Origin of the sequence: Chryseobacterium sp. JM1 (assembly GCF_000737715.1) — a bacterium.
GTDB lineage: Bacteria > Bacteroidota > Bacteroidia > Flavobacteriales > Weeksellaceae > Chryseobacterium.
The window spans coordinates 230,687-288,357 of record NZ_JPRN01000003.1 but is presented as its reverse complement, the minus strand read 5'-3'; the positions used below and the strand labels follow the sequence as shown (position 1 = coordinate 288,357).

General features: G+C 37.0%; 54 protein-coding genes (1 of these 54 cut by a window edge). 21 read left to right on the top strand and 33 right to left on the bottom strand.

What is annotated here, in order from left to right; genetic code table 11:
• The 8 genes from IW22_RS06410 to IW22_RS06375 form a co-directional block, all read left to right on the top strand.
• Window positions 1-1,077 carry the 3' portion of a CocE/NonD family hydrolase gene (locus tag IW22_RS06410; RefSeq protein WP_051891160.1) on the top strand. The gene continues 1,164 nt to the left of window position 1, outside the view, so only the last 1,077 of its 2,241 coding nucleotides appear in the window; the start codon falls outside the window, past its left edge; the stop codon is at window positions 1,075-1,077.
• A gap of 114 nt (window positions 1,078-1,191) precedes the next feature.
• Window positions 1,192-2,868 carry an APC family permease gene (locus IW22_RS06405; RefSeq protein ID WP_034725117.1) on the top strand — a complete coding sequence of 559 codons (1,677 nt, stop codon included), beginning with the start codon at window positions 1,192-1,194 and terminating at the stop codon, window positions 2,866-2,868.
• A gap of 143 nt (window positions 2,869-3,011) precedes the next feature.
• Window positions 3,012-3,368: a DUF962 domain-containing protein gene (locus IW22_RS06400; protein WP_034725115.1), complete on the top strand. Its 357-nt coding sequence runs from the start codon at window positions 3,012-3,014 to the stop codon at window positions 3,366-3,368.
• Between the two features lie 812 nt (window positions 3,369-4,180).
• Window positions 4,181-4,528, top strand: coding sequence for a DUF4377 domain-containing protein (locus IW22_RS06395; protein WP_034725113.1), 348 nt, complete (start codon window positions 4,181-4,183; stop codon window positions 4,526-4,528).
• A gap of 826 nt (window positions 4,529-5,354) precedes the next feature.
• Window positions 5,355-7,574 carry a peptidase domain-containing ABC transporter gene (locus IW22_RS06390; protein ID WP_051891129.1) on the top strand — a complete coding sequence of 740 codons (2,220 nt, stop codon included), beginning with the start codon at window positions 5,355-5,357 and terminating at the stop codon, window positions 7,572-7,574.
• Between the two features lie 9 nt (window positions 7,575-7,583).
• Window positions 7,584-10,235, top strand: coding sequence for a lantibiotic dehydratase (locus tag IW22_RS06385; protein ID WP_034725110.1), 2,652 nt, complete (start codon window positions 7,584-7,586; stop codon window positions 10,233-10,235).
• 4 nt (window positions 10,236-10,239) lie between these two features.
• Window positions 10,240-11,112 (top strand): thiopeptide-type bacteriocin biosynthesis protein, encoded by an 873-nt coding sequence (locus IW22_RS06380; protein WP_034725108.1) that lies wholly within the window; start codon window positions 10,240-10,242, stop codon window positions 11,110-11,112.
• A complete protein-coding gene (locus IW22_RS06375) occupies window positions 11,090-13,000 on the top strand; it encodes a lanthionine synthetase LanC family protein (protein WP_034725106.1) in 1,911 nt (636 codons plus the stop codon). The genes IW22_RS06380 and IW22_RS06375 overlap by 23 nt, the downstream gene beginning before the upstream one ends.
• Before the next feature lie 284 nt (window positions 13,001-13,284).
• Here IW22_RS06375 and IW22_RS06370 read toward each other — a convergent pair whose 3' ends face one another.
• The 5 genes from IW22_RS06370 to IW22_RS06350 all read right to left on the bottom strand — a co-directional run bounded on the left by IW22_RS06370 (window position 13,285) and on the right by IW22_RS06350 (window position 19,594).
• Window positions 13,285-13,479 (bottom strand): pinensin family lanthipeptide, encoded by a 195-nt coding sequence (locus IW22_RS06370; RefSeq protein ID WP_034725104.1) that lies wholly within the window; start codon window positions 13,477-13,479, stop codon window positions 13,285-13,287.
• 98 nt (window positions 13,480-13,577) lie between these two features.
• Window positions 13,578-15,767 (bottom strand): TonB-dependent siderophore receptor, encoded by a 2,190-nt coding sequence (locus IW22_RS06365; RefSeq protein WP_034725102.1) that lies wholly within the window; start codon window positions 15,765-15,767, stop codon window positions 13,578-13,580.
• Between the two features lie 11 nt (window positions 15,768-15,778).
• Window positions 15,779-17,227: an ABC transporter permease gene (locus IW22_RS06360; protein ID WP_034725100.1), complete on the bottom strand. Its 1,449-nt coding sequence runs from the start codon at window positions 17,225-17,227 to the stop codon at window positions 15,779-15,781.
• Window positions 17,217-18,650, bottom strand: a complete 1,434-nt coding sequence (locus IW22_RS06355; RefSeq protein ID WP_034725099.1) for a DUF3526 domain-containing protein — start codon at window positions 18,648-18,650, stop codon at window positions 17,217-17,219. The genes IW22_RS06360 and IW22_RS06355 overlap by 11 nt, the downstream gene beginning before the upstream one ends.
• A gap of 242 nt (window positions 18,651-18,892) precedes the next feature.
• A complete protein-coding gene (locus tag IW22_RS06350; RefSeq protein ID WP_034725097.1) occupies window positions 18,893-19,594 on the bottom strand; it encodes an ABC transporter ATP-binding protein in 702 nt (233 codons plus the stop codon).
• A gap of 126 nt (window positions 19,595-19,720) precedes the next feature.
• On the opposite strand from IW22_RS06350, the gene IW22_RS06345 reads away from it, so the two are divergent.
• Entirely contained in the window at window positions 19,721-20,101 is a 381-nt protein-coding gene (locus IW22_RS06345; RefSeq protein ID WP_034725096.1) for a Fur family transcriptional regulator, read from the top strand.
• A gap of 727 nt (window positions 20,102-20,828) precedes the next feature.
• On the opposite strand, the gene IW22_RS06340 is transcribed toward IW22_RS06345, so the two are convergent.
• Window positions 20,829-22,184 carry a deoxyguanosinetriphosphate triphosphohydrolase gene (locus IW22_RS06340; RefSeq protein ID WP_034725636.1) on the bottom strand — a complete coding sequence of 452 codons (1,356 nt, stop codon included), beginning with the start codon at window positions 22,182-22,184 and terminating at the stop codon, window positions 20,829-20,831.
• A gap of 70 nt (window positions 22,185-22,254) precedes the next feature.
• On the opposite strand from IW22_RS06340, the gene IW22_RS06335 reads away from it, so the two are divergent.
• Window positions 22,255-22,989 carry a DNA-formamidopyrimidine glycosylase family protein gene (locus tag IW22_RS06335; protein ID WP_034725095.1) on the top strand — a complete coding sequence of 245 codons (735 nt, stop codon included), beginning with the start codon at window positions 22,255-22,257 and terminating at the stop codon, window positions 22,987-22,989.
• Window positions 22,990-23,164: 175 nt separating this feature from the next.
• Window positions 23,165-23,791, top strand: a complete 627-nt coding sequence (locus tag IW22_RS06330; RefSeq protein ID WP_034725094.1) for a class I SAM-dependent methyltransferase — start codon at window positions 23,165-23,167, stop codon at window positions 23,789-23,791.
• Between the two features lie 2 nt (window positions 23,792-23,793).
• Here the strand turns inward: IW22_RS06330 and IW22_RS06325 are convergent, their stop codons facing one another.
• Window positions 23,794-24,519 (bottom strand): LytR/AlgR family response regulator transcription factor, encoded by a 726-nt coding sequence (locus tag IW22_RS06325; protein WP_034725093.1) that lies wholly within the window; start codon window positions 24,517-24,519, stop codon window positions 23,794-23,796.
• The gene (locus IW22_RS06320) at window positions 24,516-25,589 is read right to left on the bottom strand and encodes a sensor histidine kinase (RefSeq protein ID WP_034725091.1); all 1,074 of its coding nucleotides are present in this window, start codon (window positions 25,587-25,589) and stop codon (window positions 24,516-24,518) included. Before IW22_RS06320 ends, IW22_RS06325 begins: the two co-directional genes overlap by 4 nt.
• A 198-nt stretch (window positions 25,590-25,787) precedes the next feature.
• On the opposite strand from IW22_RS06320, the gene IW22_RS06315 reads away from it, so the two are divergent.
• On the top strand, window positions 25,788-26,216 hold the full coding sequence (locus IW22_RS06315) for a hypothetical protein (RefSeq protein ID WP_034725635.1): 429 nt from the start codon (window positions 25,788-25,790) through the stop codon (window positions 26,214-26,216).
• A gap of 4 nt (window positions 26,217-26,220) precedes the next feature.
• Complete coding sequence (locus IW22_RS06310) at window positions 26,221-27,192, top strand: DUF6268 family outer membrane beta-barrel protein (RefSeq protein WP_034725088.1); 972 nt, start codon at window positions 26,221-26,223, stop codon at window positions 27,190-27,192.
• A 378-nt stretch (window positions 27,193-27,570) separates the two neighbouring features.
• On the opposite strand, the gene IW22_RS06305 is transcribed toward IW22_RS06310, so the two are convergent.
• A complete protein-coding gene (locus IW22_RS06305) occupies window positions 27,571-27,906 on the bottom strand; it encodes a DMT family transporter (RefSeq protein ID WP_034725086.1) in 336 nt (111 codons plus the stop codon).
• Window positions 27,907-29,328: 1,422 nt separating this feature from the next.
• On the opposite strand from IW22_RS06305, the gene IW22_RS06300 reads away from it, so the two are divergent.
• From IW22_RS06300 to IW22_RS23575, 6 genes are all read left to right on the top strand, one after another.
• Window positions 29,329-30,048 carry an AAA family ATPase gene (locus tag IW22_RS06300; RefSeq protein ID WP_034725085.1) on the top strand — a complete coding sequence of 240 codons (720 nt, stop codon included), beginning with the start codon at window positions 29,329-29,331 and terminating at the stop codon, window positions 30,046-30,048.
• Window positions 30,045-30,776, top strand: coding sequence for a YggS family pyridoxal phosphate-dependent enzyme (locus IW22_RS06295; protein ID WP_034725083.1), 732 nt, complete (start codon window positions 30,045-30,047; stop codon window positions 30,774-30,776). The genes IW22_RS06300 and IW22_RS06295 overlap by 4 nt, the downstream gene beginning before the upstream one ends.
• 742 nt (window positions 30,777-31,518) lie before the next feature.
• Complete coding sequence (locus tag IW22_RS06290) at window positions 31,519-32,088, top strand: hypothetical protein (RefSeq protein ID WP_034725082.1); 570 nt, start codon at window positions 31,519-31,521, stop codon at window positions 32,086-32,088.
• A 221-nt stretch (window positions 32,089-32,309) separates the two neighbouring features.
• The gene (locus IW22_RS06285) at window positions 32,310-33,773 is read left to right on the top strand and encodes a S41 family peptidase (RefSeq protein WP_034725080.1); all 1,464 of its coding nucleotides are present in this window, start codon (window positions 32,310-32,312) and stop codon (window positions 33,771-33,773) included.
• 304 nt (window positions 33,774-34,077) lie between these two features.
• On the top strand, window positions 34,078-35,508 hold the full coding sequence (locus IW22_RS06280) for an AAA family ATPase (protein WP_034725079.1): 1,431 nt from the start codon (window positions 34,078-34,080) through the stop codon (window positions 35,506-35,508).
• Window positions 35,486-36,157 (top strand): HNH endonuclease, encoded by a 672-nt coding sequence (locus IW22_RS23575; protein ID WP_051891128.1) that lies wholly within the window; start codon window positions 35,486-35,488, stop codon window positions 36,155-36,157. The genes IW22_RS06280 and IW22_RS23575 overlap by 23 nt, the downstream gene beginning before the upstream one ends.
• Window positions 36,158-36,817: 660 nt before the next feature.
• Here IW22_RS23575 and gcvP read toward each other — a convergent pair.
• Window positions 36,818-39,676, bottom strand: coding sequence for an aminomethyl-transferring glycine dehydrogenase (gene gcvP, locus IW22_RS06270; RefSeq protein WP_034725077.1), 2,859 nt, complete (start codon window positions 39,674-39,676; stop codon window positions 36,818-36,820).
• A 412-nt stretch (window positions 39,677-40,088) separates the two neighbouring features.
• Here gcvP and IW22_RS06265 point away from each other — a divergent pair, with 412 nt between their 5' ends.
• Together IW22_RS06265 and IW22_RS24335 are read left to right on the top strand one after the other, a co-directional pair.
• Window positions 40,089-41,255: a DcaP family trimeric outer membrane transporter gene (locus tag IW22_RS06265; RefSeq protein WP_034725076.1), complete on the top strand. Its 1,167-nt coding sequence runs from the start codon at window positions 40,089-40,091 to the stop codon at window positions 41,253-41,255.
• A 102-nt stretch (window positions 41,256-41,357) separates the two neighbouring features.
• Window positions 41,358-41,510 carry a hypothetical protein gene (locus IW22_RS24335; protein ID WP_165571867.1) on the top strand — a complete coding sequence of 51 codons (153 nt, stop codon included), beginning with the start codon at window positions 41,358-41,360 and terminating at the stop codon, window positions 41,508-41,510.
• A 1-nt stretch (window position 41,511) separates the two neighbouring features.
• On the opposite strand, the gene IW22_RS06260 is transcribed toward IW22_RS24335, so the two are convergent.
• From IW22_RS06260 to tpx, 23 genes are all read right to left on the bottom strand, one after another.
• Entirely contained in the window at window positions 41,512-42,159 is a 648-nt protein-coding gene (locus IW22_RS06260) for a J domain-containing protein (protein ID WP_034725074.1), read from the bottom strand.
• A 288-nt stretch (window positions 42,160-42,447) separates the two neighbouring features.
• A complete protein-coding gene (locus IW22_RS06255; RefSeq protein ID WP_034725073.1) occupies window positions 42,448-42,714 on the bottom strand; it encodes a hypothetical protein in 267 nt (88 codons plus the stop codon).
• 90 nt (window positions 42,715-42,804) lie between these two features.
• Window positions 42,805-43,137 (bottom strand): hypothetical protein, encoded by a 333-nt coding sequence (locus IW22_RS06250; RefSeq protein WP_034725072.1) that lies wholly within the window; start codon window positions 43,135-43,137, stop codon window positions 42,805-42,807.
• A 13-nt stretch (window positions 43,138-43,150) separates the two neighbouring features.
• A complete protein-coding gene (locus IW22_RS06245) occupies window positions 43,151-43,729 on the bottom strand; it encodes an RNA polymerase sigma factor (RefSeq protein WP_034725071.1) in 579 nt (192 codons plus the stop codon).
• 488 nt (window positions 43,730-44,217) lie between these two features.
• The gene (locus tag IW22_RS06240; RefSeq protein WP_034725070.1) at window positions 44,218-46,224 is read right to left on the bottom strand and encodes an alpha/beta hydrolase family protein; all 2,007 of its coding nucleotides are present in this window, start codon (window positions 46,222-46,224) and stop codon (window positions 44,218-44,220) included.
• Window positions 46,225-46,401: 177 nt separating this feature from the next.
• Entirely contained in the window at window positions 46,402-46,860 is a 459-nt protein-coding gene (locus tag IW22_RS06235) for a membrane protein (protein ID WP_034725068.1), read from the bottom strand.
• Between the two features lie 115 nt (window positions 46,861-46,975).
• Entirely contained in the window at window positions 46,976-47,419 is a 444-nt protein-coding gene (locus IW22_RS06230) for an SRPBCC family protein (protein ID WP_034725066.1), read from the bottom strand.
• Between the two features lie 34 nt (window positions 47,420-47,453).
• Complete coding sequence (locus IW22_RS06225) at window positions 47,454-47,882, bottom strand: ATPase (RefSeq protein ID WP_034725065.1); 429 nt, start codon at window positions 47,880-47,882, stop codon at window positions 47,454-47,456.
• 186 nt (window positions 47,883-48,068) lie between these two features.
• Window positions 48,069-48,902, bottom strand: a complete 834-nt coding sequence (locus tag IW22_RS06220) for an SDR family oxidoreductase (RefSeq protein WP_117616576.1) — start codon at window positions 48,900-48,902, stop codon at window positions 48,069-48,071.
• Window positions 48,903-49,010: 108 nt separating this feature from the next.
• Window positions 49,011-49,877 carry a VOC family protein gene (locus tag IW22_RS06215; protein ID WP_034725063.1) on the bottom strand — a complete coding sequence of 289 codons (867 nt, stop codon included), beginning with the start codon at window positions 49,875-49,877 and terminating at the stop codon, window positions 49,011-49,013.
• A gap of 91 nt (window positions 49,878-49,968) precedes the next feature.
• The gene (locus tag IW22_RS06210) at window positions 49,969-50,208 is read right to left on the bottom strand and encodes a DNA-directed RNA polymerase subunit alpha C-terminal domain-containing protein (RefSeq protein ID WP_228384005.1); all 240 of its coding nucleotides are present in this window, start codon (window positions 50,206-50,208) and stop codon (window positions 49,969-49,971) included.
• A 35-nt stretch (window positions 50,209-50,243) separates the two neighbouring features.
• A complete protein-coding gene (locus IW22_RS06205) occupies window positions 50,244-50,657 on the bottom strand; it encodes an SRPBCC family protein (RefSeq protein ID WP_034725058.1) in 414 nt (137 codons plus the stop codon).
• 74 nt (window positions 50,658-50,731) lie between these two features.
• Window positions 50,732-51,163 (bottom strand): VOC family protein, encoded by a 432-nt coding sequence (locus tag IW22_RS06200; protein ID WP_034725056.1) that lies wholly within the window; start codon window positions 51,161-51,163, stop codon window positions 50,732-50,734.
• 108 nt (window positions 51,164-51,271) lie between these two features.
• Window positions 51,272-52,048, bottom strand: coding sequence for an alpha/beta fold hydrolase (locus IW22_RS06195; protein WP_034725053.1), 777 nt, complete (start codon window positions 52,046-52,048; stop codon window positions 51,272-51,274).
• Between the two features lie 3 nt (window positions 52,049-52,051).
• The gene (locus IW22_RS06190; RefSeq protein WP_034725051.1) at window positions 52,052-52,576 is read right to left on the bottom strand and encodes a hypothetical protein; all 525 of its coding nucleotides are present in this window, start codon (window positions 52,574-52,576) and stop codon (window positions 52,052-52,054) included.
• 20 nt (window positions 52,577-52,596) lie between these two features.
• Window positions 52,597-53,037, bottom strand: a complete 441-nt coding sequence (locus IW22_RS06185) for an SRPBCC family protein (RefSeq protein WP_034725050.1) — start codon at window positions 53,035-53,037, stop codon at window positions 52,597-52,599.
• A gap of 26 nt (window positions 53,038-53,063) precedes the next feature.
• Window positions 53,064-53,525 carry a DinB family protein gene (locus tag IW22_RS06180; RefSeq protein ID WP_034725049.1) on the bottom strand — a complete coding sequence of 154 codons (462 nt, stop codon included), beginning with the start codon at window positions 53,523-53,525 and terminating at the stop codon, window positions 53,064-53,066.
• Between the two features lie 47 nt (window positions 53,526-53,572).
• Window positions 53,573-53,986 carry a VOC family protein gene (locus IW22_RS06175; protein WP_034725047.1) on the bottom strand — a complete coding sequence of 138 codons (414 nt, stop codon included), beginning with the start codon at window positions 53,984-53,986 and terminating at the stop codon, window positions 53,573-53,575.
• Between the two features lie 78 nt (window positions 53,987-54,064).
• Window positions 54,065-54,655: a Crp/Fnr family transcriptional regulator gene (locus tag IW22_RS06170; protein ID WP_051891127.1), complete on the bottom strand. Its 591-nt coding sequence runs from the start codon at window positions 54,653-54,655 to the stop codon at window positions 54,065-54,067.
• A gap of 194 nt (window positions 54,656-54,849) precedes the next feature.
• A complete protein-coding gene (locus IW22_RS06165) occupies window positions 54,850-56,061 on the bottom strand; it encodes a DUF763 domain-containing protein (protein WP_034725046.1) in 1,212 nt (403 codons plus the stop codon).
• Between the two features lie 175 nt (window positions 56,062-56,236).
• On the bottom strand, window positions 56,237-56,641 hold the full coding sequence (locus IW22_RS06160) for a glyoxalase superfamily protein (protein WP_034725631.1): 405 nt from the start codon (window positions 56,639-56,641) through the stop codon (window positions 56,237-56,239).
• 63 nt (window positions 56,642-56,704) lie between these two features.
• The gene (locus IW22_RS06155) at window positions 56,705-57,052 is read right to left on the bottom strand and encodes a VOC family protein (RefSeq protein WP_228384004.1); all 348 of its coding nucleotides are present in this window, start codon (window positions 57,050-57,052) and stop codon (window positions 56,705-56,707) included.
• A 91-nt stretch (window positions 57,053-57,143) separates the two neighbouring features.
• Window positions 57,144-57,641, bottom strand: a complete 498-nt coding sequence (gene tpx / locus IW22_RS06150) for a thiol peroxidase (protein ID WP_034725044.1) — start codon at window positions 57,639-57,641, stop codon at window positions 57,144-57,146.
• Window positions 57,642-57,671 lie beyond the last annotated feature (30 nt).

The window sequence follows — 57,671 nt, the reverse complement described above, 5'->3', positions numbered from 1 at the left end:
AGCGGAAAATCGTTCAGAGCTCTGGATACCATCAGCGGTAAACCAAGCAAGATATTTCAAAGATGGCTGGATCATCCCGGTTACGACGAATACTACCAAAAAATGGTTCCTTATAAAGAGGACTTCGCCAAAATCAATATTCCTATCCTGACGACTACAGGCTATTATGATGATGATCAGATCGGGGCACTGTACTATTTCAAAGAACATCATCAATATAACAAAAATGCCAATCATTATCTGGTGATCGGCCCTTATGATCATGGCGGGGCGCAAAGCTTCGGATATACCCACGTCAACGGAAATCCTATTGATCCTGTAGCGAGAATAAGTATTGATGACCTTGTTTTCTCCTGGTTTGATTATATTATGAAAGACGGGAAGAAACCGGAACTTTTAAAAGACAGAATCAATTTCCAGGTGATGAATACCAATACATGGAAACACGCTCCTACTCTGGATAAAATGCATACTTCAACGCTTAAGTTTTATCTTCAGGATCGTAAAGGTAATGCATCAGTTTTTACTCAGCCCGCAGAGAAAAGCTTCGTTAAACAAACGGTTGATTTCAAAAACAGAGATCAAAAAGACACTTATCACGCGGTAAGTAAGATTGACAGTGTGAAAACTACAAACTCCATGTACTTCGAGAGTGAGGTTTTAGACAAAGATCTTATCTTTAGTGGAAATCCGGCCGGATTCTTCAATATTTCTATTAATAAAAAAGATTTCGATACGGATATGTCCCTGTATCAGATCAAGCCTGACGGAAAGACTTTCTTATTATCCACTCATATGGTAAGAGCGAGCTATGCAAAAAACAACGCTGTGCGTCAGCTCCTTGTACCGGGTAAAGAAGAACAGATCCCGATAAAAAATTCCATGTTTATGAGCAAAAAATTAGAAAAAGGGAGCAAACTCGTTTTACTCGTGGGTGTCAATAAAATCCCAAGCTGGCAGATCAATTACGGATCCGGAAAAGATGTAAGTGACGAAACCATCAAAGATTCCGGGGAACCGCTGGAGATAAAATGGTACAATAACAGCTATGTGGAAATACCTATTTACCAAGAATAAAGGCATTTAGCCGTGAGAACCTCAGCCTTTTTAACGAAATATTATGATTACAGCCAACACCAAAATAAAAAATGATTACATTTGCTTTTTTTCAAACTCAAATATAAATATTGAATGAATCAACTTTTCAGAAGGAAAAACTATTCAGAAACAGATACATCTACCAGTCTTTTAAGGGTTTTAGGTGTTTGGGATATCGTTTTTTTTGGTATTGCGGCCATTATAGGAGCAGGAAGTTTCAGCAGCTTAGGTGAAGCAGTTTTCAGAGGTGGCCCCGGAGTTATTCTACTATATTTAATTTGTGGTTTTGCCTGTGGATTTACAGCCTTGTGTTATGCTGAATTTGCCAGCAGAATTCCTACAGCCGGTTCCGCCTATACGTATGCTTACGCCAGTTTTGGGGAACTTATTGCCTGGGTGATCGGATGGGCATTGATCATGGAATATTCTTTCGGGAATATTTATGTTGCTTTTTCCTGGTCCGATTATTTCACCAGCTTCTTAGAGCGTTTGGGCATGCATATCCCTGATTATCTTACCTGCAGCTACACGGAAGCCCGAAAAGCTTTCCAGAACGGTTCTGAGAACAAAGAACTGTTGAATGCATGGAGTACTGCACCATTAATCGGTAATTTAAAATTCATTCTCGATCTTCCTGCATTAGTGATCAATGGCCTTATCACATGGCTTTGTTACGTAGGAGTGAAAGAAAGTAAAAACTTTAATAATTCACTAGTTATTTTAAAACTGGCCGTGATTGTTTTAGTGATTCTGGTAGGCTTCGCTTATATCAATACAGAAAACTGGACGCCTGTCAATCCGGAAACTCAGGTTGCTTCCTTCATGCCAAACGGTTTTGCAGGAGTTATGAGTGCCGTTTCAGGAGTTTTCTTTGCCTATATTGGTTTTGATGCGTTAAGCGTTCTTTCCGAAGAAACTAAAGATCCTCAGAAAACACTTCCGAAAGGAATGATTATCTCTTTAGTCCTTTGTACAGTAATCTATATTGCTTTAACACTGGTACTGACGGGAATGGTTGATTACAGGAAGTTCGATGGTATCGGAGATCCTCTTTCATTCATATTCGAAAAATCTAACGCCAATGTAGCCTGGATGGAACTTGTGGTTTCTTTCGTTGCTATTGTGGCTATCACCACGGTATTATTGGTATTCCAGATGGGACAGCCAAGGATCTGGTACGCGATGAGCCGTGACGGACTGATGCCTGAAAAATTCAAGACGGTACATCCAAAATATAAAACGCCTTCATTTGCTACTATTATTACAGGTATTGCTGTAGGGATTCCTATCCTGTTTACAGATAAAACATTCATCCTGGATTTCACAAGTATTGGGACTATTTTTGCTTTCGTACTGGTATGTGCCGGAGTTTTAATGCTTCCAGCCAAAGAAAAGATCAAAGGCAGATTCCACCTTCCTTATATTAATGGTAAGATCATATTCCCGGTGATTTTCATTGGTGGATTAGTCGGTTTCTATATCTGGCAGCCAGAATTTTTCACGAATCTAATGGACTGGAGCAATCCTAAAGAAGGAGAATTCAGAGCGTCTATTTTCGTTTTCATCCTCATCAATCTGGTACTTTGTATTTTTACCTTTATTAAAAATTTCTCTTTAATTCCTTTAATCGGTTTAAGCTCGTGTTTATACCTTCTTACAGGAATGAGCCATGAGAACTGGTTCTGGTTCGGACTTTGGTTTGCACTGGGTCTGGTGATCTATTTCTGCTACGGTTACAAACACAGTAAGCTTAGAAAGGAATCAGTATAAACATTGATTTATAAATAACATCATAAAAGGCAAATTTGCATATTCGCAGATTTGCCTTTTTCCTTTTTCAGATTTCAATCGTTTCATTAAAAATCGGCAGAATTATTGCATAGATCTTCACAGAAACTATAAACTAATTGGCCATGTCAGACAGAATAAAAACATACGGAGAATTTTATCAGTTCTATCTTACCGAGCACAGCAAAACAGGAACGAGGATCTTTCATTTTATCGGGACCCTTCTGGTCTTTCTTGTGATCTGGTATGTCATCAGTTCAGGGAAAGAAAGGTTTCTATGGTATATCCCTATCTTTGGTTACGGCTTTGCATGGTTCAGTCATGCCGTTATTGAACGAAATAAGCCCGCAACTTTTAAATATCCACTATGGTCACTGATTTCAGATTTCAGGCTGTTTTTTGAGCTGCTGATCGGCAAGCAAAAATTCAGAGGAATAGCTCCGAAGCCAAAAGATGGTGATGTTTCTGAAGACTTGCATTAATTTTTTTACCACAAAAGTTTTTTAACACTTAAGTTATTATAAGCTTAAATATCTTGCGTATATAAAGTACACTTAAGTTTATGAAAATATTTGATTTTCGGTTTCCCATTGATTCTTATTGTACGCTTTTTAAAACATTAAGATGAGTGAAGGAGATGAGAAAAGTTAAGAAAAAATCAAATGATTTTTTTAAGTTGTTAGCTGAATTCTGAGTGCTGAAAATTGAACTTAAGTTCTTAAAAACCGGAGATTTTTATGGCTTGTTTATGGGAAAAGGAATTCTTTTTCGGGCTCTACTCATTGCCATATGGAAGGTATAAGGTTTTAGGTTTCGGCGGCCTCCGGCCGCCGAAACCTAAAACTTCAATATTAAATTTAACTTTAAATATTCAACATAAAATACTGAATATCAAATTTATTTAAACATTACATTAAAGTTAAACTTAATATTATTAATTAAATCGAGTTCTATAATATCAATGCCCAATCCGAAGTTGCTGTCTCCTTACTTTATGATAATTTTTAGAGAAAGTATCTCTTCCTTCATCAATCTGTTTTCTGGCAAATTCAGAATCTTTTTATTTTATCAATTAAATCTTCATCACTGATATTCCCTACTCATATTTCAGTTTTTTTTAATTTTGTAATTTTCAATCTGAATCGGAATATTCACAGTATAATGTGGTATTTGTTTTCTTTAATTACATTTTTAGAAGTGCTCAAATTAATTCATTGTCAACTAAAAAATAATGAAAAAATTACGTCAAAAACTTCGGCACACTAATTGCGAACTAAGGTTTAAAATAAAGTTTATGAAAATTATAGCAACCATTCTAAAAGGAGCTCTTCCTGCAGCAGCACTATTCGCAATGACACAATGTACGACTACGGCCAATACTGCCAAAGCTGACGAAAAAACGTTCATCGTAGGACCTGAAACTGCAGACTGTACCGGAGTAGCGCCTATGAAGTGTTTGCAGGTAAAAGAAAAAGCTTCAGAAAGCTGGACCAATTTCTATACGAACATCGAAGGATTTACGTATGAGCCTGGATATGAATATGTTTTAAAAGTAAAAACAGAAAAGATCGCCAATCCGCCAGCTGACGGATCATCAATAAAATACACATTGATCAAAGAGGTTTCCAAAACCAAAAAATAAGACCAAAAACTCCCGAAAATTTCGGGAGTTTTTATTTTCTACTCCGTTATATCTGCAGAGTCTGTATTCTTAAAGATATTTCATGTCTTTCAAATCAGACACAAAATTTGAACCAAGCAAAAAAAATTTGCTCACGCGATGATACAGATAGAGCAGATTAAAAAAAGTAAAAATCTGCATCATCTGATTAATCCGCGAGAAATAATTAACTCATACCATCTCCTTCATCAGAATCAATGAAATTCAGTCTCAGTCTCAGAACTTGGCGAATAAAAATAAATGCAATCAACCTTATAGGTTTTGAAAACCTATAAGGTTTCGTTATCTAAAATATACCTTTTAATTCTGATCTTTTTTAAGCCACAAAAAAGTGTTTATAAGAATTTACTCGCGCAGATAATACGGATAAAGCAGATTAAAAAAGAAAAAATCTGCATTATCTGGTTAATCCGCGAGAAATAATTAACTCATACCATCTCCTTCATCAGAATCAATGAAATTGATTCCATCTTTGCTTCCTGTATAAATAGTATAATTATTTTCTTTGCGTTAGAAAAAATAAATTGTCCACAAACTTTGCACCGATCTCATTTTTGGAAATTTCTAATACTCTCAGTTTTCTCACTTCGGACTTCCGTTCAAACATATCTCTTTTCCAGCCTTTTAAATAAAGCCAAACATTCAATCATCACAATCTTCAGATTTAATTGAAGAAATAAACACTGGGTACTATTATTTTTTATAAATTGCAACACAATTGCATTAGTAACATTGTTGCGATTTAAAAATTTATACGCAACCACAACCCAACGTAGGATGAATGACAATGGAGAATAAAGTACTTAAACGAATTTCCTCTTATTTTAAAGGAAAACAATACCCTTTTTTCCGGCAGCTGGACACCATGGACTGCGGACCGACCTGCCTAAAAATGATTACAGCTTACCACGGAAAAGAACTGTCATTAAACCATCTGCGGGATCTTTGTGACGTACGAAGCCAGGGAACTTCCGTCTCCGGAATTACCCATGCTACAGAGCAGCTTGGACTTAAAACATTAGCGGCTGAACTCAGTCTGGAAATCTTGTCTGAAAAAGCACCACTCCCCTGCATTCTTCACTGGGATCATAACCATTTCGTTGTGCTGTGGCATCTTACTGAGAGACATGCTTACGTCGGAAATCCTGCATTGGGAAAGAATATGCGCTATACCATCCATGATTTTATGGAGCACTGGATCGGTCCCGGGCAGGAAAATAAAGGGATCGCCATATTTGTTGAGCAGACAGAAGCTTTTAACCAAATTAAAGATCAGCCGGATCCATCGGTCAGCCTCTTTTCCTTACTAAAAAAGATCAATGACCACAGAAGTATTTCTTATGTGATAGCCGCGCTTTTAGCAGCTACTCTTTTAACATTGGCTATTCCATTATTAACCCAGGCTGTAGTAGATCAAGCGGTTTCTAAAAAAGACATAGGGATATTATCTCTCATCTGTGCAGGACAGCTTCTTTTATTTACCGGAAGAATTTTAACTGATTTCTTTCGGAGCAGGATTCTTTTTAAGTTGGGTATGAATATCAGCATCAAACTTATCTATGAATTCGTAGACAAATTGATGCAACTTAAACTTTCTTTCTTTGAATACAGAAGCAGTGGAGACAATTTACAGAGGATCTATGATAACCAGCGTGTCGAGGAATTTCTGACTAAAAACTGCGTAAGCGCCGGACTTTCGATTATCATTCTTATCGTGAATGGCGGCTTGCTATGTTATTATAACTGGAAACTTTTCATCCTGTTTCTTGCGGCCAGTACGATAAGCGTGCTTTGGACCAATCTTTTTGAAGAGAAAAGAAGACGTCTGGACCAACGAACTTTCAGCCTTCTTGCGAACGCTCAGCGTCACCAGATAGAAACCTTCGAAGCGATGACAGAAATAAGACTCACCGGAGCAGAGCAGGAAAAAAACCAGTTATGGAAAACCATGCAGGAAGAAACCTACCAAGTGAAAATGGAAAACCTGAAACTGGATCAAAGAATACAGGGTGTAGCCCTTTTTATCAACGAAACTACAGGTGTATTAACTACTTTTTTAACCGCTTCCCTGGTCATCAACGGAAGTCTGACGCTTGGAGCTATGCTTGCTATCACGTATATGTATGGTTCATTAAACGGAACAGTCAATCAGCTTTCAGATTTTATACGCTCCATGCAAACCGCCAAATTCAGTCTGCAGCGTATTTCAGAAGTGGAATATGAAGAAACAGAAGATGCTCACTCCACTCTTGATTTACCTAAAGGAAATTCAGGCTCCATTGAATTAATGGATGTCAGTTTCCGGTATGGAAAACTGTCCCCCGAGGTACTGCATAATGTGTCATTAACGATTCCTGCGGGAAAAGTAACCGCTATTGTAGGAATGAGCGGGAGCGGAAAAACAACCTTGTTGAAACTGTTGCTTAAATTTTTTAATACCACAAAGGGAGTGATCACTTTCTGCGGACATGATCTCAAAATCATCAATGCCAGAAGCTTGCGGAGACAATGTGGAGCCGTCATGCAGGATTCTTTTCTATTTACAGATACCATTGCCGGAAATATCTGGGTGGGAAGTCCGGAAAAAGATATGATCAGGGTAAAAAATGCCTGTAAAATGGTCAATATGCAGGAGTTTATTGAAAGTCTTCCTTTTTCCTACGAAACCCAGATTGGGAGTGAAGGAACCGGACTCAGTGAAGGACAGAAACAACGGCTCCTTATCGCACGCCTCATCTACCGCCAGCCGGATTATATATTTATGGATGAAGCTACCAATTCTCTCGATGCCAACAATGAAAGACTGATTGTTGAAAACCTGAACCGTTTTTTTCAGGGCAGAACAGTCGTAATTGTTGCCCACAGATTAAGTACGGTAGTCCATGCAGACAATATTATCGTGCTGGATAAAGGCCATATTGTTGAGCAGGGCACACATGAAACCTTAACTCAATCAAAGGGAGCTTATTATCACTTAGTTAAAAATCAACTTGAACTCGGAAAATAAATTTTGAACATGAGCCTGACTATTTTACCCCACATTTTTACACGGTATGCCGCTTTACCCATACAAAGCTTAAATGCACTGAAAATCCCGGAAATTAAAAATCAATGGAATCAATGGCAAACGTCTATTGAGCATGATCAGCATTGTAATGAAAAGCTGTGTGATGAAATGTTTACGCTTATTCAACAGGCATCTGATGATCAGGAACGAAAGCTGCTGCTCAATCTGAAACGCTCGGTGTACAATAGGCGATCCAACGCTAGTGCTTTGTTACAGAAAATACCTGCAGAAACTTTTAATGCTTTCAAAGAAACCTGGGAAGAATGGCTGAATGCAGGTGAAAAATGCAGGGAATTCGGGCAATATTGGGAGAAATATTTCAATGATTATCTATGGACTCACCGACAAAAGATTCAAAAGCTGACCGAAGAATATGCGTTCAGAAACGGAGTTTTGCTTTCGAGTAAAGATCTGTATGAACAGCTGGATAGTTTTACCAAGGCAGATGTAAAATCACTCAATAAAGACAGCGAACGCATTGAATTCAGTGTACTGCGTTATCTTACCCGGATGGCTTATAAAACATCTCCATTCAGCACATTTACGTATTTAGGCCTTACCCAAATGGTTCCGGATCATCAATCACCTATTTCATCAGCGCCGGGCATCGTAAATTGTAAAATAAGACTGAACAATAAACTGTTAAAACGCATCAAAAAGCTCATGGAAAGACATCCGGATCTTCAGGGATTACTGTTTGTGAATACCAACAGCAGCATTACAGAACATGAAGGCAGGTTCAGTTTTCTCATGAATTGTGCTAATATTGAGGTTTTCCAGGAAATTCAGGCGACACCTGTTAATCAGTATATCAAAGATCTGATCCATCATTCAGAAGAAAATATTTCTCTGTCGTCATTCATCGAACTTCTTTCCAATCAAATTGAAGCGGATGTTTCAGAATTACGGCATTATATCTTAAAACTGATTGATTCAGGATTTCTGGAACTGACTTTGGAATGTTCCGAAATTGATCCCGACTGGGATGCACACCTTTTAACATTTCTTGAACATTACAAAACAACGAATGAAGCTGCGGCGCAGGTTTACGAGCTTGTTCTCATACTGCAAGAGGCCAAAAATAAATTTGTAACTGCAGATCTTTTTTCCCGGGAGCTTCTTTTGAACAATACCTCAAAGATTTTTGACAGCACTATTTCAGACCTTGAAAATCAAGCCGGTATCGTTAAACTTCCGAAAGAGGAAATTAAAAATGTACTTGATGATATTCTTGAGAAATACAGGAACGGAGAGGGTTTTGAAAAGCTTCCTTATATCCCGGTCGATTACCGGCAGGAAGGTTTTATTTACGAAGACGCTTACACAGATCAAATCAACACGGTCGATGAAAGTACAGTCCATGAATTGGGTCAATTATTATCTGATCTGACCAGCCGTTTAACAGCTTTCGACATCCGGGGTACGGAAAAAAAGAACGTTAAGGAATTCTTTCTCTCCACTTACAGCAAGAATCAGCAGGTTTCTTTAGTCACTTTTTATCATGAATATTATCGCTACAAGAATACATCTGAAACGGAAAATAACCCAAAGCAGGAAAACATATGGTCTGAAATTTTCTGCAAAAATCTCCGATTGGAAGAACAGCAGTCTGACGAAATACAGATTAAAAGGAAACATTTAGACCAACTTCCTTTATCCGATAACTCTGCTCCGGTAGGCTCAGCATTTCTTCAGTTTTTTGATCAACAGGCAGGAACAGGAACTAAAGCTGTGGTAAACGGACTGATGCAGGGAATGGGCAAAATGAGCGGTCGTTTTCTTCATTTATTTGATTCTAAAATTTCCGAAGAACACAGGCATTATAACAATCGTTTATTTCCCGATCAGCTGCTTATCGAACTGAATGATGATTCCAGTTTTAATGCCAATATTCATCCGCCATTGCTCGATCATGAAGTGAAAATGCCTGCTTCCAATACGCAGATGAAAAAGTCTCAGCAGATTCCTTTGGACAGGATAGCTGTTGGATATAATACAGATAATGATTCGATTTTTCTGATGGATACTGTTCTTAAAAAAGAAGTCTATGCATTCGATCTGTGCCTGGAAACCATCACGAACAGATCCAATCTTTATCAGCTGATGTCTCTTTTCAATCCCTGTACCTATGTGAGCTATTTTCCACTGATTAAAACGATTGATAATCATTATTCCAAACAGTTTAAAAGTCAGGATATTCAGATATTTCCTCGAATGGTTTTTGAAGAGAAACTTGTCCTGCGGCGTAAAGGATGGCTGATCAATCTCAATGTAATTCCCCGTCAAAACAAAGATGAAAATAGCAGCATCTATTTTTTACGTTTTCATCAGTGGCTTTCGCAAAACAATTTGCCATCCTCTGTATTTCTTTATTTGCAGTCATCCTACATCCCTGAAGATCTGTCCTCTGAAAAAACGACAGGAACCAGAGATGACTACAAACCTCAATGTATAGATTTTGAACAGCCTTTGCTGTTCCATCTGTTCATCAAGCTTTTAAACAGAGCCGGAACTCATATCTATATGGAAGAAGCCATGCCTTCTGTGAACGGTTCCCAGGAAAGAGTCGCTGAACATTTAATCCAATGGTATAATTTTTAGAACGATGCAAAAATACTGGAAAACCTACTACATCTATCATACCAGGAATGCGGATGATCTTCTGAAAGAAATCATACATCCCTCTCTTTTGGATATCAATGAAAAACTGGAAAAAGAAGTACAATTTTTCTTTATCCGGTATTTTGAGAACGGTTATCACATCCGGTTACGATTACTTTTAAATGTTGAAGAATCAACTTTATTTCTTACGATTTTAATGGATCACATTTCAGATTATGAGCACCTTAACGAATGCCACCTGGAATTGAAGCAGGCAGAATACAATCCGGAAACAGAAAGATATGGTAACGCCAATACCATCACTTATGCTGAAGATCAATTCTGGGCATCATCCCGGGTTGTTCTGCATCATTTGGTGCAAAACGATCCATTAACCGCTTCAGAAAGATACCTTCTCGCGCTGAAAACCCATTTTGCATTTCTTAAAGGTATGCGACTTTCCAAAAACTATAGCCAACAGCTCTGTGATCAATTTGTCCAAAGCTGGCTTCCGATTCCTTTTTCCGACCATCCAGATGAACAGGAGCAAAACCGAAAGACGGTGTTATCTGCTTTTCAGCACCAATTTGAAGCTTATCAAAATGTACTGCAGGAAAGTATTGAGGAATTCTGGAATTCATTGGATACTACCACCGATCCTTTTCTACAGCAGTTCCTGGAAGTGAATGAAAAGGTTTGGAAAGACTATACTCAGGCTCAATTATCTTCTGAAGCCTTAGATGAAGCGCTCCTTAGTTTTATTCATATGACCAATAACCGATTGGGAATTGCCAATGCTGAAGAATCCTACCTACTTTTTTTAATCCTGAAAACCATCCCTCTAATAAAAGACTATGATAGCCCACCAAGAACTTAATGACCTGCCATCCGGTTTGGATGAAATCAGTGAATTTCTTCTGTCAAAAATGAAAAAGGACAAAGAGGGCTTCTATTGGGAAACAATCTCCCGCGATTCCAAAACAGGGGAACTTTCTTTCACTTTCAATCCCTCTTTATGGAATGGAACCGGTGGTATTGCATGGTTTTTCCTGGCGCTTTATGAACATACCACAAAGGAATATGATCTGGAAGTTGCAGAAAAAGCTTTTTCAAAAATATACAGTTATTCTACGCATCAAACCCTGTTAAATTCCAGTCTTTACGATGGAATAAGTGGGATTATTTACTTAGGTTTAGAACTATTCAGAATGACTGGAAAAGAACTGTATCTCCAGCAAACTTTGAATCTGTATGAAATGTACAGACATAAAATACTGGCAGAACAGACTGAAGATATGCTGATTGGAATTTCAGGAATCCTAATGATGATGGTTAGTCTCTATCATTATACAAAAGTTGAGAAATTAGTTGATGACATTGAAACATTGGTCACTACTCTTTTGGAAAAATCACTCGTCGCAGAAGCTGGAATTAAGTGGGGAAACAATCTTCTTTCAATGGATTCTCTTTGCGGTTTTTCACATGGCAATTCCGGGATCGCATTTTGTCTGCTCCATCTTGGAAAATATTTTGAGAATGAAGAATTCATCTGGCTGGCGGAACAGGCATTTCGTTACGAAGATCTGTACTATGATCCTGCTCAAAACAACTGGATGGATTTAAGATGGGAAGAATCCAAGAACCATCTCCCTAGTCTGTTCGATTGGAACAAAAAAACTTTTCTTCAGGAAGATTTTGACCTCAATGCATGGGCACACGGAGCCTGTGGTATTGGAAGTGCGAGGATGCAGGCTTTCACACTTACGGCTGATCCTATATACAAAGAAGACTGTAGAAAAGTATTTGAACGATGTAAGCGCGACATCAAGACAAGATCTAAACGAAATCACATCCTGTTCAGCGGCTACGGCGGACTTTCCGATTTTTTGTTACAGTACAACGAAGTATTTGACAACAAAGAAGCTTTGGAATTTGCCACAGAAATTACACTGGAAGGTTTACATAAAAGCAGATCGCACGGGCATTCCGAATGGGGAATTCAAAACAGTGAAGACCTCGGACTGATGACCGGTACAGCAGGCATCGGGCTTTCTTTATTGGCAATCATTAAGGGTAAATCTTTGAATTCTATTCTTCATCCTGAACTTCCTATCTGTGAAACTGGAACCCATACGGTTCTGAAAAATTTCAAAGTTAAAAAAGCATTTTTTGAACGGTATTATCCTAAAACACTTGAGATTTTAAAGACTTTCAATTCAATTCAAGAATCTATCTATGATTCTCAGACCATTGAAGAATTTGGAAATCATTTATTGGAGATTATCTCTAACTTACCGGAAGAAGATATGGTTTATATTTCAGACATCCATCAATTGGAAACAGTACAAATCAACATCCGGAAAAGCCATAAAGGAGCACTGTGTTTTCAAACCCGGCTGATGATTCTAAAAAATGAACTGGCAGAATTTTTAGAAAATGATCAGACTGAACTTCTCAAAAAGCGTTTCGTCCGAAATCCCTTCATTGATATCCATGAAACTCAATGGAACTGGAAGGAAGACCAAACAAAAGATTCCAAAGCTGGAAAATACAGCAATGTTTTCTACAGTACAGATCAGGAAATGTTTCATCTTTTGATGGAGCCCTTTCCTGCAGCGGTTCTTCAGTTGTTGGAAAAACCTTTAATTATTGATGAATTGGTGGAGTGTTTTCAGTATTCAGAAGGTGATAAAGAGATGATGAAGGAGAAGCTATTGGAACAGTTGGTGGAGCTGTTGAAGAGCTTTTTTATAAGAATGATTTAAACACAAATTACACTAATGTTTTGCACTAATGACACGAATATTTCAGTCATGATGGTCATATTTGTGAATATATTTGTGGCAGTTGTGGTTAAGAATCTAAACACGAATAATACTAATCTTTTGCACTAATAACACGAATATCTCAATCATGATAGTGATATTCGTGAATATATTTGTGGCATTTGTGTTAAAAAAATTTAAAGATTAAAGCATTTAAAGATTCCTGTAAAATGAAAAGGGCCGCTTTACGGATAAAGCAGCCCTGAAATTGTTTTTCGCTCAAACTAGCACTGAACAGTTCCGCAAACGTGAAGTCTGTCCTGAGTTTTAATCGTATGAGTCGGGTGATCATGATCTCCTGCAGGAGCAATTCCTAAACCACCTTGTAATTTTTTAGACAAATCTTTGTCCAGAGCTGTTACGAAGCTTTCGATCTTAAGATCGTCGATGTTTAGCTTCATCTTTTTGTTGTTTTCCATAATAAAACATTTTTTTAATTTGGCCTACTCTTTAAGGGTTTCGGCTTTCCCTTGTTGTAAAGATACTTATTTTATTGCAACAAAGTTGCATTTAAATGTTAAAATTTCACTCCTATTTGCAATTTAAAATTGAACGGATTACTTTCTTTATACATCCACGCCTCTCCTACCACCGCAGTCCAGTCGGAATTGTATCTTGGCTGTACATTTCCGTCGGTGATATATCTTTTATTCAGCAGGTTATCTAATATTCCACGGACAAACCATTTTTTATACTGATACATAATACTGGCATCCAGTTTTACAAAATCAGGAATACGGACTCCCGGTACATCGGTTTCACGGACCAATGCAGCAGTTTCGCCCAGCGCTAAAGAAAGCCCATGAAGTTTTCCTTTCTGGAATTTGTACATCACCCAGGTATTGATCTGGTGTCTCGGTACACTTGAAAATCTCTTTCCGACCAATTCTGATGCATAAGGGTCTTTTGAATACACGGAATTAATGTATGAATAGTTCGCTGTCAGCGTAATATTGGGATAAATGGAACCTATCACATCGATCTCGATTCCTTTATTTCTCACCTGATTAAGCTGAGTCATGATTCCTGTAGCCGGATTTTGAGAGAATGAATTGTTCCTGATAATTCTGTAAGCACTTACAGAAGTGGACAACAAGCCATCAAACCAATCTTTTTTTACTCCTATTTCAGTATTATAACTTTCCAGAGGTTTCCATTCTTTTCCCTGCGGATCCGTACCCGCCATCGGGTCAAAACTCTGATCATAAGAAAAGAAAGCCGCAAAATTCTTTTGAATCATATACGTCACGCCAACCCTTGGATTGAATGCATGATGCCTGTAGGTTTTGCTTTCCCCATCCGGAGTATAAGGTCCTTTAAGATAACGGTCCCTCGTGTTTTTGCTGTACCTGAATCCTGCATCTACAAATACCCTATCCCAGAATTTAACAGTATTGTACACATAACCACCTACAGTTTTGTCCTTCGATGTGGTGTAATCAATCTGACCGGCTGGTTCAGGCTGGGTCAAAAGGTCACGGTCTATTCCGTAGTTCAGCAGGTTTCGGTTAAAAACAAATTCATTGGCTCCCTGAATATGTTCTGTATTGCTTTTACTGCTGTTAAAATCTGCACCGGCAAGTACGGTATGAACGATATTCGGAGTGATATTATAACTGCCACTTACGAATAACTGTGTATTGTAAGTCAGGTATTTCTGTTTATTTCTAAAGCTGGAACGAAGTGCATTTCCTTCATCATCAAACATCGGCGGCGTGTAGCTGGCTGTTCCTCCCAGAAGACTCCACTGATCCAACGGTGTACTTTTAATGGAAGACTGGGAAACTATTTTCCATCTGTCGTTAAAATTATGATTGAAGACCAATCTTCCGTAATGTTCATCAAGTTTTGAGGTTGGTAAATTCGGATCACCCTGATAATTGGCTTTCCACGGATGCTTTTGAACGGTTTTCTCCGTTTCATACTGAATAAAATTGCTCGATTCAAGAGCTCTTCCCTGAATCATATTCCATTCGGCAATAAAAAATGTATTTTTACTGATATTGTACTGCACAACAGGTGCTACAACGAATTTCCGGCGCTTTGCATATTCTGCATAATACCCCTGAGATTCATAAGCCGCATTGAACCGAAAAGAAAAGCCTTTTTCTTTTACAGCACTTCCAAGATCCACCGCAGCCCGGTAGAACCCGAAACTTCCGGCAGCGATATTGGCCTCCCCGATCCTGTTCGCCCGCGGAGCTTTGGTATTGATATTTAAAGAACCTCCTCCGGTCCCCATTGAATTGACAAAACCAGCCGGTCCCTTAATCACATCCACCTGCTCTATTAAGGATACATCTTCCTGCGAAAGTCCTCCCGCAAAAGAAGGAAGTCCGTTTCTGAAAGTGCTCACAGGACTAAAACCGCGCAGCTGGGCATTGTACGTTCCGGCAAAAACATTTCCTGCTCCGGTAGCATCGCCAATATAGATTCCGCTCACATTTCTGAGCGCATCCTGTACATCGAAGGCACCCTGAAGATTTAAAAGATTGCTTTTGATACTCACAATATTCTGTGGAATTTCCAGCAGCCTGTCATTTCGCTTCAGATTTCCAGAAAGACTGTCTGTTTTGATCTGTTTCATGGCGGTTAATACTACTTCATCAATGTTCTTTGCAGACAGGGAATCTTTCTTTTCCTGCGCACATACTAAAGAAAACGTCCCCAAAAGGGCAGCTGTCAATAGGACGTTATTTTTCTTCATTTCGTCAATATTTATTGTTTAAATTTTCTGATCAGTACCAATCCTCCGATACAGCAAGCCAGACTTATCATCCATAAAAACAGTGTTCCAGATATGAATTCTGATATGCTTACGTTGTGATGTTTTATTGTAAAAGTGGGCAGCTTCTTAAGTTCTTCAGGGGTGAACTTAACTATGGTCCGTGTTCCGTCTTTCATGGAGAAAACCCTGTCGTAGAAATAAGTTTGCCATTCGTGTTGGAAGTCTTTGACATCCAGTTTATATCCCTGATAATCTGCCCGGCTTGTTCTGGCTAAAAGGGTAAAAAGATGTTCCGTGCTTTGAACAGGGTTATATCGGATTAATCTGTATGCCGTCTGATTGGCCTTTTGATCTCCTTCCCATAAAGAATCAATGACTGCTTTCATACGGTTTTGCTTGATATAATAATAGCCTGCGAAAAAGGCATCATTTTGATTGTCAACAGTATCCGAAGGAATATAAGCCGGAGCATATCTCGGAAAGTTTTTGTAAAAGCTATCGACGACCATCTTAGGTTTCATAGCCCAGACTTCATCACTGATCTGCCTGTCTTTTTCTTCAAGATCAAGAAGTTTCAGATCGGAAGGATGTTGCATTTGCGCGGTTTTATTAATGGCAAGAGGCAGCAAAAACATCAGGAAAACCCAGAGTGCAATACAGGTGAACAGATTGAACACACTGTTTCCATCCAAAGCAATAATCACAAAACATAAGGATATCCAAAGTACACAATAGGAAAACAGTAAAAAGATCCAGAGAAAAGCATCCTTAACCGATGGAAACCCAGACGGAGAAAGCAACATCCCTAAAACATTTACCATGAAAGCAGCTAAAAAAACAATGATCAAACGGGTCAGAAGTTTCCCGAATAATACCTTTTTTAAGCTTCCACCCTGAACAATCAAAAGATTGCTGATTCCTTTCTCTTTTTCGGAAGAGATGACATTGTACACCAAAACAATGATCAGAAGCGGAATTAAATACAGATTGACATACAAAAGATCCAGACGTCCTTCAAAAAGGATGGAAGGATTAATCATTTCCCGGTCAACAGCAGCATAATCTGTGTAATAATTCACCTTTTCAGTAACCGGAGTAATATCTTTTATTCCCGAAGCTAAACCCGTCAGCGGGTAAGGTTGGTCAAAGGCGATGCGCGGATATCTGTAATCAATAACATAAGGATTTCCAGCATTTTCTGCCTGCTGCTTTTTCTCGCTGCTGGCTGTATCTGTAAAAGCCTGAAGTGTATTATGAAAATCTTTGACAGACTCTTTTTTCGCTTCTTCAATGGCTGACAATTTGTTTTTGGTCAAAACATTCCCTGAATAAATCGCATAACCAGCAATGACAAAGAAGAAAAAGAACAGTATCCATACAGCAGACTGTCGGGCAATGTGTTTCCACTCGTATAACAGCAACATGATCTTATCCTTCATAGTTTACAAAATAATTTAGTTTAATAATGAGTCCGAAGGAAACGATCAATACTAAGGTCCAAAACAGCAAGGACCAAACCGCCGTCATATGATGTGAGATCACAGACCCGACAGACGGATATTCATATTGAAAATCCGGAAGACTGCTGTAGAAATCCCTGTTATTTATTTGATTTTTATCAGAAATGGCAAGCTGCAGCTCCCTTCTGTTCAGCCTGTCCATCATATCATTTCGGTAATGTTCAGCTTTATTGAAAAAATCAATGTGATGGTAGACATCTGTTCCGGCAAAGCCCATAGATAATTGACGCACCGCAATAAACGGATTGATCAGTCCCATATTATCCATCAATTTTTGCTGCTGCTCAAACTGATCTTCCACCTTTTTGGAATAAAACCTGTTCACTTTACTTTCATAAGCTTCAGCCTGTATCAAATCAAGGGCAAAACGGATTTTTTCCGGTAACTGACTGATATTATTTACCTTAAATTCTTTTAGATGTTTTTTCAGATGAGCTTCAGATCTTTCGGTATAAGATCCGTCATGGCCAAGTCCTTTATCAAATCCTGTTTTGACATTATGCTCAAATTCGTGGTAAGATGGAAGCGGATATTGACCGTCAGCTGCCGAACTGCTGAATTTTGGAATAAGCAGAACACAAAGGATCCAAAGCGTAATACTGGTCATCAATGAAGACCATGAAGAACGGCTGAATGCGGAGATCAACAGAACAACGCCGGAGATCAGAAAGAAATAAACCGCATATAAACCGAACCAGCAAAGTGCTCTTATCAGATGACTGAAAGGTTCGTTTTCAAAAACCAAGCCTGCCATAATAACAGCAAACGGAGGAACCGTAAATAACAGAACTGCCAGATAAAGGGCCATGAATTTTCCAGTAGCCAGATGTCCGAACGTAGCGCCCTGCACAGACAGAAGTTTCAAAAAACCTTTCTCACGTTCGGAGGAGATGCTCGTAAATCCCAAACCAATAACAAATAACGGCATCAGCCACTGAAAAAAAAACGCAGTATTAAGATCCGGTCTTCTCATAAAGGCCTCCAGATCCGGCAGTCTGTTAGAATGTATCTGTGGGCGTTTGTGCGCCTCAACTCTATAATAATTTTCAGAATAAACAGCGGTCCCCGATTCCAGAAGGGACAAATAACTTACAGGTTTAAAAAGGAAAGTACCCCAATGTGCCGCACTGTGATTGCCGCGGTCCTGATCTTTCCATTCTCTGTCTACAAGTTCCTTAGCTTCCTTATTTTTGATGGAAGTGGTACGAAGCTGTGTATAATTGCTTCCCCAAACTCCTAGCAAAATCAGAATATAAAACAATACAAATATTTTCAGTCCATTTTCCTGAAATACCCTAAACTCATGTTTAGCTACTAAAAATGTTATCTTTAAATCCGTCATGCATTCATATTTGACTGTTTCACCTTTGGATAATCTGTGATATGAAACTTCTGAAACAGTTTCATAGGCAATAAAAATTCATTTATTCTCATTACACTACTATTGCAACATTGTAGCAAAAGTAATAATTAATTTCAATAACGCACTATTGTTGCAATAAAATATTGGCAAAATTTTTCCTTTGCATTTTAAATGTTGGATTTGTGGGTGAATCAGAGATAAGTATTGCTAATAAGGATCAATTATCTCTGCATATAATCCATGTATATTTCCTCCAGTTCATTAGCGGTGACTCCTGAAGTTTTCATTTCTTTTACCAACACCCCACTTTTAAGAATTCCGATACGGCTGCACGTTTCTCTTACCCGGAAAATATCATGAGAAGCCATGAGGATCGCAGCTCCTTCCTCAGCCAGTTTTTTAAGCAAAGCTGAAAGTTCATTGCTGGCCAGCGGATCCAGACCACTAGCTGGTTCGTCCAGTAAATACACCTTGGCTTTTTTCGCGTAAGCTATAGCAATACCTACTTTCTGCCTCATCCCTTTGGAATAGGCTCCTGTTTTTTTGTTGTGCGAATCCCTTTGCAGTCCGCATGAAGTAAGAATACCGGAAAGCTCTTCCGTACTGTAATTTTTCCCAGCGAGTTTGCAGAAATAATACAGATTTTCAATTCCCGTTAAGTAAGGATAGAGATTGACATTTTCAGGGATGTATCCAATGATTTCCCTTGCTTCTTTGGCATGTGTACTGGTATCAATATCATTAAGAAGTGTAGTCCCGGAATCGGGTTTTAAGAAACCCAATAACATATTTAAAGTGGTAGATTTTCCGGCACCATTCGGACCTAATAAACCATAGATTTCTCCTTCTGCTACGGATAAAGAAAGTCCTTTTACCGCTTCCTTTCCATTATATGATTTCCTTGTATTTTCAATCCTGATCATAATCTATATTGTGTTTGATTTAAATGCTCTATCGTTATCTTTAATGCAATAATGTTTCAAAAATAAAGATTATATTTGTTACTGCAACAATATGGCATTAATTATATTGAAATTTATTCAGAAATCATGAAACAGTCGAGAAATACAATAGCAAGAAAAGAAATCACAAGGCTCATCCACGAATCCGGAGTCGCTTTGTCCCATGCAGAATTGCAGGGTCTATTGGATGGACTCTGCGACCGTGTAACAACCTACAGAGTATTAGAAAGATTAATGGATGAAGGCATCATCCATAAAGTGGTGGATATTGACGGTACCATCAAGTACGCGGAATGTCATACCTGTACAACGGAAATTCATCATCATGATCACCTACATTTCAGCTGTGAGCAGTGCAAAACAGTGACGTGTGTAGAAGATGTGGAGCCAAAAATTAAATTACCAGTAAGCTATAAGGTTCATAAGATTAATCTGACGGTATCTGGAATCTGTCCGAACTGCCAGTAATCATCAATATTTTACTTTGAATTATTAAAACACGAATTACACTAATATTTTCACGAATAACACTAATGTATTGGACTCAATAGTGACATTTGTGAAAATATTAGTGGTTTTTGTGGTTAAAAAAACATTTAAATCTTTACAATTTATTTCACGCAAAGCTTTATCTAAAATCCTGTTGAATTTAAGGTGTGCAAAGGATTATGGCTTCGCCATTGACTAAGCGTACGTTTTATGCAGGTGCTTCATCGAATCAATCGAAGATTGATTTTTCTCTTTGTATTTCTTAAACTATCCGATGTTATAGTAAAACTTTGCGTTTATGAAAACACAAATTGCACTAATATTTTCACGAATAACACTAATGTATTGGACTCAATAGTGGCATTTGTGAAAATATTCGTGGTTTTTGTGGTTAAAAAAAGCATTTAAAATTTTTACAATTTATTTCACGCAAAGCTTTATCTAAAAGACTTTTGACTTCAAAGGGAGCAAAGGATTATGACTTCTTCATTGATTAAGCGTACGTTTTATGCAAACGCTTTATTGAATCAATCGAAGATTGATTTTTTTCTTTGTATTTCTTAAACTATCCGATGTTATAGTAAAACTTTGCGTTTATGAAAACACGAATTGCACTAATATTTTCACGAATAACACTAATGTATTGGACTCAATAGTGGCATTTGTGAAAATATTAGTGGTATTTGTGGTTTAAAAAAATCGAAAGTTACACCGTCATTCCAATATCAATTCCTTTAATTTTTCTGTAAAGATCGGTGGCGAAATTATCAGTCATCCCTGAAACAAAATCGATGACACCAAGCACTTTCTGATAATCTGTGCCCTCTTCATAAACGAACTGTCTCGGAAGAAGTTTCAGCGCTTTTTTATCATAAGATTTTCTTTCATCTTCAGGTTTCAGAATGGAAGGAATGAAGTGATCAAGAAGCTCGTACATTACATTATATCCTGCATTTTCAATTTCTACCACCGCTTTGTGATTGTAGATCTTTTCAATAGAGAATGCTTCGATGTCCTGCAACGCTCGGTTTTCAGATTTATAGATATCAAGAAGTCCGTTATCCAGATTTCCCTTGAGAATAGTTTCAAAATTATGTTTATAAATCTCAAGCGATTTGTTGATTAAAGCATTGATGGCTTTAGCACGCAGATAAGAGATCTTCTCGTTTTCATTGGAAATGGAGGCCAGTTTATTTTTTACTTTGTCCATATCGCTGCTTTCGGATTTTATCAGTTCAAAAAACAGGTTTTCGCAGTCTGAAGTGGATACAATTCCCAGCCTGTGGGCATCTTCCATATCAATAATGTTGTAGCAGATATCATCCGCCGCTTCTACCAACCATACGAAAGGATGTCTTTTGAATATATACGGTTCTTCGTTTTCTACAATTAAATTCGTTGCTTTGGCGATTTCAAGGAAAATATCTTTCTCATTCTGGAAAAACCCGAATTTCTTTCTGTGAATAATTCCTTTTTTCTTGGCAACAGCTTCACACGGATATTTTGCAATACTGGCGAGTGTAGAAAAAGTCAGCTGAATTCCACCTTCATCTTTTCCCTGCTGGCGCTGCGCCAGAACTCTTATTGCATTGGCATTTCCTTCAAAATTCACCAGATCTGCCCATTCCTTTTCATTAAACTTCTGCTTCAGATCTTTTTCATTTCTTTCAAAATAGCTCGCAATAGCATCTTCTCCTGAATGTCCAAATGCAGGGTTTCCTACATCATGACACAAACAGGCAGCGGCAATCACGTTTCCTAAATTATGAAGATAAAAGTTTTTTGAGTCCTCGGTAAGCTCATTTTTATAGGCATCAAAGATAAATTCTCCGATAATACTTCCCAAACTACGGCCTACTGACGAGACTTCCAGCGAGTGCGTCAGCCTGTTGTGTACAAAAACACTTCCGGGAAGAGGAAAAACCTGGGTCTTATTTTGCAGCCTTCTGAATGCTGAAGAGAAGATAATTCTGTCGAAATCTCTCTGAAAATCAGTTCTTGAAGCTTTGGTATGCGGGTTGTTTCCTGTACGCTGATTCGTGAAAATCTGGTTTAAATTCATCATTTTTCAAAATTACTCCAAATTTTATTTTTACGGAATAGTATTTGAACTTTTCTTGAAAAGCAAAGCTATGCCTGAAGGTCCATCCATACTTTTAATGAAAGAAAGCCTGCTGCCTTTTGTCGGAAACACTGTGACAGAAGCTTCGGGTAATGCTCAATTTGATAAAGAACCACTTACCGGCCAAACGCTAAAGGAAATCCGTACTTTCGGAAAACAGACCTATCTTGTTTTTGATACCATGGCGGTCCGGATTCATTTACTGATGTTCGGATCATACAGTGTGGATGAGCAGACGAAACCGGATACCAGTCTGCGGCTATCCCTTCATTTCAAAACCGGCAGTCTCTATTTCTATACCTGTTCCGTAAAAGCCGTAGATCTTGAGTATTTATCCACGATTGACTGGGAAGCCGATATTATGAGCGATGCCTGGAATCCTGAAAAGGCAGAAAAGAAACTGAAATCCAAACCTGAGATGATGGTCTGTGACGCGTTGATGAATCAGGATATTTTTTCCGGAGTTGGAAATATCATTAAGAATGAAGTGCTGTTCAGAATCGGTGTTCAGCCTGAAAGTTTATTGGGAAACCTGCCTCCTAAAAAATTAAAGGAACTGATTGCTGAAGCCAGGCATTATAGTTTTGACTTTCTTAAATGGAAACGGGAATTTACTTTAAAACAGCACTGGCTCGCTCATACCAAAACTATTTGCCCGATATGCGGTCAGAAACTCGTAAAAAAGCAGACCGGACTTGGGAAAAGACGGAGTTTTTACTGTGAGAATGATCAGAAATTGTATTAAACTCTCTTTTATCTCCAATTCATTCAGAATCCTTATTTACAAAATCTATTTTGAAGAATGCTTTTTCCATTCACGGAAAAGGCTTGAAACGTCCTATATTTGGGGAAATTCTAAACATTCTGATTCATTGATCATCAATGAACAACAATAACCTTAAAACTTAAATTCTAAAACAATGACCGACAACACATGGCTAGACCGATGGAATGACCGATACAGCAGCGAAGAATTCGCTTACGGAACTGAACCTAATACTTATTTAAAAGAACAGCTGGAAAAACTGGAACCAGGCTTTATCCTGTTTCCTGCTGAAGGCGAGGGACGAAATGCCGTTTTTGCGGCTACAAAAGGATGGAAAGTCTCCGCTTTTGACATCAGCAGTGAAGGTAAAACTAAAGCGTTACAGCTTGCTGAAAATCGTAATGTGAGCATTGATTATCAGGTTGGAGAACTCCAGAATCTGAATTATCACGGTGAACAGTTTGATGCAATTGCACTTATCTATGCGCATTTTCCGGCGGATATCAAATCCACAATTCATAAAGCACTGGATCAATACCTTCGTAAAGGAGGCCTGATTATTTTTGAAGCTTTCAGTAAAAGCCATCTGGACTATGTTCTGAAAAACGAAAAAGTGGGCGGACCAAAAGATATTGGATCTTTATTCTCCATTGAAGAAATCAAGGCTGATTTTTCCAATTATGACAGTATTGAACTGGAAGAAAAAGAAATTGAACTCAATGAAGGAGTTTTTCATAATGGAACCGGTTCGGTGATCCGTTTTACAGGGAGAAAACGCTAAGCTTACGCTTCAGGATTAAGGAACCCGCCGGCATATTTTGTAAAAAAGTCAGATCTGTATACTTCACCCAGAGGAATTTCTGATTCGTCTATATAGATATTATGATTGTCAAATGAATCGATGAAATCCATATTGACCACGTAGGATTTACTTACACGCAGAAACAATTCCACCGGAATTTTCTGGTGAATAGTTTTTAAGTTCATGGCTGTAATAAGCTTCTGCTGGCGGGTATGAATAACCACATAGTCTTTTAAAGCTTCAATAAATTTTACATCTGAAATGTTGACTTTATAAAATCTGCGGTCTGCCTTAATAAATAAAAATTCAGAAGTATTGGACTCCACCGTATTTTTCACGGTATTTTTAGACAGCAATTCTGTATACTGAACGGCTTTTTTTATGGCTTTATCCAGTCTTTGAGGATCGATGGGTTTCAGAAGATAATCTACCGCTTCCAGGTCATAACTTTTCACTGCGTACTGCGAATACGCTGTTGTAAAAATAATCAGGCTTTGCTCAGGCAGCATTTCTGCGAATTCCAGCCCTGTAACCATCGGCATTTCAATATCCAGGAAGATAAGATCTACGTCATTGGTTTTAAGGAAATCAAGCGCGGAAGGTGCATTGGAAAACTCGCCAAGAATTTCAGTCTTTGACGTTTCATTGATCAGGGAACGCATTTCTGCTCTTGCCAGAGGTTCATCATCTACGATTATACAATTCATACAGGCGTTTTTAAATTGACGGTATATTCTTTTTCTCCGGAAATAATATCCAGTTCGAATGCGTTTCCATACAGGAGTTCAAGTCTTCTTTTGATATTGGCCAGCCCCAGTCCGCCATAATTGGCATTAGATACCGTCAGTCCCGGGTTCATGGAGTTCGTGCAGGTAAAGTAAAGGGTTTTATTTTCAACCCGTATTTCTATTTTCACATACGATTCTTTACTGCTGATATCTACACTGTGCTTCACAGCATTTTCAACAAAGGTCGTGAATAAATTCGGGGGAATAAAAGTACTTTTTACCGTTCTGTCACCCGTATCTGCATTGATATTAAACTGAAAATTATCCCTTCTTATTTTTTCCAGGTTCAAAAAATTAGACAGAAAATCTATCTCTGAAACAAGCAATGTTTTCTCCTCCCCGTTCTCATACAATTGATATCTTAAGAATTCTGAGAGTTTGACAATAACCACAGATGCTTTTTCCGGATCTGTTCTGGTGAGTGCTTTCACATTATTCAGCATATTAAACAGAAAATGTGGATTAATTTGATTCCGAAGCTCATTCAACTCCATCTGCAACGTGAGATTTTTAAGCTCCGTGATTCTTTTGGTATCACTGATCCATTTCTGCAGCAGCTTCACCGTTGTTGTAGTCAAAATAATAGGAACACACATCAGGATACCTTCATAAATACTTCCTCTATCCCCTTCCTTTTTGATATTTTCCACTCTGAAATCTTCAAAGAAAAACTTAAAACTATAGCCAATCATATTCAGCCCGGCAACTCCCATCATAATCAGCAGAGCCAGATACGTTACATATTTTGTTTTAAAGAAAAACCTGGGTACGAGAACATATATATTAATGTACACCATTCCAATGAGTACACAATAGACAAAAAACAGAACATAATACTGATAGATCCCGGAATACCAGTGCCAGAACCTTGCACTGTACATCATCAGGAAAAAGAAAATAAGGAACAGCACATGCCTGCGGAACCTGAACCGGTCTTCTACCAAAAAGTCCATGACAAGCGTTTCCCTAAATTTTGGTGTACCGTTCATAATATTCTGTCTGTTTTAATACAAAACAAAAATAGAGAATAACGTAAAGAATATCTATAATATTATACCAACCCTGCTTTTTTTTATACGAATTTTAAAAGAGGTGGATTTCGTATAAATTAGAACCCGTTTGGTATAAAAACAAATTTCCGCGGCTTAATTCTCTTTTCCTTTGTCCTGTTCAATTTTTTTATGCTTATGGAATTAGCCGTTTTTCAGGAACTTACAGAAGAAATAACCTTAGAATGCTTTTATATGACAGAATCCCAGCAAGAGGAGAAAGTAATACAGCTGATCGACCTGCATCATTTTGTGGAATGCTATCATTCGGAGATCAGGATTTTAAGTTACATCCAACATCCTATTAATATTGTTGAAGAAAATGGGGTTAAAAAAGGAATTTTATTTTTTGACCTTAAACATTTCGCTCCTTTCGACTGGAATGCTTTTGAAGAGTTTAAAAGACGGAATCATCTCAAAGAGCTCTGGTTTGTCTTTGTAGAAGAAGATCCGATTCCTGACACCATCCGTCATACCGATTTTATCACCGAAAACAGTTTAGACATTTTTTATGATAAAATATTCGTCTTCAATTTTTTTCAATCTGCCATTCAATCCTTAAAATAAAACCATGAAAACACTGAGAATAGTTCTTGTTCCCCTTGCGATGTTCCCGTTAAAGAATATTGCCTATGCTCAAAAAAGAGACAGTATTCCGCTAAAAGTAAGAGCCTATTTTGCAGATAAATTTCCCCAGAACCGGGATCTGAATATTGAGTTTACCCAAACAGCTCCTTTTCAGTTTTCATCAAAGCTTGACGGGAAAGACCTGCCTGACAACAAAGTGAAAAGCTTTCAACAACTGAATACCAGTGCCAATATTTATCTGGTGAAAAAGAAAACCTGGCTTCTCAGCACCTCTTTAAATTATCGCTACACCGCCTTCAATACCGAAGAGCCGATTATTGCTGCAGCAGACAAAAAGAATGACTTTCATTATCATTCCGAAGCGGTGAATTTCAGTTATTTTTCAAAGCTGTTCCATAAAGTGGCGATCTATTCAGCCTCCGCTTCTGTGGACGGAAGTGATCAGCATTTTGAAAGAATCAGAGGAATGGTGACGGCTTCTGTTGTTTTAAAGGCTACTCCAAAAACAAAAATGCTCATTGGAATTGCCGGTTTCATTGATCCGAGTGCACAGGTTCCTATCCTTCCTATCTTTACGTATGAAAACAGGTTCAATAACGGCTGGATGCTGGATATTCTTCTTCCTAAAAAGGTATTGGTAAGAAAAGATGTTTTTGCCAACGGCAGAATTTCCATGGGAACAGAGATGGATAATACTTCCTTTTATATGTATAAGAATGACAGGACGTATGAATTCCGTCAGCTGGAGATCAATTCCGGAGCTATTTATGAACACAATTTAGGCAGTAATTTTATGGGAACTTTAAAAACGGGAATCAGAGCGGTGCCGCGGGCGAGAGTTTTTGATAAGGAGGAATCTTTTAAAGACTACATTTTCGAAGCCAGTTACAAACCCTCATTCTATTTCAATGTCGGAATATCTTATAATCCTTTTGGAAAGCCTAGAGCAAAATGATTTCAAATTTCTGGAAACCTTTAAAGAGCTTTGGAAAAAACAAAACCGGGATTTTTGAAGGTTTTTGTATGAAAAATATTAAATGAAAGAATATTTTTATAGATGGTTTTTAGATTTTGGCTAAAGCCGATTGATGCTGATCATCTCTGGGTGAGTGGGCTGAAGCCCACTCCTATTGAATTTTGAGATGTTTGGGCTGAAACCGGTGCATGCTATTTGTTGTTTGGGAAGTGGGCTGAAGCCCACCATTGAATTTTAACAAGGTTCTTTTAATGTTTTAATGTTTTAATGTTTTAATGTTTTAATGTTTTAATGTTTTAATGTTTTAATGTTTTAATGTTTTAATCATTAAATTCTTAAATCTTTAAATCATCAGCCTCAATGCGTCCCCATCTTTGAAAACACATTAATAACAATTACCCCAATAACGATCAGTGCAATTCCTATAATGGCTGGCAGATCCGGAACCTGTTTAAAAGCAATGATGCCAATCATCGTGATAAAGACAATTCCCACACCCGACCATATCGCATACGTGATTCCTACGGGGATGTGGCGCAGTGTAATGCTCAGAAAGTAAAAGGCAGCAGCATATCCCACGACCGTTACTACAGAAGGCCATAGTTTTGAAAATTCTTCAGATTTTTTCAGAAAAGTAGTGGCGATAATCTCGAATATGATCGCTAAAGCAAGAAAGATATAACTGCGTCCCATACGGCTCGTTTTCTACAAAAATAAGGAAAAGCGGTCTCTTTTCACAGGAAAATGTCTGCTAAAATCTCATGGAGTATCAAATTCCTACATTCAAAACAGTCATCCTATTCTCTTTATTTCCCAATCCTTTCCTGAGCATTTTAATATGAAAATCAGGAGGTTAAAAAGAGCCACATCAATACACCAACTGGTGATATTTATTTAATATATTTATTATAAAGCATTTACAGGAAATAAAATAATCTGTCATAAAAAAGTCTGACAGTAAGGATTTCAGCGTGTCAGTATTTCATATAGATGTGACAAATGTTTCCAATTGATGTCACAAAATCTGACAGCTTTTAAAAATTTAACGATAAAATAGACTCACAAATAATAAGTTTACTTAACATAATATTTCTTCCACTTGCCAAAATCTGACGTTCAAAAACAGAGTTAAAAGTGAATATTATGCATCGCATTTCTTATTTTTTGTTTTATCAAGTCCAATATAGAAGTGTTCAAACTATTGTCAACTTTTTATTTTTTTACAGATAAGACAATAAATATATTAATAATTTCATAAAAACATATTAATTTTTTGTAAACAAACATTCACTGTAAATTAAGTTTTAAAACACATAACACACTGATATACATCATAATTATTTGCTTTGGCACGTGATTTGAAAGTTGTAATATTGCAATTAGAAAATTGATAAAATAAAGTCAAATAATTAAATAAAACAAAAATGGTAACTTACATTGGAATCGCAACGTGTTTAGTAGTGTTCACTTCTTACTTCATGACAGTAAAAAGAGAGCAAAGAAACTAAGTTCTAGCTTATAGAACATCTATATTAATTGTATTGTTTATGTTTTTAATCTGAATAGTCAGATTCTGCTCTTTTACTCATTGGAGTAAAAGGGCCCAAAAACATAATCCCTTAACTGAATTTCATAGCAAATTTTATATATCCAAATAGTCAAGCCGAACAGATTGTTCGGCTTTTCTTGTTAATACTATTGAAACAAATGCAAAATTACTTCTGCTTATATTTTTCATCCTGTTCTTTTGTCTTGAAACAAAATGAACCAAAAATTCAAGGCTGGAATCCTTCGCTAAAAATAAATGTTGTTCTCTAAAAATTCTAAACTTGCGCGAATTCATTATAGGTTATTCGACTCGAAAATAGTTTCGCGCTTCGAACAGAAGAATTTTTTTAACGTTCACAATATTTATTTTTTTAACGCTACAGCTTCCTAGGCCGGGATATCAACCTTAATATTCAATGAAAGCCATATTATTCAATATTCTTTGGGTGTTATTTTTATCTGTTTTTTCCCTTCACTGGCCTACCCGCTTATTCTGTTTCAGGTCCCTGAAAATCATTCGATAAAACTTTATCTTTGCACAGATAAGAATCATTTTTTAGTTTTAGCATGAATCTGTACAATCTCATCATTCAGGATAAAGAGGAAGTAACCCTTAACGACGTATTTCTCAGCAGCAATAACCGGGACCAGTTGGTGCAGCTTACTAAGGAGCATAACTATGTCAAAGAACTGCAGGAATACGGACTTCCTGTGAATAATAAGATCCTCCTGCAGGGAAAATCCGGCTGTGGGAAAACGATGACCGCAAAAGCTGTTGCGAATGCTTTAGGTAAGAATATCCTGATCTTAAATCTCAGCAATATCGTTTCTTCGCGCATCGGGGAAACTTCCCAGAATATAAAAATGATCTTTGATAAAGCGGCGAGAGAAAGATCTGTTCTTTTTCTGGACGAACTGGATCAGATCGGAAAAGCGCGTGGAAGCGACGATAAGGATGTAGGTGAAATGAGAAGACTTGTGAATACACTGATCCAGCTGATCGATTATTATCCTGAAAATGCTTTATTGCTCTGTGCTACCAATCACGCAGAGATCATAGACACTGCCCTATTGAGACGTTTCCAGCTGAAGATTAACTACGAGATGCCATCTGCTGAGTTTCTGGATACCTTTTATGATAATCTATTGTCTAAATTCCCGGAAGATCTGAGAAATATAGACCGTAGATACAGTATTTCTTTTGCCGAAGCGAAAGATCATGCCTTGACTTCTGTAAAATCAGCACTGATCAAAAAACTGGAATCCCAGGAAATCACACAGCCATGAAAGAAGACATCCTCCACAACCTTGAAATCATCAATGACCGGATAAAGAAAGCCTGTGAAAAAGCAGGCAGAAATCCTGATGAAGTCAGATTATTGCTTGCTACCAAAACGGTTTCTGCAGAGCATATTAAAACGGCTTTAGAGCATGGGCAGACCTTAATCGCTGAAAATAAAGTTCAGGAGCTAAAAGAAAAATATGAAGATCTGAAAAGTACATCGCATGAAAATCATTTTATCGGACACTTACAGACCAATAAAATCAAGGATATTTTAAAATATGATGTGGTTTGTGTACAGTCTCTGGACCGTCTGGATCTTGCGGAAAAACTTCATCAAAGGCTTTTATCGGAAGGCAAAACAATTGATGTTCTGATCCAGGTAAATACGTCTGCTGAAGAAAGTAAATTTGGCGTACATCCTGATGAAGCTTTGGAACTGACCAGAAAAGTTGCTGAACTCCATACATTAAAGATTAAAGGACTCATGACGATCGGCCTTTTCAGCGCCGAAACAGAGCAGATAAGACCCTGTTTTAAAATCCTGAAAAACCTGCAGCAGGAGATCATCAGCCAGAATATCCCTAACGTGGAAATGAAGGAACTCTCCATGGGAATGAGTGGTGATCTGGAAACCGCGATTGAAGAAGGTTCTACTATTGTTCGCGTAGGAACGGCGGTGTTTGGAGCCAGGGTGTATCCGGATCGTTTTTATTGGAACGAGGGGGTCTGAGAGTTTTAGAGTTTTAGAGTTTTAGAGTTTTAGAGTTTTAGAGTTTTAGAGTTTTAGAGTTTTAGAGTTTTAGAGTTTTAGAGTTTTAGAGTTTTAGAGTTTTAGAGTTTTAGAGTTTTAGAGTTTTAGAGTTTTAGAGTTTTAGAGTTTTAGAGTGAAATGTATTGATTTTGAATATAAGATTGTGATATTTGTGCAACAAATTTGTGTTTAAATTCTATCATCAGAACATCATCTCCTTTTATCTGGCTTTTATATTTTTTTCAAAAAAAACGGTCTGTTATTCTAAAAACAGCAAATTGTCCTTCACTCGTTAAAAATTTACGTTAAAAATGTTAATGTCTTCATTTTTAATCATTTATATGTATTTTATTTATAGATTTACGGAAACACAAATACCGTCATCATGAAACAAAATATGTTTAATTCCCTCCGGAAATCTTTCGGAATATCATCTTGTATTTTAGCTGTTGTATTTCTTTTGATCGACTGCTCCGGCTCTTCAACCAACAACGAAAGTGAAACCATAAAAAGCACATTTTTAGCTACGTGCCTAACGATTGCTACGATTTTTATTATTTTCTATATCTCTACAAAAATTAAGCGGAAGGGTTGAAAATAAAACCCAGGTTTATTCTCCCATTACAGTTTTTCCATCTTTCTTTTCAACACAGTTGAATTGGGGACTGCTTTGGAATGCAATTTTATTAATTTTAGCAAAATATTTGAAATAATAAAAAGAATGCTGCTCGAAAATAAGGGAATAGAAACTGATACATTTTGTATACCTCCATTCGGCTTGAACGTTGGAGACATTGTTGTTTTGAATCTATTCAGTGGACCCCACTTCTACGAAACAGCAATGTTTCTTAGTGACATTTTTTGTGGAAGAGTATCACATGAAAATGTCGTTATCCATCAAGACATGACATTCGTAGAACATTTTTCTGAATCTGCAGTCAAAAGTTTTTTTAATCCGGTGACTGTTGGGAAATACTTAAAAAAGAATGCTCATTCAGATTGTCCATATACAACACAAGTTTATGAGACGGCATCGATCAATGAAAAGACAAAAGTCAATACACTTGATAGAACCCTAAGAAAAATACTCTCTTTATACGCTACTCTTTCAAAGACCAAAAACATTGTATTCGACCTACGTGGACAAGGCCCGCAAGGAGCCAAAGAGATCTATGACACAGTAAAAGACGTTGTAAAAAATGGAGGCTCAGCAATTTTACTTGATGGCTTTGATGATATGAAAAACGATTGTACAAAATATGTCGAAATTCAATGGAGAAAAAGTGTATGAATGCAGAAACTTACATTTCAGTTCTTTTATTAAACATTTTCATTAAAAAGTATTGATTTCATTGACCAATGATTTAAAAATTGCTTTTCACGGGATATTTATTTATTTTTAACACCATCTTATCGGGATTGCTTATTACATTGACTTAAATGCTCATTACGAGAAAGCAAAAGAATGTAATATTTCAAACCAACCGGATGTTTTTATTATAAATTAAATCCATGAAAAACTTAAAAGCCGTATTCATTTCGTCTTTATTTACACTCACTACAACATCAGTTTACGCCCAGACTTGCGATTGCACAAAAAATTATGAGTGGGTTAAAAAAACTTTCGAAGCCAACGATGCGGGTTTTGAATATGCATTAAAGCAAAAAGGAAATCAGGCTTACGAAGCCCATAATAAAACCATATCTGAGAAAGTAAAATCGGTTAAAACCTTTACAGAATGCGGACCTGTTCTTTACGAATGGTTATCTTTTTTCCGTTCCGGACATATTGCAATAAGACCTATCAACAAGGAAACACCAAAGACCGCTAATACTATAAAACAGGAAAGCCCGGCTGTCAAATGGGAAACCTTACCGGTAGACACTCAGGATTTCAAGAAGTACCTGGATAAAAAGAAAACCTCTGATTACGAAGGAATCTGGGTAACCGACCCGTACACCATTGGAATTAAAAAAGTAGGAAATCAGTATGTAGGATTTATCATAGAATCAGGAGCGGAAAACTGGACCAAAGGCCAGGTAAAAATGAAGCTTAACATTTCGGAAGGCAAACCAGCAAGCTCTGTTTTTTATATGCGTGACCGTTCTGCGGCGGAATCTAAAGAGATTACATTAACCGGAAAGAATCATTTACAGATCGGAGATTTCAGCCTTTCCAGAGTGTATCCTAAGATTGAAGATGATCCAAAATATACGCAGTACTTTAAATCGATAGGCGCTAATCAACCTTATGTAGAAAAATTAAATGAAAAAACGCTGTATTTAAGAATTCCATCTTTCCAGGCTTCTCAAAAACAAAAGATTGACAGTGTCATTGCAGCCAACAAAGATAAAATCACCTCCACTGAAAACCTGATCATTGACATCAGAAACGGAACCGGAGGAAGTGATGCCAGTTACAGCAATATTCTGCCTTTGATTTACACCAACCCAATCAGAACCGTAGGTGTAGAATATCTTTCTACCCAACTGAACAACCAAAGAATGCTGGACTTTATCAATAAGCCGGAATACGGATTCAGTGAGGAGAATAAAAAATGGGCTCAATCTGCATTTAACACCTTAGAAAAACAGCAGGGTAAATTTGTCAATCTCAATGAAGGTATAGTGAGTATTACTAAGTTCGATACCATTTATCCTTATCCCAAGAATGTAGGAATTATCATTAATCAGCGAAATGGAAGTACCGACGAACAGTTTTTGCTTGCCGCCAAACAAAGTAAGAAAGTGAAGCTATTCGGAACCACTACTTATGGTGTTTTAGACGTTTCCAATATGTATTATGTTCCTTCGCCGTGTAAGGAATTTGAATTAGGCTATTCGCTTTCAAGAAGTATGCGTATTCCCGATTTTACGATTGATGCAAAAGGATTACAGCCTGATTTTTATCTGGACAGAAGCATTCCGGTGTATGAGTGGACGGATTATGTAAATGGTGTACTGAACGGGAACTAGAAATATTTTCCTGTACAAAATAATGAACCCTTTTCTTTTTGAGAAGGGTTTTTAGTTTGTGATTATGGTTTTCCGTAAGGAAATTTGATGTTTTATTGTCATGTTGGTGGGATACTTTAAAATAAAAATTAAATTCAATTTTAAAACACCTACTTATATCATCATAGATTGAATTAACTATTGGTTTTTATTGGATATTTTATTTATTTTTAGCAAAATATTTTATGAATTAGTACAATACCATGGCTTTGTGTCATAAACAAATATATAATAATTCACTGAGGAAAATTTTTAATAACTTATCATGCCAAAAGGATTTAGAATAATTAGTGCAAAAATTGGAGAATACTTTTTTCCAGTTAGCAAGGAAACAATTATTAATATAGAAAATAATTTTTTTACAGTTATAATTGGAAATAATGCTTCGGGTAAAAGTAGATTCCTAGTCAATATTTTAAATATTTTCAGACAGAAACTGAATCCAAGGATCAAAAATATTCAAGAAAAATTTAAAATAGAATACTTATATAATAATAAGATTAATTATCTTTTGAGTTCTGAAACGACTTTACCTGAAAATATTGATAATCTTAATCTTATTTCTATTTCTAATAGCATTTTTGATAAATTCCCACATAATGTTAAATCAGATACTCAATACTCATATATAGGAGTTAGAAATCAGGGGATAAATAGCCACAAGAGAGCTATTATTAATGATTTAATGGATGTATTTAATGAAAATTTAGATGATATTCATTTTGTAAAAAAAGCCAAACAATTATTCAATTTTTTAAAAATAGAACCAATTATTAGAATAAGCTTAAGAAAAACCTATAATCCAAGTCATAGATATTCAGAATTTTTAAGTAACTCAACAACCTCCGAATCATTACAATTATACCTTAAGGATATTTCAAATAAAGGTTTTTACAGACAACAATCAAAGATTTTAGAGAAATACTCAAATGATAAAGAATTTATAGCGAATTTTGTACAATTTCTAAAGCAAAACAAAAATATTTTTGAAGAAAATAAAAGTCAGAAACCTGCTTTCTACTTTCAAATTAATTTAAAAGATTCCGATAATTCAAATCAAAAATTTCTTAGTGAGTTTAGATTTATTTCTTTATTAAGAAGGTTAAATTTATTAACCTATGATTCAATCTTTCTACAAAAAGGTGACAACCAATTTGATATTCAAGATTCAAGTACAGGAGAAATAGGATTATTAATGACTTTTATAAGAGCTATACCTGAATTAAAATCAAATTCAATAATCTTTATTGATGAACCGGAAATTAGTTTACATCCTTCATGGCAATTAAAATATATAGAATTATTAAAAAAATTTTTGAGTGGTTATACTGGTTGCCATGTATTAATAGCAACGCATTCTCACTTTATTTTATCTGATTTAAAAGAAAGTTTTAGTTCATTATTAGTTTTAAATAGTACCCACAACAAATTTTCAGTTGAACTGAAAGAATATACACCATTTGGTTGGTCACCTGAAGCAATACTTTATGAAGTTTTTGGTGTTGCAACTACTCGAAATCATTTTTTCGAATATGATTTAAAGACGCTGCTATCTTTAATCTCAAACAGATCTAAAGATTATAATAGAATCAATGAATACATCGATAAAATAGAAGAGTTTGATTTTACAACAGGAGATCCATTACATGAAATAATAAAAGAAGCAAAAATTTATGTTAAAAGCAAAAAAGGATAAGCCTTTCTTTTTTCAAAGTCTTCAAGGAAAGCAATTTAAATATTTTAAGAAAGAACAAAAAATAATCAATGGCCTTTTTCCACTAACTGGGGGTGAATTTGAAGGTAAGATAAAAGCTACAAGTAAAGTAATGAGAAAGGACCGTGATTATGTCATTACTAAAATTAAAACTAAATTAGAAACAATACAGGGACATTACTGTATCTATTGTGGTCTTCATAAAAACCATTGTGGTCCTTTAGAGAGAGAACATATTGCTCCAAAAGGTCATAAATCATATCCTCAATTTATGTTTGAGCCTACAAACTTAGCTTTAGCTTGCCATCATTGCAATTATGATTTAAAAAAAGAACAAAATACTATAAGTAAATTAAATACATTATATTCAAAATGTACTTTCAACATTGTTCATCCTTATTTTGATAACATTGAAAGACATATTAGTTTTGTAACAAAAAATGGTCAAATACTTATTAAATCAAAACCATATTCTAGAAAGGGAAGGAATTACATTAATTTATTCGAGCTTGATAGTGTACATAAAACAGAAAAAAGAAGTGGTTTATTGATTGTTAACGAAGTGACAACTCTTAAAAAATATGATAAATTATTGGAAGAAGCATTATTAAAAAAATATATAAAAAAATAACAACACCTAATATCATTTCTACATTAATCAAATAATCTGCTTTCCAAGAGTCAGATTATTTATTTTAATATAATTTTATCTAAATTTAAAAAATAAATTGTTTCTGTCACAATGACGACTAGGCGTATAAATTTCGATTTATATCTAAAAACAAAAATCTCTCTCATTACTGAAAGGGATTTGTTATCTATAAAATTTTCCGTTCGCAAAACTTCCAAACTGTTCGACAGAAAATAATCGTAAAGTAACATATTTTACGGTTTTTTTATTAATCTTATTTGATAAAACTAATATCAGAGAAGAATACCAATTGACTTCCTATTTATTGCATACAGAAATCTTAATCAAACAGCACACTCGGCATATTTTTTGCTCATAAAAACCTAATAACCAAACAAATACATTTATGATTAAAAAATTACTCTTGGGCTGTCTATTCTTGACAGCAGTATTCTTGTCTTCATGTGAGAAATCTCAAAATACATCATCAGCAAAAGACAGTGAGTTATCCATTAAAACAGTTTCAATGGTCACTTTTGGTGCCATGGCTGTTGCACTTCTTGTGGCTTACAGCTATCGAAGAAGGTAAGAGAGATAAAATAACAAAAGAAAAACACCCGTTTAGAATCTAAACGGGTGTCTTATATTTATAGTCAATGATTACATATAAGCTTCAATCGGCTCACAAGTACATACTAAGTTTCTGTCTCCATAAGCTTCATCAACTCTGGATACGGAAGCGAAGAATTTGTGGTCTCTTACCCAGTCTAGCGGATAAGCTGCCTTTTCTCTGCTGTATGGTTTATCCCAAGAATCTGAGATTACCAGCTGCTCAGTGTGTGGAGCGTTTTTAAGAACGTTGTTCGCCTGATCTGCTTCTCCGTTAGCAATCTCATCGATTTCTTTTTTGATAGAGATTAACGCTTCTGCAAAACGGTCAATTTCAGACTTGCTTTCAGATTCTGTAGGCTCAATCATCAATGTTCCTGCTACAGGGAAAGAAACGGTTGGAGCATGGAATCCATAATCCATTAGTCTTTTCGCTACATCAGCCACTTCAATTCCTAAAGTTTTGAACTGACGGAAGTCTACAATACACTCGTGAGCTACTCTTCCACTCTCGTTTGAGTAAAGGATCGGGAAATGCTCTGCTAAAATTTCTTTAAGATAATTCGCATTCATGATGGCATGACCTGTAGCCTTTTTCAATCCCTCTGTTCCTAACATTTTGATGTAAGAATAAGAAATATTAAGGATCAGACCAGAACCGTAAGGTGCTGCAGAAATACCTTCGATCGCTTCTTTAGAACCGATTCTGATATTGGCATTGGAAGGAAGGAAAGGTACTAAGTGCTTAGCCACACAAATTGGACCTACTCCAGGACCTCCACCTCCGTGAGGAATCGCGAAAGTTTTGTGTAAGTTCAGGTGACAAACATCTGCTCCGATGTTTCCTGGACTTGTGAATCCTACCTGAGCATTCATGTTGGCACCGTCCATATATACCTGTCCACCGTGCTCGTGGATTAAGCTTGTAATTTCTTTAATGTTGGCATCGAAGAATCCGTAAGTAGACGGATATGTGATCATTACACAAGATAAATTCTCAGAATTCTGCTCTGTTTTAGCTTTCAAGTCTTCGAAATCAATTTCTCCGCTTTCAAGGTTTTTAACGACAACAATCTTCATTCCTGCCATCGCTGCAGAAGCCGGGTTGGTTCCGTGTGCAGACTGAGGGATCAATACTACATTTCTGTGGCCTTCACCTCTTGAAATGTGATATTCTCTGATCACCATTAATCCTGCATATTCACCCTGAGCTCCAGAGTTTGGCTGAAGAGAAGTTCCTGCGAAACCAGTGATTTCAGCTAAATCTTTCTCCAATTCTCTGATCATTTCCTGATAACCTCCAGCCTGATCCACCGGTACAAATGGGTGAACAGCTCCCCAGTTATCCCAAGAAAGGGGCAACATTTGAGTAGCAGCGTTCAGTTTCATGGTACAAGAACCAAGAGAAATCATTGAATGTGTTAATGATAAATCTTTTCTTTCCAAACGTTTGATGTAACGCATCAATTCCGTTTCAGTATGGTATTTGTTGAATACCTGTTCCGTAAGAATTTCGTCTTTTCTTAAATTCTCCTCAGGAATGCTGTATCCTTCTTTTATTTCTAATTTGAAGGTCTGCTTGTCTTTGAACTGAGCGAAAGAAGCCATCAGATAGTTTAATTTCTCCAATGTTGTACTTTCGTTGATCGCAATACTTACCACCCCTTCTGTAAAATAGTTCAGGTTAAGTTTGTGATCAAGCATCATTCTCATCAATCTTCCTTTCTCATCCTCACTCATCGTGATTTTTACAGTATCGAAGATTGGCTCTTCAACTGTCTGATATCCTAATGCTTTAAGACCGTTTTTCAAAGCATTGGCTTTAAAGTGGATCTGATCAGCGATATAGTTTAATCCTTTTGGACCGTGATAAACGGCATACATTCCTGCCATTACCGCAAGAAGCACCTGTGCTGTACAGATATTGGAAGTCGCTCTCTCTCTTTTAATGTGCTGCTCTCTGGTCTGAAGTGCCATTCTCAATGCACGTTTTCCGTACATATCCTGAGAAACCCCGATGATTCTTCCCGGAATGTCTCTTTTGTAATCTTCTTTACAAGAGAAAAATGCAGCGTGAGGTCCTCCGTAACCTAATGGAATACCAAATCTCTGGGAAGTTCCAACGGCACAGTCAGCACCCATAGAAGCAGGAGATTTCAATTTAACCAAAGCCATCGGATCACAAGCTACAACGACCTGTAAATCTAATTTTTTATAGTTTACGATATCTTCAGTATAGTCTAAAACGATACCGTTTTTCCCTGGATACTGTAGTAAAACACCGTAATAGCTTCCATCTAACTCGTGAGTTTTGTGGTCACCTTCCACGATTTCGATTTCCAAACCTTCAGCTTTCGTTTTTAAAACGGCAACTGTTTGAGGTAAAACAAGATCGGAAACGAAGAATTTGTTGGCATTGGCTTTCTTCTGGTCCTTCGTTCTGTTGTTGAAGAACATATGCATAGCTTCTGCTGCTGCTGTAGATTCATCCAAAAGAGAAGCATTAGCCAGTCCGAAACCTGTAAGATCGCACACTACTGTCTGGAAATTAAGAAGAGCTTCCAGCCTTCCCTGTGCAATTTCAGCCTGATAAGGAGTATACGCCGTATACCAGCTTGGGTTTTCAAAGATATTTCTCTGAATAGCTGATGGCAAAAGTGTATTGTGGTATCCAAAACCAATGTAGCTCGTATAATCAGTATTCTTCGATGCCAGATCTTTCGAATGGTTCAGCATCTCGTATTCTGAAAGCGGTGCAGAGATCTCAAGGTCTTTCTCTAAACGGATAGAAGAAGGAATGGTTTGAGAAATTAGTTCTTCAATACTTGAAACGCCCAATCTTTCCAGCATTGCCTGTTTATCGGCTTCATTAAGGGAAATGTGACGGCTCACAAACTGTTCTGTATTCATTTTTATTTATTAGATTTTGTTTGTAAAAAAGATTCGTAAAATTACGTTTTTTTAAACGATTGTACAACTGTGAAAATATCAGTTGTTTTTCCTAAAAATTCTTAAAATTTCAGATGAAAACTTTTTCGAATGTTAAAAAAATATAATTAGGTATTTCACCATTATATGAAATTTATTCCCTGAAAAAAAAACTCTCATAGAAATATTTAATATTCCCTCCTCAAACATTCTCCTTTTATCCGCTATATACTGAACAAATACCTAAAATTATGAACTTATGACTTCATAATACCATTTTGTACATTTGGTCGCAATTGAACAAAAAATCCCTCAAAACTAAAATTAGTACTAACCATAAAACTTAAAAAAATAGGATCATTCAGACATAAAAAACAAACTTAAAAACACATTAATGACAAAAAAGAAACAGAACAGGTTAATACCGGCATTCATTATTGCCTTTTTCTTTCATTCAAAAATTCAATCACAAACCCTCCTCTTCTCTTCTGAACCTGATGCTTCAGAAAGAAAATGGAACGCCTATTTAAAAGGATTCATTCAGGCTGATGTCATGCTTGATTTCCAGGAAATACAGTTTAAGGAAGGCTTTGTATCTCCTTCTATAACAGTTCCTCAACAGGATCTAATGGGTTCTCACTTCAGTTTAAAACAGTCACAGATTGGCTTAGGACTCAAACAGTCTGACCGTGCCGGTGATTCAGATCTTTCAGCTTATATCGAAATCGATTTTCTGGGACCCAACGGGACTACATCCCCAAGATTCAGACAGGGATATATACAATGGAAGAAGTTTCTCATTGGCCAGACATGGAGTAATTTTTCAGATGTAGATATTTTTCCAAATATATTTGACTTTGCCGGTCCTAACGGCATGATGCTTTCCCGTACTTTTCAGATCCGGTATTCTGAGAAATTGTCTGAAAAAGAAAATCTATCTTTATCAATGGAGGATCCGGACGCAATAAGTGTTTCAATTCCGGACATCCAAACCGGATGGAAAAAAAGAAACTTCATGCCTATTGTAACCGCCTCATACCGGTATGGAAACGTTAAAAATTATATTAAAATCGGAGGTATCCTATCCCCTATTAATTATAAAAAAAATGATAAAACCAATACCCGAATGGGGTTTGGAGGAGTATTCTCATCCAGAAAGAGTATAGGCAATGCGAACAATCTGAGATTTCAGACTTCATATGGTAAGGGATATTCCAGCGGCAGTCAAATTCTAAGAGGCGAAGGATATGATGCTGTTCTCAATTCAGAGAGCGAAAACCCGGAAACTTTGAGCCTGTTTAATATTCTGGGCATTTATGAACACTGGTGGTCTCCCAAATGGAGTTCAGTGGTATATTACAGCTTTTCTGAAATCGGTAACAACCCTATGATCAGTCAAACCAAAATAAAACGCTTTCAGAATGCCGCGGTAAATCTGATTTATCAGCCTTATAAAAACTTAAGACTGGGTGCTGAGGCTAATTACGGTAAAATAAAAAAATTCGGAAACGGTGATGCGGAAGCCTTTAGGGTTCAACTATCTACGTCATTATCATTTTAATCAATAAATTATCATACATCGCTAAAGGCCTGCTCATCGGGATATTTAATATTTATAAAAAATTTATTAATTATATTTATTCTAAATTAATATATTTGCAACATGAATATGATTGTCCCATTTAAAGTACCGCCTTTAGCTCCTGTATTTGCATTTAATAATGAAGATATGTATTGTGAAAAGAAATCCTGCTGCAAAAAGTTCAAGAAAGGAAAGAGATGTAAAAAATGTCCGGGAAGAAAGAAGATGGCTTAGACTAGCCGAAATTCCTGACTAAAAAATATACCGCCAACGCCAGAATAATAATTCCCCAGATCAGCATCATGATCTTTGGCTGGCCTGATTTATTGATCCGTGTTCTGGGCTGAGGCTTAAACATTTCCTCTACGCTGCTTTTAAACTGATCGCCGTCATTCTCAAAGACTTCCGTAATGGTGATTCCCTGTACTGCCGTTTTGTGCAGCAGCGAATTGGTTGCATGAAGTAAAATCTGAAATTTCCCGTCCTTAAATTCTGTAATCTTAAAGATTCTTTCTCCGAAAGGCTTTTCCAGACCGAAAGGCAATACTTTCACCACATCAGCATTGCTCGTCTGCCAGTTGATGATGATCTCCTCCCCTTTTTTTGCATGAATTTTATTCGCCGTAAACGTTTTAATACTTGGCGGAATATTATATCTGAAACTTTTCTGATGGTTCTCTAAATTCTGGTCGTACGTACGTCTGCTTCCGGAATCACTCAATATTTCATAAGCTTCCTGAATTTCGCGGAAACGCCCGGCAAAGAAATCATCGTTGTCATTTTTATCGGGATGATATTTTAAAGATAACTTTCTATAGGCTTTCTTGATGTCTTCTTCTGAAGCATCAGGAGAAATCCCGAGAAAATAGTAGTAATCTTTCATTGAGCTAGGCAAAAATAAGAAATTATTTTTTTTTCGGGTTTATTCTTTGTGAGAATATTTCAGTAAAATACTCATGCTTTTTTAAGCATTAATGACACGAATGTTTTCACCAATGGACACGCTGTTGTTGTGGTGAATAATTCAGATATTTATTTTGCAGTTATGATCTTTCCTGCTTTTTCTGGTGGCTGAGATACCCGAAGCCACCTTTTCTATAAAAAAATTCCGGCGCGGGAAGCTTTGCTTCCCGCGCCGGAACTAAACAATTTCAATTTAGTTATTGACTTCTTATGCTTCTACAGTATTATCCTTACTGTCTTTTATGCAACATCTTGAAGAGAATTCTTTTTTGAATTTCCCTTTCAGTTCCTGGTACTGCTCATCATCCATTTCTCTGATTCTGTCTGCAAAACCGAAAGGTGATCTTTCTTTGATTCCGTATTCGTTAAAAATACCTTTCATGAATCTTTTTCTCTGTGCTATTTTTTTGGCAGCCAATGCGATGCCCACTACAGCTAATGCTCCAAGAGCTCCTTTTAATGCTGAATTTTTCATTTTTTCAAAATTTTAAATTTTACTACTTCTTGTTTTTTATATAGACGGATGAATTTCAATTTTACTTTACTACTTCCTAAAATTTTTAAATTATCCGTTGTTTTTGTTGAAGAATCCTCCTGAACATTTATCTCTCCAAACTTCCTTGAATTTCTCTCTTTCTTCAGGGGACAGTTCAGCCATTCTCTGTCTCATCTTTCTTTCTTTGAAATCTCTCATTCCTTTTCCGAAATGGAAACCTCCAAAAAGAATTTTACTTAAGACCAGTATTCCCATCGCCTGCCAGAATGTAATGGATTTTACACCCAGGATCTCAGGAAGCAGACAGTTCCAAAGCGACATTACAATGAATGTAACGGCCAGTAAGATCAGCGGCGGACATAAGAATAAAAAAATCCAGCCTTTTTTGTGTTTATAATTCATAATTTCTTCTTTACTAACTATTTAAATCTTCGTATAATCTTCTCAGTCTGTTTCTTAAATGCTTCACAGCATAATTTTTTCTACTGATAATGGTTTTGATATTTTCTCCCTGTTCGTCAGCGATCTGCTGCAGGGTTTTGTCGTTCAGTTCGTTTTCTACGTACACTAACCTTTGTTTCTCGGGAAGTTCGTCCAAAGCCTCAAACAGCTTTTTCCATATCTCGTCCTGAAACATTTTGATTTCAGGTCCGGCACTCTCGTCCAGCAATAAGATATCCTTGATAGAAAAACTTCCATCTTCGTCTTCATACACGAAATCTTCAAGATTTTCGGTTTTCTTTTTGCGGTAACGGTCTGTGATTTTATTCGCAGTCACTCTGTACAGCCAGCCTCCGACATTCACAATCTCCGAAAGATTGGTCAGACTGCTGAACTGGAACCACACTTCCTGCAGAATATCTTCCGCATCTTCAGTGTTTTTCACTTTCGGACGAATATAAGACATCAGCTTTCCTCCGTACTTTGAAACGGTTTGTGAGATGATACTTGCTTTCTCCTCCTGTGGCATTGTTATTTCTTCGACAACCTCCATATTGCTATGACGATCTGCCTTTTGGTTTTACTTTAATAAATTTAAAAAAAATTATTGACTGTTGGAGTTTTCTTTTGTAGAGCGGGTTTGTGAGTTTGAGGGCTTTAGAGTTTTAGAGTTTTAGAGTTTTAGAGTTTTAGAGTTTTAGAGTTTTAGAGTTTTAGAGTTTTAGAGTTTTAGAGTTTTAGAGTTTTAGAGTTTTAGAGTTTTAGAGTTTTAGAGTTTTAGAGTTTTAGAGTAAGATATTAAAATATGATACAGAGTTAGTGTTGCAAGTTTATGAATATGACTTTTAATTATTTATATGCCAAATCATCTTAACTTAACCACCCCTCAACCTCAACCTCAACCTCAACCTCAACCTAAATCTCAACCTAAATCTTAATCTTAATCTCTCAAAACTAATTTCTAACTTCTAATCTCTAACCTCTAAATAAAAAGAAACGGAAAGCATTACACTCCCCGTTCCTATACTTATAAATATTGTATTATTTTTTGTTGAAATTTTCGGCAAAGAAGCCCAACATATATTTGTACAGTTCTATTCTGCTTGGCTCTTTTCTGAATCCGTGACCTTCATCATATTTTACCATGTAGGAAACTTCAACTCCTTTTGCTCTCATCGCCTTTACAATCTGATCTGATTCATTGATATTTACTCTTGGATCATTAGCGCCCTGCACTACAAATAAAGGTTTTTTAATCTTATCGATATGGAATACCGGAGAAACTTCTTTAGCGATTTTTGCTTCTTCAGGATTATCCAGGTCATACCAGATTTGTTTTACCATTTCTTTGTACGGCTTCCAGTATTCAGGGAAAGATTCAAAGAATGTGAAGATATTGGAAACGCCCACATAATCTACACCGCAAGCATAGAGATCTGGAGTTTTAATAAGTCCCATCAGGGTTGCATATCCTCCGTGGCTTCCTCCATAGATCGCAATTTTATTTTTATCAATCCAGCCTTGTTCTATGACATATTTTACTCCATCTTCTACGTCATCCATTGCTTTACGTCCGATCTGTTTGTATCCTGACTGTTGAAATTCCTTTCCATAGCCACCTGAAATTCTGAAATTCACGTGCAGCGTGGCATATCCTCTGCTGGCAAAAAGCTGATCTTCAGGATTGAATCCCCAGTCGTCTCTGACTCCCTGCGGACCCCCGTGTGGATTAACGATTAATGGAACTTTCTTACCATTAGCTGCATCTTTAGGCATGGTGATATATCCGCGGATGGTAAGGCCATCTCTGCTTTTGAATTCAATAGGCTTCATTTCAGCCATATCTTCTTCTTTCAGCTGAGGCATCAGGTTGTACAGAAGTTTCAGTTGCTTAGATTTTGTATCATATTCATAATACGTTCCGTAAAGCCTGTCACTGCCAACCACAACCAATAATTTCTCCTCGTTATCATCAGAAGAAACTACGGAAAATTCTTTTTCTTTGAATTCAGTTTTTAATTGATCGTGGACCTCTTTGTAAAATTTACTTACAGGAATTGTTTCACTTTTAACTCCGGTATAGCTTATATAATCCAGTTCGTAATTTCTGTTTTTGCGGGCTGTGCTTATTGAACTTACATCATATACAGGATTGGAATACACTTCTTTTATGATGGTGTTTTTCTTCAGATCATACAGTACGATTCTGGCTTTATCACTGTCTAAATTAGTGACTACATAAGCTTCATCCTTATTTTTAGAGTTATCATTCAATCCTATAATACTGAACGTGTTTTTCCAGTCTGTTGATTTAATAAGATTAAATTTCCCTGTTTCTGAATCTTTGTAATAGGTTTTTGTAGTCAGTCCGTTTTCCAGAACGGTGTATCCACGCATATTCCCTTTTTTGTCAAAAATATAACCGTCAATAGGATTATTTACATCTTTATTTTCATAAAGCTGAGTCATTTCACCGGTATTGAAATTGATTTTATAAGGTTCAAAGATCTGCTTGTTATTTTTGTTCAGGGCAACAATTACGAATTCAGTGTCCTTAATTATATTTGCATAATTGAGGGTTACACCATCAAAAGGAGTTAAATCCTTAAGATTTTTTCCATCAATATCCACTGCATACAAATGGGTATTTTCATTTCCCCCTTTATCCTGGGTAAAGAACATTCTTTTTTTGTCCAGCCAACCGTAGCTTCCGATAAGATCATCTTTTTCTACAATAGCTTTTGTAATTTTTCCGGTTTTCAGTTCTTTTACATAGACGTGATTCTTTTTATCTGCGTCTTTCTCTTTGTAAGAAAGATATTGCCCATCCGGTGAAATCTGGAAACTCGAAGCATTGGGTCTTGCGAAATAGTCTTCTACTTTGTATTTGAAATTTCCTTTATCATAGGAAATTAATTTATCCAGAGTCTCTTTGGAAGAAGGAAGTGTAGGGTCGCCCAGCAGTTTTGCCGTTGAAGTCTGTGCATTCATCATCATTGCTGAAAGTACGATTTGAGCTGCACCAAAAATTTTTGCATTTAGATTCATAGATTTATGTTTTGAGATTAGATCATAGATTTTAAAAACAATAAAATCCTTTACTTAATATGACGTACTCCATCTCAATATGTTACAAAAATCACAATATATTCACTAAAAAAAACATGCTTATAGAAAAATATAAAGAATTAATATAAAAATGCATGATTTATTTACCACAAATCATTAATTTAAATAAATTCCGAAATACCATGTCCAGGCTATTAAAATAATCTGCATCGGAATTCGCTCTTTATAAAGATAATTCATACCGGGACCGGTGTAGTCTGCCTTGAAAATATTGATTTTTTTCTTTGAAGAATTGATATTGGCGATGAAAACCAAAACATAAAAAATAACCAGCAGTATCGCCATCAGCTCCCGCATGGATGGAATCATCAACCCTATTCCCGCAGCAATTTCAATAACTCCCGTGAAATAGACCCAGAACATTTTTCCTGGAACCCATTCAGGAATCATCATCGCCATTCCTTTCTGAAATTTAAAGTGAGAAAATCCTGTGAATATGATGAATACAGCCATCCCCAGATTCCCGGAGAATAAAAAATCAGGCTTTCCCTGAATGGCAAATGTGGCCACCAGAGCGAGAAGAAATGTTCCGAAAAGGATGCTTAATAATTTCATACTGTTGTTTATTAAAAGTAATTAGAAAGATACTGCATCTTTCCATGATATCAATAGAAAACCTTACAGACTTTTGAAATCTATAAGGTTAGTTTCTGTTAAAGCAAGGTACGGATTATTTATTCTCGGCAAGGTTTTTTACCACGTCAAGACCTTTTATAAATCCCGTATCCAGATGATCTTTCCATTCTTTATCGACCTGTACTTCAGCATGAAGCTTGGTTTTTCCTTCCAAATCAATAAGGATGTATTTTTCGAAAGCACCGCTCCATTCCATTACTTCTTTGCTTTGTGTATCTTCTTTGCCTTCTTTGTCTACCATTCCTAGGTGTTTAAAAATGACCTGATTCGGCTCATCAATGCTGTCAATGGTTGAGACCATTCCTTCTCCTTCTGCGTTCACAAAATACGTTTTACCACCCACTTTCCAGTCGGATTTAATGACAGATCCGGGACCGAAAAACTGAGTCCATTCGGTATAGGTTTCCGGGGTCCAGAGAACGTCCCACACCTTCTGTAATGGGGCGTTGATAACAATTTCGTAAGATAAGGTTTCCATATTTTAAGTTTTTGTAATTTTTGTATTCTGTGGTTTATAATTGAATTTCTGAAAGATTTTTCACAATCCCTAAAGCGACCGGGAATTTCTCTTCAAAAAATGATTTAAACTCTTCAGGGGTCTGAATTTCAATTTTCAAAATGGTCCCCGTTTCTGTTTCTTCCAAAATATAAGCTTCCGTAGCTTCACCCCAATCCTGAGGTGCTTCTACACCGTCATAAATTTCGCCAAGGTGCAGGAGCTTTAATTCTTTATGGGGGATATTTTTTTCAACACGGCTGTACATCCCGTTATTGTTGGGATCGAAAAACTTCATGATGCTTCCTTCTTCAAATGTTCCCTGATAAAAAGAACCTTCCGTGAAAGCTGTTGTCCACTGTCTGTAGGTGATATCACTCCAAAGTACATCCCATACTCTTTCATTGGGTGCATCGATCTGGATTTCAAAAAATATTTTTTGCATTGCTTCTTTATTTAGAGGTTAGATATTAGAGGTTAGATATTAGTTTTGGGGATATAGCCAGGAATCAAAATACCAGATGTTAGATGCTAGATGCTAGATGCTAGATGCTAGATGCTAGATGTCAAAAATACTACTATTGGTCGTTATAACTTCCATTTTCTAACTTCTAATCTCTAACTTCTCATTCTAGCCTCCTACGAAATCTCCTCCATTGATATGAATCACTTCTCCGGTGATGTAATCTGCATCTCTGGAGGCAAGAAAAACATAGGCCGGAGCTACTTCTGAAGGTTGTCCTGCCCGTTTCAGGGGTGTATCTTTTCCAAATGTTGACAAATCATCGAAAGCTTCTTTTACCAGTGGGGTCCAAATAGGTCCGGGAGCAATTCCGTTGACCAATATTTTCTTTTCAGCAAGATTGGCTGACAGCGAACGGATAAAAGATAAAATAGCTCCTTTCGTTGCAGCATAATCAATCAAATGTTCACTTCCCCGATACGCCGTGACCGACGTCGTACAGATAATCCTGCCTCCTTCTCCCATCAGAGGAAGAAAATTTCTCGTCAGAGAAATCATAGAAATGATATTGGTATTAAAAGTTTCCTGAATCTGCTCATCGGTGATCTTTTCAAGACTGTTCTTTGAAGTATGGATTCCGGCGTTATTGACCAGGATATCGAGACTTTTCCAGTTATCTTTTATCTTTTCTACACATTTTATCCTGAATGCTTTTTTTGTAAGATCTCCTTTGATCACGGTACATTGCTGTCCCTCCTTCTCTACCAGTCTTTTTGTTTCTTTAGCATCATCATCGCTTTCTTTGTAAATGATTGCAACATCTGCTCCTTCTCTTGCAAAATGAACAGCTACAGCCTGCCCTATTCCGCTGTCTCCACCTGAGATGACTGCCTTTTTTCCTTTAAGCTTCCGGCTTCCCTGATAATCGTTACGGATGATCTCGGGAAAGAGTCCGTCTTTTGGAACTTTTGATTTGGATTGTGACTTGTTCTGTGTTTTCATAGGCAAATCTTTTTCTAATTCCATCAAACAGCAAGCCGAAATCTAAAACCTAAAATCGTAAAAAGGCTAAAAGACGAGTTTTCAATTCACCATTTAACCCTTTTGTCATTAAGAATGATAAGCTTCTTCCAGATCTTCTACAACGATTTTCTGCATTTTCATCATCGCCTGAACTACTTTTTGAGCTTTCAACTGATCGGAATCATTCATCAGTTCGATCAGTCTTTTTGGAACGATCTGCCAGCTCAGCCCGTATTTGTCTTTCAGCCAACCGCACATACTTTCTCTTCCGCCTTCTGAAGTAAGGGTATTCCAAAGGTGATCGGTCTCCTGCTGGTCATCGGTCATGATGACGATAGAAATTCCTTCATTGAAATCAAACTGATGATCATAAGAATTGTCCATACAGAAGAAACTGTAGCCGTCAATCATAAATTGAGCATGCTGTATATTTTCAGCCGGTTCGGATATTGGATGTCCTTCCCCACCGTCTCCATATTTCAGGATGTTTCCAATGCCTGAGTTCGGGAAAGTTTTGGTGTAAAATTCCATCGCTTGCATCGCTTTTCCATTATTCTCATGGATAAACATCATGGTCGGAACTATTTTCTGTGATTCCGGTTTGTCTGCTAAAAACACCTGCCATGTAGCACCATATTTGTCCTGTACCCAACCGTACTTTTTGCTCCAGGAATAGGTATCCAGGGCCATAAGAGCCACTCCGCCTTCCATCAGCTGGTCCCAATATTTCTGAACCTCATCTTCGGTTTCGCAGATGACCATAAAGGAAATGGATGGGTTCTTTTTAAAATGAGGTCCGCCGTTCAGAAGCATGAGTTTCTGCCCAAACAGATCAATATTCATGACCACAGGAGTATCTGCAGTGATCTTTCCGTCAAACACCTGACAATAGAATTCTGCCGCCTCTTTGGATTCTTCATCAAACCAGAGGCATGGGAAAATATCGTTATTCATAGTATTAAATTTAGGGTTGAAATATATAGTTTTATCAGTCACTGCAGACTCAAAGAGCCCACAATAACGAAAGTATCCGGTAATACAGTTATTAGTTTTTGAAAGAAATCTGATGTTCCTTCATATGATTTTTAAGTTTCTCCATGGCATTCTTTCCGAAACCATGAAGCTGCATGATCTCTTTTTCAGAATAGTCCGAAAGCTTCTCAAGAGAGTCTATTTTCTCCCTTTCCAAAGACCTTCTCGCCGGTACTGCAATAACGCCGTTCAGGAAATTATTACTTTTAGCAAAATGATTGACAGCGCAGATAGAGCTTAAACATTTTGCCATTATTAAGAGATTGATCATGACTGCAGATGCGTGTTTTAGTGATTTTCAACGTACTTGTGAAAATTGTTGAGAATAGCATACCAGCCTTCTCTCTGCATTTCCACAGAATTTTGTTTTTCAGGATCGAAAATTTCAGTCACTTTTGTGGTATTTTCGTCTATTTTATCAAACAGGACTTCTACTTTTCTTCCATCTTCCAAATGATATTTTATCACAGCATTCGGGATCACCTCATCATAGAATCCTTCAAAATCAAAACCGAAGCTTTTGTCTTTCGCTTCCATTCTTGCTTTAATTTTTCCTCCCACTCTCAAATCGTTTTCTGCGCTTGGACATTCCCAGCTTTCGTGGGCAAAATTCCATTTCGTAATGTGTTTCGGTTCGTTGAAATAATTCCAAACCTTTTCTACAGGGGCTAAAATTGTGATATCAATCTTAATAGGATCCATAAGTCTATTTTTTAATGTTGAAATAAAAAGGCAGTCCGGGTGAACTGCCCCTATAAATTTAGTTAAATATAAGATTATTTTGTATATTCTTCATTATAGTTCACCATCCAATGAACCCCATATTTGTCCTGAAAACTTCCGAAATAATCTCCCCAAAACTGGTCTTCAATCGGCATTTCTACATTTCCTCCGTCAGAAAGTCCTTTGAATAGTCTGTCTGCTTCATCTTTTGATTCCGGGAAAATGGATACGTAATTATTATTTCCCACATTCAGTGTCTGCCCGAAGCTTGGAACAATGTCCGAAGCCATCAGAAGATCGCTCCCGATCGGAAGGGCTATGTGCATCACTCTGTTTTTTTCTTCCTCAGATAAATTTTCAGTTCCGGGAGCATTACCCATTTTATGGATTTCACCCACGAATTCTCCTCCGAAAACAGATTTGTAAAATGTGAAAGCTTCTTCTGCTTTCCCGTCAAAATTTAGGTATGGATTTAATTTAGCCATGATTTCTTGTTTTTAAATGTTATTATTAATTAATGTTTATTTTGTAGGGTTGGATTATCGCAAAGGCGCAGGATTTTTTCCTGATTTGAATGCTTTTATTAAATAAGGTTAATGGTTTAAAAATTTCACAACCTCGCTTACTGTAAAGTTTATTAAATGATCATCTGTTTTTCCATCGAAATCAGCCATCATATAGGAACCGTGGGTTGCCGGCAGGATCATCAGCTGAGAATCCGGGATCAGCCGCCACATTTCCACCACATGTTCAGGTTTCATAACGTCTTGGTCTCCGCTGATGAATAATGCGGGAGCATCAATGGACGTCAAAATCTTTTCATCCCAGTCTTCAAAAGTCTGCATCCTTTTACTGTCTTTATCGAAAAGGTTTTCCAGCTTTGAAAAATCAGGATTCAGATTAAGAAAATTGATTTTAAGCGGTTCCGGCATTGATTCCAGTGTGGCTTCTGTCATGCTTTCGAAAAAGCCGTCCATCATTCCGTTTCTTTTATAAAATGCAGAAGCGATGATCAATTTTTCAACAATATGAGGATAAAGATGGGCAACCTGCATCACCGTATTCCCCCCGTTGCTGAATCCCCAGAAAAAAGCTTTTTCAATATGAAGCTCCTTTAAAAGAGCAGCGATATCATGAGCATCCTGTTCAAAAGTTTCAGGAATATCGCGATGATCGGTCATTCCGTGGTTTTGCAAATCAATTCCGATCAATTGAAACTGGTTTCGAAGCCTTAAGATCACTTCTTTAAAATCAAACAGAATGGATGAGCCTCCACCATGAATCAGGACCAAAGGTTCTCCGGAACCGTAAATTTCATAGTACATACGGATCCCGTTAACATTTTTATAGCCTTTTTCGTTAGGTTCCATTGATTAGTATTTTATACTTTCATCCATGTCGTAGGTCATTCCCGGATAATCAAGGATTCTTCTCATCAGACCAATCTGTCCGCATAAATAATCCTCGCGTCCAATGCACATTCCTACAAAATTGAGTTTGGTTTCTCGGATAAAAGGGATATTCATTCCCATCTCGAAAATTTCGTCCAGTTCTTCATCCGTTACCTCCAACAGCTTTTGGAATATTTTAGGAGATATGTCATGGAAATTTTTCTCCAATTCGTCTAAAGTCGGGTATGTATTACTCTCATTCAAGGCTTTTCCCTGAAAGAAAAGATCACTGTATGGGTCTTCATCCCTGAGTCCTAAAACCCAGCCCAGACTGTAGCGCATGTTGACAAAGTTTCCTGCCATCCATACAATATGGTTGGTTTTTCCTTCAATTCTTTTCAATCCGTCTTCTTCCGAAATACCGTCCAAAACATTAAGAAAGCTTTGGGTATGCATCCGGTAAGCAGGAATAATGAGTTCCATTTTTTTTGATTGTGGTGTGTCCATTTTCTTGATTTTTAGTTGTTTTAAAAATGATATCTTTCTGAGTAAGGAACATGAAGTCCCTCTTCTACAAATTTTCTCAAAATCCTTAAATAGATTGCCCAGCAGAATGAACTTTGACGGAAATGTTCATGGGTATCCTTCCATCCGGTATGGTGGAAGCTGATCATGGTTCCTTTTCCTATTTCTTTTAAAGCAAATCCCACGTTGGTTCCTATCCAGTCCTGATCACCGTCTGTTATTAAAAATTCAATTTCATGAGGAGGATTGAACTTTGAGACTTTTCCCTTCAAGATGTCTGTCTCAGAAAACTCGAAAGTATATTCAGAATCGGGTTCAGGAGTGCCCTGACAATAATGCGTCCACCATTCATTGAGAAATTCGGGAACGGAAACCATCTGATATACATTTTCAAGGGTTGTGTCTACTTCCAGATTGTGAAGGATTGAAAAGGAATTTTCCATGATTATTTGTTTTGGATTTTGGTGTGTTATTTTATCGCTCCGGGTTTTCCGAGGATTCTTCTGAGATAGCCTAATTGTCCGCTGTGATAAAGCTCATGAAGACAAAAAATGGCAATATCATTGATTGTTTCAGGTTCAAAACGTTCAATACTGATGAGTTTGGCTTCCAGTTTATCCTGAGATTGCTGCAGATACGATTTCAGCTCTTCAAAGGTGACCAGCTCTTCTTTTCTTTCAAGCGGAATCGCGCCTCTGTTGTAGCATGAAAATTTTTCATTATCCCAGACCGATTCTTCCCCAAGAACATTTAAAAAAGCATTTCTGATGTAAATTAAATGTCCTAAGATCCAGTTCATACAATTGGCTTCACCATTGGGAAAAATCATCGATTCTTCCTGAGTAATACCTTCGATATTCATTAAAATCACCTTGTAATTGCTGAATACCTGGACTTTTACGATTTCAATATCGTTTGATTGGTTTTCCATAGCGGTACATTTTTATTTTCTGCGGATTTTGCAGATGGAGAGGATTTTTAAAATTCAGTGGGCATTTGAGACATATCAGCAAATGTGATATTCCAGCCGTGTCCGTCCAGATCCCAGAAAGAATTCTGATACATCCATCCGTAATCCTGAGGTTCTTCATGTTGTGAAGCTCCATTCTGCAAAGCGGTATTCACCACCTGATCAACTTCTTCACGGCTGTTCAGACCAATGGCTACAAGAACCTGAGTGGTATCTCCTTTCGGAACCGGTCTTTCGGAAAAAGTCATGAAATATTCTTCAGTCAGAAACATCACGTAGATGCTGTCTTCTTTGATCACAACGCACGTCGCTTTGTCATCTGAAAACTGTTCGTTGATTTCGAATCCGAGTTGAGTCCAGAATGCTTTGGTTTTTTGGACATCTTTTACCGGAAGGTTGACATAAATTTGATTGGCTTTCATAATTGTAATTATTTGGTGTTAAACTATAAACCAAAATTACCAAGCCTTCATGAAAATCAACTTGCCATAGGACAAGATTTAATTTTTCTTTGGATGAGAGACAATTTCCTTGCGGATACGGCTTAAAGAAGTGTCTGTAACGCCTAGATACGAAGCGATCTGCTTAAGCGGAGCAAACTGCACCACTTGTGATTTCTGTTCTAAAAGATTAAGATAACGTCTGGTGGCAGAAAGGGTGAACATCTCCACGGAACGCTGTTTATAGGCGAAAAGCTCCTTCGACATCCATGATCTTCCCCATTCTCTGAGATTTGGTATTTTGTGAAAAAGTTCCTGAAAGGTTTCGTAATCAAACCGCCAGCATTCGCAGTCTGTGATGCACGCAATATTTTCCTGAGATGGAATTCTCTGAAAAAGTGACAGCACCTCAATAATGATCTCGTTATCTGCAAAAAAGTGCGTGGTTACTTCATTTCCGTTAAAGTCGTTAACGTAGGAACGGGCGAGGCCTTTTTCAAGAATATAGTATTCATTGGCTGTTTTTCCTTCTTCAAGAATGATATCTCCTTTTTGGAATGAGACTTTTTCGTGGGCCTGAAAAATTTCTTCAAGCTCTTCCTGAAAAAAAAACGGGAAATCATAACAGATTTCTAAGGCTTTGCTGGTCATTGAATTGGTGCTTTTTTAAGGCTTTAAAAATATCATTTTTAATTGAATCCGGAATAAAAAAAATTAAACAAATTAATAGAATACACAGGAAAACCTCCATTTAACTGTGTTAATACTAATTGTTTTTATTCTTTCTAAATAATTAAACAGATTTTTAATCATCACGACAATCAGCGAAAAGTTTATCCTTCCTATCAGAATAAAGAAAGCTGGATCGGTTTAGGTTTTTTAGGAGGCTCTGCATCTCCAAAAACAGTTTTTCCTCCAAAACGCCATGAATTCTGTCTTTCTTCTTCTATCACCTGCTGGATGTCGAAATCAGGGATAAAATCTTTTTCCGTGGCTGCTACGATTTGATGCAGCTTATTTAAAGTATTCAGCTTATCGGAATTTCCGAGTTTGGATTTTTCAATGCCTTTTCTGAGAATGCTGATGCTCTCATCATAGGTTTTAGTCGGAACCGGGAAAGGATGTCCGTCTTTTCCGCCATGAGCAAATGAAAATCTCGCAGGATCAGCAAATCTTGAAGGAGCGCCGTGAATCACTTCACTTACCAATGCCAGCGACTGCATCGTTCTAGGCCCTACTCCTTCCAGCATCAGAAGGTCTTCGAAATTCTGGGGCTGCTGCTCACGGGTTAAGTATAAAAGAGCTCCAAGACGCTTTAAATCAACATCAGAAGCCTGAACATCGTGATGCGCAGGAAGGATCAGCCTTGAAAAATCTTTCATGACATCTATGGAATCGGTATGGGAAATATCCAGAATTCCCTTCCTGTTTCCCGAAGCTTCAGCATCAGTAAGATTGAGAATTTTTCCTCTGGAAACGCCATTGATTCCTGTATGAGGTTCTTCTATAAATGATTTGATGTTGCCGGAATGCCAGTGATATCTTCTCGCCGTACCATCCGATTCGTGCATTCCCTGCTGTACTACGCTCCAGCTGCCATTATCAGCCAGTATAAAATTGTGCAGATAGAGTTGATAACCATCCTGAATGGCTGTATTATCCACTTTTGCGGAAAGTTTGCTGGCTCTTACCAGTTCATGCCCGTTCAGTCCGGTTTTATCCGCAATCTGAATCAGTTCCGAAGGGGTTTCTCTTGAAAATTTCCCTTTTCCACCACAAATGTAAAGCCCGAGCGACTGTGAATTCGGATTAATGGAACGTTTCAAAGCCCCCATGACCGAAGTCGTAATTCCTGAAGAGTGCCAGTCCATTCCCATCACCGCTCCAAAACTCTGAAACCAGAAAGGATCTGCGAGTCTTCTCAACACCTCATCTTTGCCGTAATCCATCAGGATCACTTCAATGATAGAAAGTCCGAGTGCAGACATACGCTCATACAGCCATGGCGGTACTTTTCCATAGTGTAAAGGCAGATCGGCGGTTCCTGAACGTTTCATAGTATTTTAAAAGGTAAAGGTAGGTATAGTAAGTTTTACTTTTTGATGATTTGAATCATTTATTGGCTAAAGATAGGTTTTGACTAAAGCCTTATGACAAATGTTTTTTATTGAACGGATTAAAGTCCGTTCCTATTGAATTGAATGCTTCAAAGTTCTTTTTTAATTACAACAATTAATGAATAGAACAGAATTCAAGGTCTTTGTGTTTTTCTTCATCAAATTCTTCATTAAATATAATTTTGTTTCCGAATGGATCATCTACAGTAAAAGATACCGCTCCATAAAAGGCTTTTTCAAGGCCGGGGCGGTTGTATTTGTATTTTTTATCAATCAATTCTTTATGATAGTCGGCAACACCTTCGCCCCAGATAAAAACTCTGCTTCCAGGCGTTCCGTCTCCGTGGTGCTCGCTTAAATGGAGAATGACATTTCCCTTTTTCACTTCCATATAGACAGGCGTATTTTCCTCAAAATGATGTTCCCAGACGATCTCAAAACCGAGCCAGTCTATATAAAACTCTATCATTTTTTTGTAATCAAAAATTCTGAGAACTGGAATGATTTTTTCTGCTTTCATGGCTTGTTGCTTGTTGCTTGTTGCTTGTTGCTTGTTGCTTGTTGCTTGTTGCAAAATTAATTATTACTGATGGGAAAGAATATTAATCAAATTTCCAAATGGATCTTTTACATAGAATCTTCGTACTCCCCAGTCTTCATTGGTTATTCCATAGGTAATTTCAAAGCCTGCCTGCTTTACTTTGCTGTACAATTCATCTACATTGTCTACCTCAATTGAAAGTAAAGGAACTTCCGTATCATTTCCACCCTGAGTGGCAAAGCTCACCTGAACTCTGGCTTCTTCATGGTTTCCAAAGGTTTTGATCCAGCCATGATCCATCAGAAGATCAAGACCCAGAATTTCATTATAAAACAGATCTGCTTTGGAGAGATCGTCAGTTTTTATATTGGCGACAATTCTTTTTATCATTATAAAAACGGTATAGAAATTATTAATGCCAAAAAAAGCCCTGCGAAATAAAATTTCTACAAGGCTTTTATAAAAATTTTATTTTCAGATCTTATTTTAAAGCAGAAAGAGCTGCCTCGTAATTAGGCTCATCTGCAATTTCAGATACCTGCTCTGTGTACAGTACTTTATTATCAGCATCCGTTACGATAACAGCACGGCTTAAAAGTCCTTTCAATGGAGAATCTGCGATAGTTAATTCATTATCATCACCAAAGCTGCTTCTGAAATCTGAAAGTGTTTCTACATTGTTCAATCCTTCTGCAGCACAGAATCTTCCCAATGCAAAAGGTAAATCTTTAGAAACATTGATTACCACTGTATTATCAAGGCTTGAAGCTTCTTCATTAAATTTTCTTGCAGAAGACGCACAAGTCGGCGTGTCAATACTTGGGAAGATGTTGAACACTTTTTTCTTACCATCAAAGCTTTCAAGTGTTTTTACATTTAAACCTGAATCTACCAAAGCAAAATCTTTAATAGTAGTTCCTACTGACGGTAAATTTCCTATTGTGTTTACTGCGTTTCCTTTTAATGTAATATTTGACATAAAATTATTTTTTTAGTTTTTCAAATTTAC

Bases quoted from the DNA above. Each gene is read 5' to 3' on its own strand.
- IW22_RS06240 (WP_034725070.1), bottom strand. From the start codon at position 46,224: ATGAATCTAAATGCAAAAATTTTTGGTGCAGCTCAAATCGTACTTTCA.
- IW22_RS06300 (WP_034725085.1), top strand. From the start codon at position 29,329: ATGAATCTGTACAATCTCATCATTCAGGATAAAGAGGAAGTAACCCTT.
- IW22_RS06405 (WP_034725117.1), top strand. From the start codon at position 1,192: ATGAATCAACTTTTCAGAAGGAAAAACTATTCAGAAACAGATACATCT.
- IW22_RS06165 (WP_034725046.1), bottom strand. From the start codon at position 56,061: ATGAAACGTTCAGGAACCGCCGATCTGCCTTTACACTATGGAAAAGTA.
- IW22_RS06225 (WP_034725065.1), bottom strand. From the start codon at position 47,882: ATGCAAAAAATATTTTTTGAAATCCAGATCGATGCACCCAATGAAAGA.
- IW22_RS06315 (WP_034725635.1), top strand. From the start codon at position 25,788: ATGGAATTAGCCGTTTTTCAGGAACTTACAGAAGAAATAACCTTAGAA.
- IW22_RS06265 (WP_034725076.1), top strand. From the start codon at position 40,089: ATGACAAAAAAGAAACAGAACAGGTTAATACCGGCATTCATTATTGCC.
- IW22_RS06180 (WP_034725049.1), bottom strand. From the start codon at position 53,525: ATGGAAAACCAATCAAACGATATTGAAATCGTAAAAGTCCAGGTATTC.
- IW22_RS06170 (WP_051891127.1), bottom strand. From the start codon at position 54,655: ATGACCAGCAAAGCCTTAGAAATCTGTTATGATTTCCCGTTTTTTTTT.
- IW22_RS06220 (WP_117616576.1), bottom strand. From the start codon at position 48,902: ATGAAAACACAGAACAAGTCACAATCCAAATCAAAAGTTCCAAAAGAC.
- IW22_RS06285 (WP_034725080.1), top strand. From the start codon at position 32,310: ATGAAAAACTTAAAAGCCGTATTCATTTCGTCTTTATTTACACTCACT.
- IW22_RS06160 (WP_034725631.1), bottom strand. From the start codon at position 56,641: ATGAAAGCAGAAAAAATCATTCCAGTTCTCAGAATTTTTGATTACAAA.
- IW22_RS06355 (WP_034725099.1), bottom strand. From the start codon at position 18,650: ATGACGGATTTAAAGATAACATTTTTAGTAGCTAAACATGAGTTTAGG.
- IW22_RS06360 (WP_034725100.1), bottom strand. From the start codon at position 17,227: ATGAAGGATAAGATCATGTTGCTGTTATACGAGTGGAAACACATTGCC.
- IW22_RS06210 (WP_228384005.1), bottom strand. From the start codon at position 50,208: ATGGCAAAATGTTTAAGCTCTATCTGCGCTGTCAATCATTTTGCTAAA.
- IW22_RS06395 (WP_034725113.1), top strand. From the start codon at position 4,181: ATGAAAATTATAGCAACCATTCTAAAAGGAGCTCTTCCTGCAGCAGCA.
- IW22_RS06280 (WP_034725079.1), top strand. From the start codon at position 34,078: ATGCCAAAAGGATTTAGAATAATTAGTGCAAAAATTGGAGAATACTTT.
- IW22_RS24335 (WP_165571867.1), top strand. From the start codon at position 41,358: ATGAATATGATTGTCCCATTTAAAGTACCGCCTTTAGCTCCTGTATTT.
- IW22_RS06195 (WP_034725053.1), bottom strand. From the start codon at position 52,048: ATGGAACCTAACGAAAAAGGCTATAAAAATGTTAACGGGATCCGTATG.
- IW22_RS06320 (WP_034725091.1), bottom strand. From the start codon at position 25,589: ATGAACGGTACACCAAAATTTAGGGAAACGCTTGTCATGGACTTTTTG.
- IW22_RS06325 (WP_034725093.1), bottom strand. From the start codon at position 24,519: ATGAATTGTATAATCGTAGATGATGAACCTCTGGCAAGAGCAGAAATG.
- IW22_RS06370 (WP_034725104.1), bottom strand. From the start codon at position 13,479: ATGGAAAACAACAAAAAGATGAAGCTAAACATCGACGATCTTAAGATC.
- IW22_RS06205 (WP_034725058.1), bottom strand. From the start codon at position 50,657: ATGGATCCTATTAAGATTGATATCACAATTTTAGCCCCTGTAGAAAAG.
- IW22_RS06400 (WP_034725115.1), top strand. From the start codon at position 3,012: ATGTCAGACAGAATAAAAACATACGGAGAATTTTATCAGTTCTATCTT.
- IW22_RS06245 (WP_034725071.1), bottom strand. From the start codon at position 43,729: ATGGAGGTTGTCGAAGAAATAACAATGCCACAGGAGGAGAAAGCAAGT.
- IW22_RS06365 (WP_034725102.1), bottom strand. From the start codon at position 15,767: ATGAAGAAAAATAACGTCCTATTGACAGCTGCCCTTTTGGGGACGTTT.
- IW22_RS06305 (WP_034725086.1), bottom strand. From the start codon at position 27,906: ATGGGACGCAGTTATATCTTTCTTGCTTTAGCGATCATATTCGAGATT.
- IW22_RS06200 (WP_034725056.1), bottom strand. From the start codon at position 51,163: ATGGCTAAATTAAATCCATACCTAAATTTTGACGGGAAAGCAGAAGAA.
- IW22_RS06375 (WP_034725106.1), top strand. From the start codon at position 11,090: ATGATAGCCCACCAAGAACTTAATGACCTGCCATCCGGTTTGGATGAA.
- tpx (WP_034725044.1), bottom strand. From the start codon at position 57,641: ATGTCAAATATTACATTAAAAGGAAACGCAGTAAACACAATAGGAAAT.
- IW22_RS06330 (WP_034725094.1), top strand. From the start codon at position 23,165: ATGACCGACAACACATGGCTAGACCGATGGAATGACCGATACAGCAGC.
- IW22_RS06230 (WP_034725066.1), bottom strand. From the start codon at position 47,419: ATGGAAACCTTATCTTACGAAATTGTTATCAACGCCCCATTACAGAAG.
- IW22_RS06350 (WP_034725097.1), bottom strand. From the start codon at position 19,594: ATGATCAGGATTGAAAATACAAGGAAATCATATAATGGAAAGGAAGCG.
- IW22_RS06155 (WP_228384004.1), bottom strand. From the start codon at position 57,052: ATGATAAAAAGAATTGTCGCCAATATAAAAACTGACGATCTCTCCAAA.
- IW22_RS23575 (WP_051891128.1), top strand. From the start codon at position 35,486: ATGTTAAAAGCAAAAAAGGATAAGCCTTTCTTTTTTCAAAGTCTTCAA.
- IW22_RS06310 (WP_034725088.1), top strand. From the start codon at position 26,221: ATGAAAACACTGAGAATAGTTCTTGTTCCCCTTGCGATGTTCCCGTTA.
- IW22_RS06250 (WP_034725072.1), bottom strand. From the start codon at position 43,137: ATGAATTATAAACACAAAAAAGGCTGGATTTTTTTATTCTTATGTCCG.
- IW22_RS06260 (WP_034725074.1), bottom strand. From the start codon at position 42,159: ATGAAAGATTACTACTATTTTCTCGGGATTTCTCCTGATGCTTCAGAA.
- IW22_RS06255 (WP_034725073.1), bottom strand. From the start codon at position 42,714: ATGAAAAATTCAGCATTAAAAGGAGCTCTTGGAGCATTAGCTGTAGTG.
- IW22_RS06380 (WP_034725108.1), top strand. From the start codon at position 10,240: ATGCAAAAATACTGGAAAACCTACTACATCTATCATACCAGGAATGCG.
- gcvP (WP_034725077.1), bottom strand. From the start codon at position 39,676: ATGAATACAGAACAGTTTGTGAGCCGTCACATTTCCCTTAATGAAGCC.
- IW22_RS06385 (WP_034725110.1), top strand. From the start codon at position 7,584: ATGAGCCTGACTATTTTACCCCACATTTTTACACGGTATGCCGCTTTA.
- IW22_RS06390 (WP_051891129.1), top strand. From the start codon at position 5,355: ATGGAGAATAAAGTACTTAAACGAATTTCCTCTTATTTTAAAGGAAAA.
- IW22_RS06215 (WP_034725063.1), bottom strand. From the start codon at position 49,877: ATGAATAACGATATTTTCCCATGCCTCTGGTTTGATGAAGAATCCAAA.
- IW22_RS06175 (WP_034725047.1), bottom strand. From the start codon at position 53,986: ATGAAAGCCAATCAAATTTATGTCAACCTTCCGGTAAAAGATGTCCAA.
- IW22_RS06290 (WP_034725082.1), top strand. From the start codon at position 31,519: ATGCTGCTCGAAAATAAGGGAATAGAAACTGATACATTTTGTATACCT.
- IW22_RS06345 (WP_034725096.1), top strand. From the start codon at position 19,721: ATGAAACAGTCGAGAAATACAATAGCAAGAAAAGAAATCACAAGGCTC.
- IW22_RS06185 (WP_034725050.1), bottom strand. From the start codon at position 53,037: ATGGAAAATTCCTTTTCAATCCTTCACAATCTGGAAGTAGACACAACC.
- IW22_RS06335 (WP_034725095.1), top strand. From the start codon at position 22,255: ATGCCTGAAGGTCCATCCATACTTTTAATGAAAGAAAGCCTGCTGCCT.
- IW22_RS06235 (WP_034725068.1), bottom strand. From the start codon at position 46,860: ATGAAATTATTAAGCATCCTTTTCGGAACATTTCTTCTCGCTCTGGTG.
- IW22_RS06340 (WP_034725636.1), bottom strand. From the start codon at position 22,184: ATGAATTTAAACCAGATTTTCACGAATCAGCGTACAGGAAACAACCCG.
- IW22_RS06295 (WP_034725083.1), top strand. From the start codon at position 30,045: ATGAAAGAAGACATCCTCCACAACCTTGAAATCATCAATGACCGGATA.
- IW22_RS06190 (WP_034725051.1), bottom strand. From the start codon at position 52,576: ATGGACACACCACAATCAAAAAAAATGGAACTCATTATTCCTGCTTAC.